Annotated in this window: 57 protein-coding genes and 2 tRNA genes (2 of these 59 cut by a window edge); 21 read left to right on the forward strand and 38 right to left on the reverse strand. The window is 55.6% G+C overall.

Features of this window, described 5'->3' with window-relative positions; all coding sequences use genetic code 11:
* Nucleotides 1-144: the 5' portion of a cryptochrome/photolyase family protein gene (locus tag Q3Y58_RS01060; RefSeq protein WP_319620639.1), read on the reverse strand. 1,281 nt of this gene lie to the left of the window's left edge; only the first 144 of its 1,425 coding nucleotides appear in the window; it begins with the start codon at nt 142-144; its stop codon lies beyond the left edge, outside the window.
* A gap of 507 nt (nt 145-651) precedes the next feature.
* On the opposite strand from Q3Y58_RS01060, the gene Q3Y58_RS01065 reads away from it, so the two are divergent.
* From Q3Y58_RS01065 to Q3Y58_RS01100, 8 genes are all read left to right on the forward strand, one after another.
* Nucleotides 652-1,962 carry an extracellular solute-binding protein gene (locus Q3Y58_RS01065; protein ID WP_319620640.1) on the forward strand — a complete coding sequence of 437 codons (1,311 nt, stop codon included), beginning with the start codon at nt 652-654 and terminating at the stop codon, nt 1,960-1,962.
* A 128-nt stretch (nt 1,963-2,090) separates the two neighbouring features.
* Nucleotides 2,091-2,972 (forward strand): ABC transporter permease subunit, encoded by an 882-nt coding sequence (locus Q3Y58_RS01070; RefSeq protein WP_274217937.1) that lies wholly within the window; start codon nt 2,091-2,093, stop codon nt 2,970-2,972.
* A gap of 11 nt (nt 2,973-2,983) precedes the next feature.
* The gene (ugpE, locus tag Q3Y58_RS01075; RefSeq protein WP_319620641.1) at nt 2,984-3,826 is read left to right on the forward strand and encodes a sn-glycerol-3-phosphate ABC transporter permease UgpE; all 843 of its coding nucleotides are present in this window, start codon (nt 2,984-2,986) and stop codon (nt 3,824-3,826) included.
* Nucleotide 3,827: 1 nt separating this feature from the next.
* Nucleotides 3,828-4,931, forward strand: a complete 1,104-nt coding sequence (locus Q3Y58_RS01080) for a sn-glycerol-3-phosphate import ATP-binding protein UgpC (RefSeq protein WP_319620642.1) — start codon at nt 3,828-3,830, stop codon at nt 4,929-4,931.
* A 191-nt stretch (nt 4,932-5,122) separates the two neighbouring features.
* The gene (gene hutW, locus Q3Y58_RS01085) at nt 5,123-6,469 is read left to right on the forward strand and encodes a heme anaerobic degradation radical SAM methyltransferase ChuW/HutW (RefSeq protein WP_319620643.1); all 1,347 of its coding nucleotides are present in this window, start codon (nt 5,123-5,125) and stop codon (nt 6,467-6,469) included.
* Between the two features lie 30 nt (nt 6,470-6,499).
* The gene (hutX, locus tag Q3Y58_RS01090; protein WP_319620644.1) at nt 6,500-6,997 is read left to right on the forward strand and encodes a heme utilization cystosolic carrier protein HutX; all 498 of its coding nucleotides are present in this window, start codon (nt 6,500-6,502) and stop codon (nt 6,995-6,997) included.
* Nucleotides 6,998-7,213: 216 nt separating this feature from the next.
* Nucleotides 7,214-7,642, forward strand: coding sequence for an Hsp20 family protein (locus tag Q3Y58_RS01095; RefSeq protein ID WP_274217942.1), 429 nt, complete (start codon nt 7,214-7,216; stop codon nt 7,640-7,642).
* 56 nt (nt 7,643-7,698) lie between these two features.
* On the forward strand, nt 7,699-7,962 hold the full coding sequence (locus Q3Y58_RS01100) for a BQ00720 family protein (protein WP_274217943.1): 264 nt from the start codon (nt 7,699-7,701) through the stop codon (nt 7,960-7,962).
* 86 nt (nt 7,963-8,048) lie between these two features.
* Here Q3Y58_RS01100 and ptsN read toward each other — a convergent pair whose 3' ends face one another.
* The 8 genes from ptsN to Q3Y58_RS01140 all read right to left on the reverse strand — a co-directional run bounded on the left by ptsN (nt 8,049) and on the right by Q3Y58_RS01140 (nt 14,260).
* Nucleotides 8,049-8,516: a PTS IIA-like nitrogen regulatory protein PtsN gene (ptsN, locus tag Q3Y58_RS01105; protein WP_274217944.1), complete on the reverse strand. Its 468-nt coding sequence runs from the start codon at nt 8,514-8,516 to the stop codon at nt 8,049-8,051.
* Nucleotides 8,517-8,583: 67 nt separating this feature from the next.
* Nucleotides 8,584-9,171, reverse strand: coding sequence for a ribosome hibernation-promoting factor, HPF/YfiA family (gene hpf, locus Q3Y58_RS01110; RefSeq protein ID WP_274217945.1), 588 nt, complete (start codon nt 9,169-9,171; stop codon nt 8,584-8,586).
* A 218-nt stretch (nt 9,172-9,389) separates the two neighbouring features.
* Complete coding sequence (gene rpoN, locus Q3Y58_RS01115) at nt 9,390-10,928, reverse strand: RNA polymerase factor sigma-54 (protein WP_319620645.1); 1,539 nt, start codon at nt 10,926-10,928, stop codon at nt 9,390-9,392.
* Nucleotides 10,929-11,001: 73 nt separating this feature from the next.
* Nucleotides 11,002-11,799, reverse strand: a complete 798-nt coding sequence (gene lptB, locus Q3Y58_RS01120; protein ID WP_274217947.1) for an LPS export ABC transporter ATP-binding protein — start codon at nt 11,797-11,799, stop codon at nt 11,002-11,004.
* A gap of 24 nt (nt 11,800-11,823) precedes the next feature.
* On the reverse strand, nt 11,824-12,375 hold the full coding sequence (locus tag Q3Y58_RS01125) for an LptA/OstA family protein (RefSeq protein WP_274217948.1): 552 nt from the start codon (nt 12,373-12,375) through the stop codon (nt 11,824-11,826).
* Nucleotides 12,372-13,040, reverse strand: coding sequence for an LPS export ABC transporter periplasmic protein LptC (gene lptC, locus Q3Y58_RS01130; RefSeq protein ID WP_274217949.1), 669 nt, complete (start codon nt 13,038-13,040; stop codon nt 12,372-12,374). Before lptC ends, Q3Y58_RS01125 begins: the two co-directional genes overlap by 4 nt.
* Before the next feature lie 191 nt (nt 13,041-13,231).
* A complete protein-coding gene (locus tag Q3Y58_RS01135; RefSeq protein ID WP_319620646.1) occupies nt 13,232-13,852 on the reverse strand; it encodes a ribonuclease D in 621 nt (206 codons plus the stop codon).
* A 321-nt stretch (nt 13,853-14,173) separates the two neighbouring features.
* A tRNA-Leu gene (locus Q3Y58_RS01140) sits at nt 14,174-14,260 on the reverse strand.
* Nucleotides 14,261-14,466: 206 nt separating this feature from the next.
* Here Q3Y58_RS01140 and Q3Y58_RS01145 point away from each other — a divergent pair.
* Complete coding sequence (locus tag Q3Y58_RS01145) at nt 14,467-15,447, forward strand: complex I NDUFA9 subunit family protein (RefSeq protein ID WP_319620647.1); 981 nt, start codon at nt 14,467-14,469, stop codon at nt 15,445-15,447.
* A 71-nt stretch (nt 15,448-15,518) separates the two neighbouring features.
* Here the strand turns inward: Q3Y58_RS01145 and Q3Y58_RS01150 are convergent, their stop codons facing one another.
* Nucleotides 15,519-16,331 (reverse strand): undecaprenyl-diphosphate phosphatase, encoded by an 813-nt coding sequence (locus Q3Y58_RS01150; RefSeq protein WP_274217952.1) that lies wholly within the window; start codon nt 16,329-16,331, stop codon nt 15,519-15,521.
* 151 nt (nt 16,332-16,482) lie between these two features.
* Between Q3Y58_RS01150 and Q3Y58_RS01155 the strand changes: the two genes are divergently transcribed.
* A complete protein-coding gene (locus Q3Y58_RS01155) occupies nt 16,483-17,175 on the forward strand; it encodes a glutathione S-transferase family protein (RefSeq protein ID WP_274217953.1) in 693 nt (230 codons plus the stop codon).
* 19 nt (nt 17,176-17,194) lie between these two features.
* Nucleotides 17,195-18,331: a tRNA epoxyqueuosine(34) reductase QueG gene (queG, locus tag Q3Y58_RS01160; RefSeq protein ID WP_319620648.1), complete on the forward strand. Its 1,137-nt coding sequence runs from the start codon at nt 17,195-17,197 to the stop codon at nt 18,329-18,331.
* Here queG and Q3Y58_RS01165 read toward each other — a convergent pair.
* From Q3Y58_RS01165 to rplU, 15 genes are all read right to left on the reverse strand, one after another.
* The gene (locus Q3Y58_RS01165; protein WP_319620649.1) at nt 18,321-18,821 is read right to left on the reverse strand and encodes an RNA pyrophosphohydrolase; all 501 of its coding nucleotides are present in this window, start codon (nt 18,819-18,821) and stop codon (nt 18,321-18,323) included. The two genes, queG and Q3Y58_RS01165, sit on opposite strands and share 11 nt — an antisense overlap.
* A 40-nt stretch (nt 18,822-18,861) precedes the next feature.
* Complete coding sequence (locus tag Q3Y58_RS01170) at nt 18,862-20,010, reverse strand: divergent polysaccharide deacetylase family protein (protein WP_319620650.1); 1,149 nt, start codon at nt 20,008-20,010, stop codon at nt 18,862-18,864.
* A gap of 81 nt (nt 20,011-20,091) precedes the next feature.
* The gene (locus Q3Y58_RS01175; protein ID WP_274217957.1) at nt 20,092-21,420 is read right to left on the reverse strand and encodes a S41 family peptidase; all 1,329 of its coding nucleotides are present in this window, start codon (nt 21,418-21,420) and stop codon (nt 20,092-20,094) included.
* Nucleotides 21,417-22,769 carry a murein hydrolase activator EnvC family protein gene (locus Q3Y58_RS01180; RefSeq protein ID WP_319620651.1) on the reverse strand — a complete coding sequence of 451 codons (1,353 nt, stop codon included), beginning with the start codon at nt 22,767-22,769 and terminating at the stop codon, nt 21,417-21,419. The genes Q3Y58_RS01175 and Q3Y58_RS01180 overlap by 4 nt, the downstream gene beginning before the upstream one ends.
* 192 nt (nt 22,770-22,961) lie before the next feature.
* Complete coding sequence (gene rlmH / locus Q3Y58_RS01185) at nt 22,962-23,444, reverse strand: 23S rRNA (pseudouridine(1915)-N(3))-methyltransferase RlmH (RefSeq protein WP_274217959.1); 483 nt, start codon at nt 23,442-23,444, stop codon at nt 22,962-22,964.
* Between the two features lie 101 nt (nt 23,445-23,545).
* A complete protein-coding gene (gene rsfS / locus Q3Y58_RS01190) occupies nt 23,546-23,953 on the reverse strand; it encodes a ribosome silencing factor (protein WP_274217960.1) in 408 nt (135 codons plus the stop codon).
* A 159-nt stretch (nt 23,954-24,112) separates the two neighbouring features.
* Nucleotides 24,113-24,769 carry a nicotinate-nucleotide adenylyltransferase gene (locus Q3Y58_RS01195; protein WP_274217961.1) on the reverse strand — a complete coding sequence of 219 codons (657 nt, stop codon included), beginning with the start codon at nt 24,767-24,769 and terminating at the stop codon, nt 24,113-24,115.
* Entirely contained in the window at nt 24,766-26,043 is a 1,278-nt protein-coding gene (locus Q3Y58_RS01200) for a glutamate-5-semialdehyde dehydrogenase (RefSeq protein WP_319620652.1), read from the reverse strand. The genes Q3Y58_RS01195 and Q3Y58_RS01200 overlap by 4 nt, the downstream gene beginning before the upstream one ends.
* Before the next feature lie 46 nt (nt 26,044-26,089).
* The gene (proB, locus tag Q3Y58_RS01205) at nt 26,090-27,214 is read right to left on the reverse strand and encodes a glutamate 5-kinase (protein ID WP_274217964.1); all 1,125 of its coding nucleotides are present in this window, start codon (nt 27,212-27,214) and stop codon (nt 26,090-26,092) included.
* Complete coding sequence (obgE, locus tag Q3Y58_RS01210; protein WP_274217965.1) at nt 27,215-28,258, reverse strand: GTPase ObgE; 1,044 nt, start codon at nt 28,256-28,258, stop codon at nt 27,215-27,217.
* A 159-nt stretch (nt 28,259-28,417) separates the two neighbouring features.
* On the reverse strand, nt 28,418-28,963 hold the full coding sequence (locus Q3Y58_RS01215) for a GNAT family N-acetyltransferase (protein ID WP_319620654.1): 546 nt from the start codon (nt 28,961-28,963) through the stop codon (nt 28,418-28,420).
* Nucleotides 28,964-28,971: 8 nt separating this feature from the next.
* Nucleotides 28,972-29,514: a GNAT family N-acetyltransferase gene (locus tag Q3Y58_RS01220; RefSeq protein ID WP_319620655.1), complete on the reverse strand. Its 543-nt coding sequence runs from the start codon at nt 29,512-29,514 to the stop codon at nt 28,972-28,974.
* A 306-nt stretch (nt 29,515-29,820) separates the two neighbouring features.
* Nucleotides 29,821-30,432: a GNAT family N-acetyltransferase gene (locus Q3Y58_RS01225; protein WP_319620656.1), complete on the reverse strand. Its 612-nt coding sequence runs from the start codon at nt 30,430-30,432 to the stop codon at nt 29,821-29,823.
* A 155-nt stretch (nt 30,433-30,587) separates the two neighbouring features.
* A complete protein-coding gene (gene rpmA / locus Q3Y58_RS01230) occupies nt 30,588-30,857 on the reverse strand; it encodes a 50S ribosomal protein L27 (protein WP_274217969.1) in 270 nt (89 codons plus the stop codon).
* 46 nt (nt 30,858-30,903) lie between these two features.
* The gene (gene rplU, locus Q3Y58_RS01235) at nt 30,904-31,479 is read right to left on the reverse strand and encodes a 50S ribosomal protein L21 (protein ID WP_274217970.1); all 576 of its coding nucleotides are present in this window, start codon (nt 31,477-31,479) and stop codon (nt 30,904-30,906) included.
* A gap of 664 nt (nt 31,480-32,143) precedes the next feature.
* Between rplU and Q3Y58_RS01240 the strand changes: the two genes are divergently transcribed.
* Nucleotides 32,144-32,233 (forward strand) — tRNA-Ser (locus Q3Y58_RS01240).
* Between the two features lie 374 nt (nt 32,234-32,607).
* Here Q3Y58_RS01240 and Q3Y58_RS01245 read toward each other — a convergent pair.
* The 4 genes from Q3Y58_RS01245 to Q3Y58_RS01260 form a co-directional block, all read right to left on the reverse strand.
* Nucleotides 32,608-33,756, reverse strand: a complete 1,149-nt coding sequence (locus tag Q3Y58_RS01245; protein WP_319620657.1) for an acetate/propionate family kinase — start codon at nt 33,754-33,756, stop codon at nt 32,608-32,610.
* Nucleotides 33,757-33,954: 198 nt separating this feature from the next.
* On the reverse strand, nt 33,955-34,848 hold the full coding sequence (locus Q3Y58_RS01250) for an HAD-IIA family hydrolase (RefSeq protein ID WP_319620658.1): 894 nt from the start codon (nt 34,846-34,848) through the stop codon (nt 33,955-33,957).
* Between the two features lie 4 nt (nt 34,849-34,852).
* Nucleotides 34,853-35,761 carry a glycerophosphodiester phosphodiesterase family protein gene (locus Q3Y58_RS01255; protein WP_319620659.1) on the reverse strand — a complete coding sequence of 303 codons (909 nt, stop codon included), beginning with the start codon at nt 35,759-35,761 and terminating at the stop codon, nt 34,853-34,855.
* Nucleotides 35,762-36,015: 254 nt separating this feature from the next.
* The gene (locus tag Q3Y58_RS01260) at nt 36,016-36,609 is read right to left on the reverse strand and encodes a TetR/AcrR family transcriptional regulator (protein WP_319620661.1); all 594 of its coding nucleotides are present in this window, start codon (nt 36,607-36,609) and stop codon (nt 36,016-36,018) included.
* A 68-nt stretch (nt 36,610-36,677) separates the two neighbouring features.
* On the opposite strand from Q3Y58_RS01260, the gene Q3Y58_RS01265 reads away from it, so the two are divergent.
* Entirely contained in the window at nt 36,678-37,103 is a 426-nt protein-coding gene (locus tag Q3Y58_RS01265; RefSeq protein WP_319620662.1) for a VOC family protein, read from the forward strand.
* 148 nt (nt 37,104-37,251) lie between these two features.
* On the forward strand, nt 37,252-38,142 hold the full coding sequence (locus Q3Y58_RS01270) for an AraC family transcriptional regulator (protein WP_319620663.1): 891 nt from the start codon (nt 37,252-37,254) through the stop codon (nt 38,140-38,142).
* Here Q3Y58_RS01270 and Q3Y58_RS01275 read toward each other — a convergent pair.
* From Q3Y58_RS01275 to Q3Y58_RS01305, 7 genes are all read right to left on the reverse strand, one after another.
* A complete protein-coding gene (locus tag Q3Y58_RS01275) occupies nt 38,132-38,467 on the reverse strand; it encodes a PTS fructose transporter subunit IIB (RefSeq protein ID WP_274217978.1) in 336 nt (111 codons plus the stop codon). The genes Q3Y58_RS01270 and Q3Y58_RS01275 overlap by 11 nt on opposite strands.
* 89 nt (nt 38,468-38,556) lie before the next feature.
* Entirely contained in the window at nt 38,557-39,234 is a 678-nt protein-coding gene (locus Q3Y58_RS01280) for a fructose-6-phosphate aldolase (protein ID WP_319620664.1), read from the reverse strand.
* Nucleotides 39,235-39,253: 19 nt separating this feature from the next.
* On the reverse strand, nt 39,254-40,108 hold the full coding sequence (locus tag Q3Y58_RS01285; RefSeq protein WP_319620665.1) for an SDR family oxidoreductase: 855 nt from the start codon (nt 40,106-40,108) through the stop codon (nt 39,254-39,256).
* A 2-nt stretch (nt 40,109-40,110) separates the two neighbouring features.
* On the reverse strand, nt 40,111-41,010 hold the full coding sequence (locus Q3Y58_RS01290; protein WP_319620666.1) for a [formate-C-acetyltransferase]-activating enzyme: 900 nt from the start codon (nt 41,008-41,010) through the stop codon (nt 40,111-40,113).
* Nucleotides 40,976-43,276, reverse strand: coding sequence for a formate C-acetyltransferase (locus Q3Y58_RS01295; protein ID WP_319620667.1), 2,301 nt, complete (start codon nt 43,274-43,276; stop codon nt 40,976-40,978). Before Q3Y58_RS01295 ends, Q3Y58_RS01290 begins: the two co-directional genes overlap by 35 nt.
* Before the next feature lie 93 nt (nt 43,277-43,369).
* Nucleotides 43,370-43,690 (reverse strand): PTS fructose-like transporter subunit IIB, encoded by a 321-nt coding sequence (locus tag Q3Y58_RS01300; protein WP_319620668.1) that lies wholly within the window; start codon nt 43,688-43,690, stop codon nt 43,370-43,372.
* 52 nt (nt 43,691-43,742) lie between these two features.
* Nucleotides 43,743-44,816 (reverse strand): PTS fructose transporter subunit EIIC, encoded by a 1,074-nt coding sequence (locus Q3Y58_RS01305; RefSeq protein WP_319620669.1) that lies wholly within the window; start codon nt 44,814-44,816, stop codon nt 43,743-43,745.
* A gap of 451 nt (nt 44,817-45,267) precedes the next feature.
* Here Q3Y58_RS01305 and ptsP point away from each other — a divergent pair, with 451 nt between their 5' ends.
* From ptsP to Q3Y58_RS01320, 3 genes are all read left to right on the forward strand, one after another.
* Complete coding sequence (gene ptsP / locus Q3Y58_RS01310; RefSeq protein ID WP_319620670.1) at nt 45,268-47,775, forward strand: phosphoenolpyruvate--protein phosphotransferase; 2,508 nt, start codon at nt 45,268-45,270, stop codon at nt 47,773-47,775.
* Between the two features lie 114 nt (nt 47,776-47,889).
* The gene (locus Q3Y58_RS01315; protein WP_319620671.1) at nt 47,890-48,921 is read left to right on the forward strand and encodes an oxidoreductase; all 1,032 of its coding nucleotides are present in this window, start codon (nt 47,890-47,892) and stop codon (nt 48,919-48,921) included.
* 16 nt (nt 48,922-48,937) lie between these two features.
* Nucleotides 48,938-49,420 carry a heme-degrading domain-containing protein gene (locus Q3Y58_RS01320; RefSeq protein ID WP_319620672.1) on the forward strand — a complete coding sequence of 161 codons (483 nt, stop codon included), beginning with the start codon at nt 48,938-48,940 and terminating at the stop codon, nt 49,418-49,420.
* Between the two features lie 66 nt (nt 49,421-49,486).
* On the opposite strand, the gene Q3Y58_RS01325 is transcribed toward Q3Y58_RS01320, so the two are convergent.
* Together Q3Y58_RS01325 and Q3Y58_RS01330 are read right to left on the reverse strand one after the other, a co-directional pair.
* Entirely contained in the window at nt 49,487-50,185 is a 699-nt protein-coding gene (locus Q3Y58_RS01325; RefSeq protein WP_319620673.1) for a GNAT family N-acetyltransferase, read from the reverse strand.
* Between the two features lie 101 nt (nt 50,186-50,286).
* Nucleotides 50,287-51,177 (reverse strand): LysR family transcriptional regulator, encoded by an 891-nt coding sequence (locus Q3Y58_RS01330; protein WP_319620675.1) that lies wholly within the window; start codon nt 51,175-51,177, stop codon nt 50,287-50,289.
* Between the two features lie 151 nt (nt 51,178-51,328).
* On the opposite strand from Q3Y58_RS01330, the gene Q3Y58_RS01335 reads away from it, so the two are divergent.
* From Q3Y58_RS01335 to Q3Y58_RS01350, 4 genes are all read left to right on the forward strand, one after another.
* Entirely contained in the window at nt 51,329-52,102 is a 774-nt protein-coding gene (locus Q3Y58_RS01335; RefSeq protein WP_319620676.1) for an SDR family oxidoreductase, read from the forward strand.
* A 212-nt stretch (nt 52,103-52,314) separates the two neighbouring features.
* Nucleotides 52,315-53,370: an ABC transporter ATP-binding protein gene (locus tag Q3Y58_RS01340; RefSeq protein WP_319620677.1), complete on the forward strand. Its 1,056-nt coding sequence runs from the start codon at nt 52,315-52,317 to the stop codon at nt 53,368-53,370.
* A gap of 43 nt (nt 53,371-53,413) precedes the next feature.
* Nucleotides 53,414-54,766, forward strand: coding sequence for an ABC transporter substrate-binding protein (locus Q3Y58_RS01345; protein WP_319620678.1), 1,353 nt, complete (start codon nt 53,414-53,416; stop codon nt 54,764-54,766).
* 46 nt (nt 54,767-54,812) lie between these two features.
* Nucleotides 54,813-55,110 carry the beginning of an ABC transporter permease gene (locus Q3Y58_RS01350; RefSeq protein ID WP_319620680.1) on the forward strand. Its footprint extends 608 nt past the window's final position, so only the first 298 of its 906 coding nucleotides appear in the window; the start codon lies at nt 54,813-54,815; its stop codon lies off the right edge, out of view.

Genomic DNA, 55,110 nt, shown 5'->3' on the forward strand with positions numbered 1-55,110 from the left:
GCCAAACGCATGTTCTTCAGCGTCTTCAGTCTCCAGAATAAAAACAGGAAGCACCGCACCCGTTTCAGCCGCCGCTGACAGCGCAGGGTTGTCGCTGAGGCGCAGATCTTGCCTGAACCACATCAGGGCTGTTTTTGTGCTCAAGTGAACCTTCCTTTTCATTCCTATGAAAATTCCAATGATGTCCGCAGGTTAGCGTGCTTAGTGCAGCGGGAACATAGTGCGCTGGGGGCGCACGGCAACCATTTGCCCGCTAACCAGCGGAAAATGCAAGGCAAACCACTCCTTTTCGGGGGCTGGCATGGCGGGCGGATCATCATGCTCTCTGTTCCGTTGGCGTCATGCAATGTGACAGCTGGTGATGTCTTTGTTTTCACTAAATGCACAAATTGCATTTTGATGAATTCGTTTCATTTTTATACCTCCTGAATAGTTGGTTGAAGGCCGATGGTATATTCATATAAACTATTGTAAATATTGGGCTATTCAAGTTGGAAGATAATTTTCATTGAAAGTTCAAATAACTGTCATTCAGTTGTTTCCCCGATGGGTAAGATCCTCTGCATTCCGTATCCATTGGAAGACAGGGGTGATCTTCAGGGTGCGGATGGAAACAGATCGCGTTTCATTTTACCTGTCTGGAGTTCAGTTATGTCGTACCGCACTACAGCCGCCCGCATTGTTGCCTTTGCAGCGCTTGCAACCACATCCACCGCGTCTTTCGCAGCAACCGAAGTTTCTTGGTGGCATGCCATGGGCGGCCGTCTTGGCGAAGTCGTCAATGAAATCTCTGCAAACTACAACGCCTCTCAGGACGTTTGTCAGCTGACCCCGGTTTACAAGGGCACCTACGAGGAGACCCTGACCGCTGGTATCGCTGCATTCCGTGCAGGCGAGCAGCCAAACATCATTCAGGTGTTCGATGCTGGTGCAGCAACCATCATCGGCGCGAAAGGCGCTGTCACGCCAGCAGAAGACCTGCTGAAGGACGCCGGTGCAGACTTCGACATCAACGACTACATCGCAGGTGTTCGCTACTTCTACGCCGACACCAACGGCAAGATGATCGGCATGCCGTTCAACTCTTCCACGCCAATCCTCTACTACAACGAGGAAGCTCTCAACAAGGCTGGCGTTCAGCCTCCCAAGACTTGGGAAGAGTTCGAAGCCATCGCGCCAAAGCTGAAGGAAGCTGGTTACATTCCGCTCACTCAGTCGCATCTGCCATGGATCTTCACCGAGAACTTCATGTCTCGTCACGACCTGCCATTTGCAACCAATGCAAACGGTTATGAAGGCGCAGAAGGCACCGAGATCCTCGTAAACAACGATGCGATCAAGGCTCACTTCTCAAAGGTCAAGGAATGGCTCGATCAAGACCTGTTCGCTTGGTACGGCACCGGTTGGGCTGACAACCAGAAGCCTTTCCAGGAAGGTGAAGCTGCAATGTGGCTCGGTTCTTCCGGTTCCTTCGGTGGTCTCATGAAGGCGACAGAATTCGACTTCTCCGCAACTTACCTGCCATATTGGGCTTCTGTGCATGAGGCCGGCACCAACACCTTCATCGGTGGCGCGGCTCTGTTCGCCATGTCCGGCAAGCCAAAGGCTGAAAACGATTGTGTTGCGAACTTCTACAGCTACCTGACATCCCCGGAAGTACAGTACTTCTGGCACAAGGAAACCGGCTACGTGCCGATCACCAACGCGGCATACGAGCTTGCTCAGCAGGATGGCCACTACGAGCGTTTCCCAGCAGCGGAAATCGGCATCCAGCAGCTGACCCTGCCGGGCGGTGAGAACACCAAGGGTTACCGCATGGGCTTCTACGTCCAGATCCGCGATGTAATGAACCGCGAATACGGCAAGATCTTCTCCGGCGAAGCTTCTGTTGAGGAAGCATTCGACACCATCGAAGAAGAGTCCAACAAGCTGCTTGGCCGTTTCGCAAAGACCTCTGGCTAAGTTTAGTTCCAGCGTCTTAAGCCAAGGCCGAAGGCACCCATGTGTGCCTTCGGTTTTCTGGTAAACAGAGCCAGCGCGCCGCCGCCGCTCGGCTCTGCTGCCAATTCCCAGTTACACCGGGCAGGCCCATGAAAAGAGTACAGTTCGCCAATCCGCTGATGCCATACATGCTGCTGTTGCCGCAGTTGGTCATCGTGGCGGTTTTCTTCCTTTGGCCCGCTGCCGAAGCGGTCCGCGCCTCGTTTTATCTTGAAGACCCGTTTGGTTTCGGGGCCACCTTTGTGGGGTTCGACAACTTCACTGATGCGCTCTCTAGCAGCGATTATGGAAGAACGGCGCGTTTCACTCTTGGGTTTACTGCTGTTACGGCATTTTTCTCACTTGCCATCGCTCTCTTGCTCGCGGTGAAAGCCGACAGCGTCATCCGTGGGGCCTCCAGCTATCGCACGCTTCTCATGTGGGTCTACGCCATTGCGCCGCCGGTTGCCGGTCTCATCGGCGTCATGTTGTTTGACCAGCACATCGGCCCGCTTTCGGAAATGGCCCGCTTTTTGGGCTGGGACATGCAGATCGGCGTGAACTACTACGATACAGCCTTTGCAATGGTGGTCATTTCGGTGTGGAAGCAGGTGCCGATCAACTTCATCTTCTTTCTCTCTGGTTTGCAGAGCGTCCCCAAGTCCGTTCAGGAAGCTGCGGCCATTGATTGTCGCTCCGGCACACGCCGCTTCTGGACCGTTACGTTCCCACTGCTGGCACCGACGGGCTTCTTCCTGCTGATCATCAACATTACCTACGCCCTGTTTGACACCTTCGGCATCATTGATCTCGTGCTGAAAGGGGAGCCGGGCAACAATCCGGTCACACTGGTCTACAAGGTGTTCCTTGATGGCTTTCGCGGCAATGACCTTGGGGGCTCCTCCGCCCAGTCGGTCATTCTCATGATCCTTGTATTCGTGCTCACGGTTGTGCAGTTCCGCATGATCGAACGCCGCGTTCATTACAATTGAGGAGCGCCTCCATGAAACGTGAACATATCTTTGATCACCTGATCCTTATCATCGGCGCGCTGTTCATGATTGTTCCTGTCGTCGTAGCCTTCATGACCTCTACCCATGATGCGGTGTCGATCTACAAGAATGGCCTTCAGCTCACATGGGGCGGTCACTTCGAAGAGACCTATCGCGCCGTGCTTACGGAAGCAGGTGGCTTTACCAAGAGCGTCACCGGTCTCACGATGCTCCAGAACTCTCTGATCCTTGGCCTAGGCTTTGCCATCGGCAAAATCGTGATCTCCATGCTGGCGGCCTATGCCATCGTGTATTTCCGCTTTCCCCTCGGCACCTTCTTCTTCTGGATCATTTTTTCCACGCTGCTGCTGCCGCTGGAAGTGCGCATTCTGCCAAGCTACGAGATTGTGCAGGGCCTTGGCATGATGAACTCCTACTCCGGTCTCATCGTGCCTCTGATTGCTTCAGCCACTGGCACGTTCTACTTCCGGCAGTTCTTCAAGTCTGTGCCAGATGAGTTGGTGGAGGCGGCGCGAATTGATGGCGCTGGGCCGTTCAAGTTCTTCATCGATATTCTTGTGCCGCTGTCCAAGACCATGATTGCGGCGATCTTCATCATCATGTTCGTTTACGGTTGGAACCAGTATCTCTGGCCAACTCTAATTACGACCGACGAAACGTTCTTCACCCTTGTACGTGGCATGAAGCAAATCCTTCAGGTTTGGATCGGGGCGCAGATCCCGGACACCAACCAGGCCATGGCTTTGGCCGTGCTGGCCATGCTCCCGCCGGTGATCATCGTGGTCGTGTTCCAGTCCTGGTTCGTCAAGGGGCTGGTGGAAAGCGAGAAATAAAATGGCAGGCATCTCACTCAACAACGTTCGCAAAACCTACGCTGGCGGGGTCTCTGCCGTGAAGGGCGTCTCGCTCGATATCGAGGACGGCGAGTTCATCGTGCTCGTCGGCCCGTCTGGCTGCGGAAAATCCACCTTGTTGCGCATGGTTGCAGGTCTGGAAACCATCACAGATGGTGAGGTCACTATTGGCGATCGCGTCGTCAACAAAATCGAGCCAGCAGACCGCGACATTGCCATGGTGTTCCAGAACTATGCGCTCTACCCGCATATGTCGGTTTACAACAACCTTGCGTATGGCCTGAAAAACCGGGGCATCGGCAAGGCCGAAATAGATCGCCGGGTGCGCGAGGCTGCGCGGATCCTGGAGATTGCCGATTATCTGGACCGAAAGCCACGGGCCCTTTCTGGTGGTCAGCGTCAACGTGTGGCCATGGGCCGGGCCATCGTGCGTGAGCCTGCTGCCTTCCTGTTTGATGAGCCCTTGTCAAATCTGGATGCCAAACTGCGCGTTCAGATGCGCATCGAAATCAAGAAGCTGCAAAAGTCACTCGGCACAACAAGCCTCTATGTCACCCACGATCAGTTGGAAGCCATGACGCTTGCGGACCGTCTTGTGGTGCTCAACGGCGGCCAGGTGGAGCAGATCGGCACGCCGATCAATGTCTACGAGAACCCGGCATCCACCTTCGTGGCGAGCTTCATTGGGTCTCCCGCCATGAACCTCATGGAGATCGAGCGCTCCGGAGAAGGCTGGGCCTTGAGCCGCGGGGAGGGCCTGTCGCTGACCTGCAGCCTCAACGAGACAAGCGCCATACTCGGTCTTCGCCCGGAAGACCTGCACATCGTCGAGGGCGACGGTGCTATCAACGACCCTCTCATGCTCTCTGTCGTCGTCACAGCCGTCGAGCCAGTCGGCGCTGAGAGTTATGTTCATGCCACTCTGGGAGAAACGGGCCAGGAAATCATCGTCCGGGCACCCGGCAAACAACACTTTGAGGTTGGATCGGTCCTCAAAGTGGCTGCGAAGAAAGAAAAGCTGCATTTCTTTTCTTCTGAAACCGGTAAGGCCATTGCGCTGGAAGGCAATCTTCAGCCAGCGTAATCTGCGAGCCAAGCCCTTCCTGAGGTGGCTAAGCCCGGCCTTTGCGCCGGGCTTTTTCGTATCTGGTCAACAAAATCTGTGTCATTTGAACGCATCGCTGCGCTTTCGGGTTTTAAATGAAATAACTTGATATAAAAACTCATATTTAGCCAGCCGCCGCTAGTGAAACCCGAACTGATCAGTAGGTATTCATGAGCGTAAGCGAGCTTGAGCAGCTATTTGCCAACACATCCGGCAACCCGATCCAGCATGCATTCACCCGTCGCGGCGGGCATATGCCGGGCACAGCCGGAACAGACATCCCAGTAGAGGACCATCAGGATGTTTGGTCCCGGCTCCAAGCCAAGCGGCGGTCTGGGCCAACGGTCATGTATCTGCACGTCCCGTTCTGCGCCAACCACTGCCTGTTTTGCGGCTTCTATCGCAACAAGTGGCAGGAGACGCATTCCGCCCCCTATACCAATGCCTTGATCAAGGAGTTGGAGCGCGACGCCTCGTCCCTTGCGTCCACGTCGGGTCCCATCAATGCTGTCTATTTTGGAGGCGGAACGCCAACAGCATTGCACGCAAAGGATTTGCAGCGCCTCATCCGCCGCATAAGGGACCTTTTTCCGCTCGCAGCGGACTGTGAGATCGCTGTTGAAGGCCGGATCTACCACTTTGATGATGACAAGATCGAGGCCTGTCTGGATGCTGGGGCCAATCGCTTTTCAACGGGCGTCCAGTCCTTCAACACGCAAGTCCGCAGGCGGCAGGGACGAAAAGCAACCGGCGAGGAGGCCATTCGCTTCTTCGAAGGCCTGCGGGACCGAAACCGCGCTGCCATAATTTGTGACCTCATCCTCGGCTTGCCTGACCAGTCAGCAGACGTGTGGCTGCATGACCTTCAAACTGTCGCGGACTTGGGGCTGGATGGCGTGGATCTTTATACTCTTGCCGTGTTCCCGGGCTCGCCGCTGTCCTTGGCCATCAAAAAGGGCAGGATCAGCCCATCTGCGCCCCTCCCGGAGCAGGGTCTCATGTACCAAGGCGGGCTGGAGTATTTGGCCGCGCGTGGCTGGCGGCAATTGTCTTCAAGCCATTGGGCGCGCGGCACCAGAGAGCGGAACCTCTACAACAGTTTGTTGAAATCCGGTGCTCAGTGCCTGGCGTTCGGCGCAGGTGCCGGGGGTGGCTTGAACAATTTCAGCTACACCAACCATGCGGACTTGGCGGCCTACTATGAGCAAGTGAACCTGGGTGTGAAGCCCTTGGCATCCCTGTCACAAAACGATGCGCTTGCAACGCCGCTCAACCATTTGGCTGCGGGCGTGGAGGCCATGCGCATCGATCTGGCTGCGCTGGAAAGCAACGAGCACATTACCCAAGGCTTCCTTCAATTCATGGCACCGCTTCTGGACAACTGGCGCGCGGCGCAGCTGGTTGAGGGAGAAGCGGTACTCACGCTCACCACCGCAGGCCGCTTTTGGCACCAGACCCTCTTGACCAATCTGAAGGCAGCCGTGCGGCTCTGGTGCGCCAGCCATCAGACAACCTGAGCCACATTTCCCAACACAAGGATAGACAACATGACAACAGTTTTGGACCAACTGAAAAAGCAGCTGGCTGAAAATCCCGCAGGGATCTTGGAGAACATAGCAAAAGAGCATCAAGTGTCTGTGGCAGATACCATCAGGTGCCTGCCGGAGGACATGTGGCGCGAGCTGGACGGGTCTCATTTCGAGCGGATCATCAAGGAAATCCCGGAGTGGGGGGCCGTGACCACAATAGCCAACACGGGCGACATGATCTTCGAGGTCTCGGGGGTGTTTCCACGAGGCACCTTTGCACGGGGCTACTACAATCTGAAGAAAACCGAGGGCGGGTTCTCCGGCCATATCAAGGAAGATGCCTGCCATGCGATCCTGTTTTTGAAGCGTCCCTTCTTCTCCAAACTGTCAGCCTCCATCAATTTCATCAATGCCGACGGGGATTGCTATCTGAAAATCTTCCTCGGCCGTGATGAGGACGGGAAATTGCGCGCAGACCAGTTGGAGAAGTTCCACGCGCTATCGGATTGGGTATGAGCAGGGGGGCGGGCACTGAGCTTTCCACACGCTGGCCAAAACAAACGGGGAGATCTGAAGAGATTTGAGCCGCCAAACAAGCGAATGGTGGTCACAACTTGAATCCTCCCGCCGTTATCGCCATATTCCAAAAGAACAGAGACAGTGCTGCTGTCCTGCACATCCGGATGCCAAGAGTGGGTCCGGACCAAGGTCGCTTTAGAAAGGACTTTGACGATGACGCGTATGTCGGCGTTTTCGAGCCCGTTTCTTTTGGGCTTCGACGATATTGAGCGAGTGCTCGATCGGGTTAGCAAAGGTGGCAATGACGGCTACCCGCCCTACAATATTGAACGTCTTTCAGTTTCTGACGAAAAAAGTGATGTCATCCGCATCACGATTGCGGTTGCCGGCTTCACGCGCGACCAGTTGGAAGTCTCCGTAGAAGAAAGCCAATTGGTGATCCGCGGTCGGCAGCAGGAAGACAAGACCAAACAATATCTGCATCGCGGCATTGCCGCTCGTCAGTTTCAGCGCACATTTGTGCTTGCGGAAGGCATCGAAATTCTTGGAGCGGAGCTTCGGGATGGCTTGCTTTCCATCGATCTGGCTCGCCCAGAACCGGAGCGCATTGTCCGCAGGATCGAAATTTCAGCTGGCGATTGAGGTCGCAAGCCCGACGCTTTTTTTACCCATCGAGACGACAGACAAAGGAGAAGGCGATGATTACCGATCCCTTCGCGAATGACGCTGCCATGGCCAAAGATGTTCTGGCAGAACTGGGCACCGGCAAAGTGGCTTACGTGAAAAAAGTAACCGAAGCAGATCTGCACCGCATGTTCCCGGGTGCCGAGATTGAAGGCATGGACGGTCCGGTCTGGGCGCTGTTGTCGGCAAATGGCTCGCCAATTCTTCTGGCCGACAGCCGTGACGCAGCCATTGCGAATGCAATGGAGCAGGACCTGAAGACTGTCAGCCTTCACTAAAGCGGTTATGGCGCCCGCGGTTGGGCCCGTCCTATCAGTTTTGGGAAAAGAAAAGCCCCGATAACGTTGGTTATCGGGGCTTTGTTTTATGCGGAGCTCGTAGAGCCGATCGGTTGCGTCAGTATTGAATACAGCGCCGCCGCGTCCTTCGTGGCCCTCAGCTTGGCGGCCGTTTCCTGATCGCGCAAAATGCGCGCCACACGTGCCAATGCCTTCAGGTGATCTGCACCGGCACCTTCCGGGGCCAGCAGAGCAAAGATCAGATCAACAGGCTGGTCATCCAAGCTGTCAAATTCAATTGGTTTGTCCAGACGTGCAAAAAAGCCATAGAGCCTGTCAAGTTGTGGCAACTTGCCATGCGGAATGGCCACGCCGTTGCCAACGCCGGTTGAGCCTAGGCGCTCGCGTTGCAAAAGCGTGTCAAAGATATCCCGTTCTGGGAGCCCGCAAACTGGAGCGGCTTTAGCGGCTATCTCCTGCAGGGCGTGCTTCTTGCTGTTGGCCTTGAGGCTTGCAACAACTGCCTCTGGACTGAGTAGTTCTATCAGCTCCATCTCACGATCCGTGAACCTGAAAAGCTGCAAAGCCGGAATTTCCGGCTTTGCAAATAGCGTCTATGTTTTATCCCGCTTCCGCTGTGGACACCAATCCTGGATCAATCCAGCCGATGTTGCCGTCAGCGCGGCGGAATACAACATTAACACCGCCATTGCCGGCGTTGCGGAACATAACCACTGGTGCTTCAGTCAGGTCGAGTTCCATCACTGCCATACCAACCGTCATGGTCTTTACCTTTGCGGAGGTCTCGGCGACTACAATTGGATTGTAATCCTCTGGAACCTCTTCTTCGCTTTCTGGGTCAGCCAGAACATACGAAGTTGCGTCAAAGATGCCCTTGTCGGCATGGGCGCCGTTTTTATGCGCTTTCAGCTTTCTGTTGTAGCGCCGCAGACGTTTTTCAATCCGTTCTGCCGCTATGTCAAAACTCTGTCGAGCATCCTGGCTTTCGCCCGAGACTTGCAGCACCACCCCTGTACTCAGGCTCAATGTGCACTCGGACCGGAAACCGGAACCCTCTCGCGAAATTGTCACATGACCTGAATATGCGCCCGGGTAATACTTCTCCAGCGCCTCTGCAATCCGGTTTTCGACGTGGGTGCGCGTTGCGTCACCAATGTCCACGTTTCTTCCCGAAATACGCAATGTCATGGGAACCTCATTTGTTAGGAACGACTCAAAGCGGCGAAAAGCAAATCCAATAACGGAAAACCTTCCGACACTTACACAATGGACCAGCTAAAAACAAAGTGCCACCTTTTTCGAGCCATTCGGCTAACGGTGGCCTTCTAATCTGGGGGATAGGAAAAGTCAACCAAGCCCGCTAGTGGGCATTTTGTGCAAGCAAAGATTGCTTTGCCGCCAAAAAACTAACTTTTCGCCTTCTTTTCCCGCCTGCGTTGCACAGAACTTGGGATTTTCATCGCCTCGCGATATTTTGCCACTGTGCGCCGCGCAATATCCACACCGTCCTCTTTCAGCAGCTTCACCAGCGTATCGTCGGAGAGGATGGCCTTTGGATCTTCGTTATCAATCAATTGCTTGATCTTGTAACGCACCGCTTCTCCAGAGAGCGCGTCGCCCCCTTCCGTGGCGTTGATGGAGGAGGAGAAAAAGTACTTCAGCTCGAAAATGCCGCGTGGTGTGGCGATGTACTTGTTTGAGGTCACACGGCTCACCGTGGACTCGTGCATGGAGATGGCGTCCGCGATCGTTTTAAGGTTCATGGGGCGCAAGTGCTGCACGCCATAGGTCAGGAACCCGTCCTGCTGGCGCACGATCTCAGAGGCCACCTTCAGGATCGTCTTGGCGCGTTGGTCCAGGCTCTTCACCAGCCAGTTCGCCGTCTGAATGCAGTCCGTGAAATACGCCAGATCACCGTCACTTTTGGCGGATGTACTGATTTCCGAATAATAGCTCTGGTTCACCAGCACCCGAGGCAAGGTTTCGGAGTTCAGCTCAACAACCCAGCCGCCGTCATTCCCAGGGCGCACAATGGCATCTGGCACCACAGGCTGCACGGCTTCACTGCCAAACGAAGACCCCGGCTTCGGGTTCAGAGCTTTGATCTCGTAGATCATCTCCGTCAGGTCTTCGTCGTCAACCTCGCAAAGGCGCTTCAGGCTAGCCATGTCATACTTGGCGAGAAGGTCGATGTTCTCGACAAGCTTTTCCATCGCCGGGTCAAAGCGATCTTTCTCGCGCAGCTGAATTGCAAGGCATTCGTTCAGGGAGCGCGCAAAAACGCCGCTCGGCTCCAGCGCTTGCAGCGCCTTGATGATGCGGTCCAGATGCTCCGGTGCGATACCCAAACGTTCGGCCGTTTCCGCCTCATCGATGTAAAGGTAACCACTATCGTCCAGGCTATCGATCAGGTCCTTGGCGATCAGCTGATCGGCCGCAGAAGTGACCACAAGTGACATCTGTTCAACCAGAAAATCCTTGAGAGACACGTCAGCAGCCACAAACGCTTCCAGATTGTAGTCGCCAGAAGAAATTGCGCCATTGGAAGGCGGTTGCCACTGTTCGCCCTTTTGCACCGAAGGGTCCACGGTCTGCGGGGTGCCATTGTCATCGGGGAAGACGTTCTGCAAGTCCGCATCCATGCGGCTTGCGATTTCGCCGGGGCTGGTCTCCAGCTGGCTTTCCATCCAGTCGCCAGCGCCTTCGTCATCAGAGGGCGTTGAGGCGGCCTCGCCTGCGTCAAGGGAAGGGGCTTCGTTGCCCTCGCCGGAAGAAGGATACTCCTCCTCAGCCCGCTCTAAAAAGGGGTTGCTCTCCAGCTCATTTTCAACATAGGAAACAAGGTCCAGACTGGAGAGTTGCAGCAATTTGATAGCCTGCATCAGCTGGGGTGTCATCACCAGCTGCTGGCTTTGCCTTATCTCTAGCTTGGGTGTCAGGGCCATGCTAAGTCGCGTCCTCTTGTTTCGCCGGCTATTTGGCACGAAACATGCTTAGCAATCTAGTCCATCTTTACGGCTAAAGCGTAAATTGTTCACCAAGATATAAACGGCGTACGTCAGGATCCGCTACAATTGTGTGAGGTTTGCCTTCGGTCAACACTTCACCAGCGGCGATGATGTAGGCCCGGTCAATCAGGCCCAGTGTTTCGCGCACGTTATGGTCGGTGATCAGAACGCCGATGCCGCGCTGGGTCAAATGGCGCACAAGCTGCTGAATGTCGCCAACCGCAATTGGGTCAATGCCTGCAAACGGCTCATCAAGCAGCATGAAAGAGGGGCGACTGGCCAGAGCGCGGGCAATTTCCACGCGGCGTCGTTCACCGCCGGAAAGCGCAATACTTGGGGATTTGCGCAAATGGGTCACGCCAAACTCTGCCAGCAGCGAGTCCAGTTCTTCCTCGCGCTTCTTGCGCTTTGGCTCCACCACTTCCAGCACCGCGCGAATGTTTTCTTCAACGCTCAGTCCGCGGAAAATGGAGGCTTCCTGAGGCAGATAGCCAATGCCAAGGCGGGCGCGCTGGTACATGGGCAGCTTGGTGATGTCAAAGCCGTCCAGAGAGATCGTGCCGTGATCCGGGCGGATCAAGCCGGTGATCATGTAAAAGCAGGTGGTCTTGCCGGCACCGTTTGGCCCCAGCAGGCCAACGGCTTCGCCACGGCGCACGTTCAGGCTCACGTGCTTCACCACCTGACGGCGGCGATAGCTCTTGCCAATGCCCTCTACCTCCAGCTTGGTGTTTTCTACCTCGCTGTTTAAAGGGACTGCGCTGAATGTCTGAGCCGGTTCGGCCCCTTGGTGGGAATGGGGTCTCAAGTCGTTCTGCCCTTGGCCGTCCTGCTAGTTGTTGTTTTGAAGGCTGTTAGGCTGCAACAACATCTTCACGCGACCTGTGTTCTGTGAAACTAGGTCCACTTTACCGGTCTCAAGGTTAACGGTCAGCTTACTGCCAACAACAACGTTGGGCCCTTGGCTCAGAACCACGCGCTCACCGGTCATCACCATCACGTTTTTCTCCATGTCGAAGTTGGCATCGTCGCCGGTTGCCGTCTGGTCCTTCGAGGAGATGAACACGCCGCCTGCTGCTTCAAGGCGTGAAATGGATTGCTGCAAGCCGCTTTCGCCCGAGGAGGCAAGCGAGCCGCCATAAAAAACTTTCAGGCGCTCGGTTTTCAGCGTGGCATCGCCTTGAGACACAACAACACTGCCGCTGAAGACGGCACTTTTCTGGTTGTCCTGCACCTCAAGGTTTTCCGCTTCAATCTGAATGGGCTCGTCGCTGTTCGCGCCAAAGCCTGCGAAAGCATCGTCAAAGGTTTGTGCGCCCACGCCAGTTGCTGCCAGCACTGGCAAGGCCATCAAGATCCAAAGGGTCCGCAACCATGCTGTCATTGACTGTTCTCCAGTGATGACGGGTTAATCCGCAAGGAAACACCGTCGCTAAACCGCATGACGCCACCGTTTTGATCGTAGTCCATGGAGCCTGCGTGAATGTAACCGCCTTCGGCCTGCACCGTTACCGAGCTGTTTGTGACAATCATTCCGGTCGTCATGTCGATATCCAGATAGTCAAACTCGCCCGTGTATCCACCACTATAGGTAACGGTGATACCTTCTCTCAGCTTTAATGTCTCAACATCGGCATTGTAAGTGCCTTTTGTTGCTACAACCTCAGCATTTTCGTCTTTTCCAAGAACAATTTTGGCGCGGAGAGTTTCCAGGTCGATAATCTTCGGATTGGAGATGCGCTGGATCGCCTTGTCAGCCGATACGGAGTAGGAGCGCTCGCCATCACTACCCGTCAGATGCGGGTTGGACATCACAAGCCCGTCTACTGTGAGGCTGATGTCACCAAGGCCCATGCCTGCAAGAATGTTGCGCAGAATGACGGCACCAATGATGCCAGCAGCAATCAAGGTGCCGAGCGCTGGCAGCGTGAAGCGCAGAAACTTTACCAGTCGGGTGTGCCGCTTGGCAGCCCGTCTGGCAGCTTCCTGTTTCTTCTTCGCTTCATCGGACCAAACAAAGCCCCGAGGCGCCTGTGGAGCTGGTTGCACTGCACCGTCCTTGGTTGTTCTTGTTGTCTTTTAGTTCAATACGCCGACCATTTGAACGGCGTTCACATGGGCCGTCGCCCTGTCACTGACCAGGGGCTTTCACCCTGCACAAACTAATGAGGAAGCAGCCCAAGTTCAATAAACAAGGTGGCGCCGCGCATTTTCACCTCCCAAAGCCGGTCATTGGCTTCTTAAGAGTGGGCAAAAATATCCGTTTCAGGCCATCCCGCCAGATCGAGTTTTGCCCGTGTCGGCAGAAACTTGAAGCACTCCAGCGCAATTTCGCGGCGTCCTTCGCGGTCCAGCATGAACTCAAGGCGCTCTTTAAGCTGGTGCAGGTGCAAAACGTCAGAGGCTGCGTAGGCCAGTTGCGCATCTGTCAGCTTTTCAGCAGCCCAGTCAGAGCTTTGCTGCTGCTTGGAGATGTCCACGCCGATAAGCTCTTTGGACAGGTCTTTCAGTCCATGACGATCTGTGTAGGTCCGTGTGAGCTTGGATGCGATCTTGGTGCACCAAACCGGAGACACCTCAATGCCCAGATAAGCATAGAGTACAGCCACATCGAAGCGCGCAAAGTGGAAGATTTTCGGTTTGCTTGCATCGGTGAACAGCTGCTTCAGCAATGGGGCATCGGTCTGACCACGGTCAATCTGTACCACATCTGCCGACCCATCACCGGGAGAGAGCTGTACAACGCAGAGGCGATCACGGTGCGGGTTCAAGCCCAGCGTTTCCGTGTCAACAGCAACGGCCTCCGCGCTCTCATAGTGCTGAAGTGAAGGAAGGTCATTCCGGTGGAATCTGATTGTCATGGCCGCATCTCAATTCGTCTGGCTTGATAGAGCGCGCAGGCGCTCATGGCATAAAGGCCTAGATGCCACCACCTGCCTGACCATGCAAAGCTTTTTTTGCACGCGCCGTGGCGCCCTCTCGCAGCTTGGCAAGAGCCAGGCTGTTAACCCTTGTGGCCAGCAAAGTGATCCAGAACCAAATAAAAGCGCTAAATTAAGGTAAGCACCGAAGGCGATCTGGTCGAAATCTGATTGGAAAAAGCGTTTAAGGCAAGCGCCTGATGCAACCGGATAGTTGCTCTAACTCTCTAAACTATTTTTGATTTTTTTTGAGAGAAAAGATGGTGCCCAGGAGAGGACTCGAACCTCCACGCCCTTGCGAGCACTAGCACCTGAAGCTAGCGCGTCTACCAATTCCGCCACCTGGGCACTTCCACGTTGCGCTCTCGTTTCCGCCAGCGCCGTGTCTGTGGAGGCGGTGTTTAAGGGTCATTAGGCGGGTTGTCAATCAGGCTTTTGTGAAGAAATTATTTTCATCCACAGACAGCCTTCACAGATGCCAGACGAGGGACTATTGAGGTCCATGGGAATACTGATCGTCTCAGATACGCATGTCCGTGCGAGGTAGGAAAAAGATGGCTACGGCACTCAACGGAAAACTTGTTACGGTATTCGGAGGCTCCGGCTTTCTTGGGCGGCACATCATTCGCGCACTTGCGTTGCGCGGATACCGCGTGCGCGCCGCAGTTCGTCGGCCCGAAAACGCTGAACACCTGCAACCCCTTGGCGTTGTTGGTCAAATCATGCCGGTTCAGGCAAATATTCGCAATCGTGAATCAGTCGAAAACGCCATGCGTGGTTCAGATGCCGTGATCAATCTGGTCGGCATTTTGCACGAAAGCGGAAAGCAGACATTCGAGGCCATTCAAGCCTCAGGCGCAAAGAACATTGCCGATGCCTGTGCTGCGTTGGATATGAATCGCGTGATCCATGTGTCTGCAATTGGCGCAGATGCAAACAGCAAATCCGCCTATGCCCGGTCGAAAGCGGCTGGGGAAAATGCGTTCCGCGCCGCGGTGCCGGATACGATTATTTTCCGTCCCTCTGTGGTTTTTGGTCCGGAAGACGACTTTTTCAATCGCTTTGGGGCCATGTCCCGCATCGCACCAGCTCTGCCTCTCGTGGGCGGCGGCAAAACGAAATTCCAGCCCGTGTTTGTGGGTGATGTTGCTGAGGCGATTGCAAAGGCTGTTGAGGGTGAGGTTGCGCGAGGAACCACTTATGAACTTGGTGGACCGGAAGTGGCCAGCTTCCGTGAATGTTTGGAGCTGATGCTCAAGATCATTCGCCGTCGCCGCATGTTGGGGAGCTTGTCTTTCGGTCTGGCGCGCTTCAAGGCACGCTTCCTGCAGATTTTGCCAAACCCGCCGCTCACGGTGGATCAGGTCGAGTTGTTGCGCACGGACAATGTGGTCAGCGCACAAGCAATCGCCGAGGGTCGCACTTTGGAAGGGTTGGGCATCAATGCGCACAGCATGGAAGCCATCCTCCCAAGCTACATGGAACAGTACATGCCACACGGCCAGTACGACGCGCGTCGGCCAGTGCAGAACTGATCCTTAAAAAAACAACGCATAAAAAGGGCGGGTCCGTTTGGCCCGCCTTTTTTGCGTTCTACCGATTGTGCTCAAAAAGCGTTTTGCAGGATGAGGCCGAACAGGCCCAGTCCTCCAACGCCGATACGCCACCAGCCGAACGGCGCAAACCCGTGTTTGCTCACGAAGTCAAGGAAGGTGCGCACCACAAAGTAACCGGCGATGAATGAGGCTACAAAGCCAATGCCGATGATGGTTGCATTGTCCACGGTGATCAGATCGCGGTTCTTGAAGAGATCGTAGGCAAACGCGCCGGTCATGGTTGGCATGGCAAGGAAGAAGGAGAACTCCGCAGCCGAGCGCTTGTCGGTTCCCATCAAGAGCGAACCAACAATGGTCGCGCCGCTGCGCGAAACGCCGGGTATCATCGCCACGCACTGACACAGGCCAATCTTCAGACAAAGCCCTAACGGATACTCGGTAATCTCACGGTACTTCACCTCAAGAGGCATCTTGTCCACCAACAGCATGATGATGCCGCCAAAGATGAGCGTGACGCAGACAAGCACCGGTGTTTCGAACAGCACTTGTTTGATGAACCCATGGGCGAGGACGCCAATAAACACGGCGGGCAGAAAGGCAATGACAATCCCGGTGACAAAGTGCCTGGAGCGCGGATCTGTTGGGATCGTGGACGCAAGTTGCCACAATCTTTTGAAATAAACCGACAGGATAGCAAGGATGGCGCCGAGCTGGATTAGCACTTCGAACATCCGCCCTTCGCTTTCAAACCCGATAAAGTGCCCCACTAGAAGCAGGTGACCCGTAGAGGAGACGGGCAAAAATTCTGTGAGTCCCTCGATGATCCCAAGGATCAGCGCACCGATGATGGTCTCAGTTGTCATTGATAGATTCTTCTCCAGATAAACACTTCTCGGCAGGCACGGAGTTGTCCCCCGCTAATTTTCGGGATCGATGGCTAAGATAAACACATAAGGAAGAAAATTCGGTTAAAGCAGATTTAACTGGTTAACGGTTTGCCCCGAAAAGAAACCCATGCTGAAGCTATACCACCATCCATTTTGCCCCCACTCCCGCGCCGTTCGTCTTGCGCTGGGCGAGTACGGGGTCCAGTTTGAGTGCACCACGGAATACCCTTGGGTTCGACGTCAAGAGTTTTTGATGTTGAATCCGGCGGGAACGATCCCGGTGCTACATGAAAATGATGGCGGTCCTGTGTGTGGCACGACGGTTATCCTCGAATATCTGGATGAGACGCGCGGCTATTCAAAACCGGACCGCCGCCTGCTTCCAGACCATCCGGTCAAGCGCGCGGAAGTGCGCCGTCTGGTCGATTGGTTTTTGAACAAGTTTCACGTCGAGGTGCTGGGCTATCTGGTCCATGAGCGCATCTACAAGCAGGAAATGGCCCCGAAATACGGCGGTGGCCAGCCGGATTCTGCCATTCTTCGTGTTGCCCGCACCAACATGGGGCACCATCTGCAATACATCGGCTACCTTGCTGCCACGCGAAAATGGCTGGCTGGCGATGAGCTGAGTTTTGCTGATTTGGCGGCAGCCGCTATGCTGTCCACGGCAGATTATCTTGGCGAGGTGCCATGGGCACGGGACGAGAACACAAAAAGCTGGTACGCACGGGTGAAATCCCGGCCAAGCTTCCGTCCGCTCTTGAGCGACAAGATGCTCGGCATGCCGCCATCGGCGACCTACGCCGATTTGGACTTCTGACCCATCAACGGACACGACCATGCTGACAGACCGGCAATTGAATCGGGTAAAAGCCGATCTCATCAGCCGTGCCAAAGCGCTGGGCTTTTCCGAAGTGCGCATCACCCGGCCGGATTCCATTCCGCTGGCACCGGAGCGGCTGCGCAGCTTCATTGAGGCTGGGTATCACGCATCCATGGACTGGATGCCTGAAACAGAAGAACGACGGTCAGATCCGCGCGCGTTGTGGCCTGAGGTGAACAGCGTCATCATGCTCGCCATGAACTACGGCCCGGAGGAGAACCCCCTTTATCTCCTTGAGAAGCCGGAGAAGGCGGCCATCTCCGTTTACGCGCGCAACCGCGACTATCACGACATCATCAAGGGCAAGCTTAAGGAGCTGGCTAGTTTGGTGGTGTCCCGTGGGGGCGGCGATGTGAAGGTGTTCGTGGACACGGCCCCTGTCATGGAAAAACCGCTGGCGCATGCCGCCGGCCTTGGTTGGCAGGGCAAGCACACCAATCTGGTGTCGCGCGAGCTTGGCTCCTGGTTCTTCCTCGGCTCAATCTTCTCCACCTTGGAGCTTCCTGCCGACGAGGCGGAGGTCGATCATTGCGGCCGCTGTCGGCGCTGCTTGGATGCCTGTCCGACCAATGCCTTCCCAAGCCCTTACAAGATCGACGCCAACCGCTGCATTTCCTATCTCACCATCGAACATCATGGCCCCATTCCCCATGAGTTTCGAAAGCCAATGGCCAACCGCATATACGGCTGTGATGACTGTCTTGGCGTGTGTCCTTGGAACAAGTTTGCACAGGAAGCCTCAGAGGCAAAGCTGCAAGCCCGAGAGGATCTGAAGGAACCGGAGATCAGAGAGCTCCTCCAGTTGGACGATCCCACCTTCCGCAAATTCTTCAGTGGCTCACCAATCAAGCGCATCGGCCGGGATCGCTTTATCCGCAACACGCTGATTGCTGCGGGCAACTCTGGCCAAGCCGAGTTGCTGGAACTCGTTGTGGGCCTGCTGGAAGATCCGGCACCGGTTGTGCGCGGCGCAGCGGTTTGGGCGCTGGGCCAGCTGGCGCAAAGCGCTCAGGTTGCCGCTCTCAAGGAGCGGCATGTCCCTCAAGAGCCGGATGAAACAGTGCTGGAAGAGTGGGCGCAGCTCACACCGTAAGGTGCTTGAATGCACCAACCACCTGCGCATAGACCTCGCGCTTGAATGGCACGATCAGGCCCGGCAGGTTCTCGGCCCGCTCCCAGCGCCACTCACAAAACTCCTGTCCATGGCCGTCCGGTGGGGTCAGAATGTTGATTTCGCTATCCATCCCTTCAAAGCGCATGGCGAACCACTTCTGGGTCTGGCCGCGATACTTTCCGCGCCGGGTACTTTGAAGCACTTCCTCTGGAAAGTCGTAGGCATACCATTCTGGTGCCTCAGCCAGCAGGGAGACGTTGGAAACCGAGGTTTCTTCGTAAAGTTCCCGTTTTGCGGCCTCAAGCGGGTCTTCGCCCTTGTCCAGACCGCCCTGCGGCATCTGCCAGGCTGTTTCGTCGGGCACTGGGTTCTTGTCGCCAAAGCGTTTCCCAACCCACACAAGGCCCGCGTGGTTGATCAGCATGATGCCCACGCAGGGGCGGTAGGGAAGAAGGTCGTGTTGTGTCATTGAATGTCTCTGAGAAGGCTTGCGCGCGGCAAGCCTGCACTTACTGGGCGTGTTCAGCAGCAATCGCAGCGCTGATGGGGATCAGTGTCAAGCCGCGGTCTTCAAGGGAGCGGGTCCACCGCTCCAGTTCCCGCAATGTAACTGGGTAGGTCGTCGCTGAGGCAATCGCCAGCCCGTTGGAGCGGGCAAGGGACTCGACCTGCAACAGGCGGCTTTCGATGGACGACTTATCCAAGTCCTCATCAATGACCACATCCACCTGCACAAACGGGGTGTCCGTTTGCATCGCCACATCTTTGGAGGCGCTACGTGCAGAGCCTGCGGCGTCCACGAACATCAGCCCGCGATCATTGACTTCGCTCATGAACAAGGACAGGGCTGCGTTGTCGGAAAGGAAACGTTGGCCCATGAAATTGACAAGGCCAATGTAGTTTGTGGTTCGGGCCATCAGCCAGCTCAGTTTGTCCGCGTTTTGCGCGCTTGCAGCTTTGGTCAGCAAGCTGTGTGGTCCTGCATCGTTGTCCGGATAGTCGAACGGCTCCATGGGAATTTGCAGCAGCACTTCGTTGTCATTGCGCCGCGCCTTGCTCATCCAGTTGTCCAGATCCGTGCCATAAGGCGAAATCGCCAGAGCCACTTCGCTGGGCAGGTTGTCCAAAGCCATGGCGGACATGGTCTCGTTCAAGCCAATGCCATTAAGCACCAGCGCAATGCGTGCCTGTGCAGTGGCAACGTTCGGCGCAGGCTCTGCATAAGCATCCAGAGGCCGCAATCCGTTCTCGGAAACTTTCGGGATGGCACCATAGGGACCGTTTTCAAGAAGGCTCTGCAAGGGAACATGGGCTTGCATTGGTGCCCCGGCCAACTTTTGCGCCAGTTCGTGGCGCGGGCCTGTGACCCCCTCAAGGGGGGGAGCCACATCGGGCTCGTCTTCTGGCCCCAGCACATTGTCCAGCGCTTGGGGCAGCTCCACAACCGTGAAGTCGTGCTGCGTTACCCCTTTCAAATCCGTTGAAAGCTTGACGGAGGCTGTGGGCTCTCCACCAAACGGATCATCCACCACGCCAATCCAGATAAATGCAGTGGTCGCCAGAAGGATCATCAGCGAAATGCCGAATAAGCCAAATGGCAGATGGTAAAACCGTCGTTGTTTCAGCCCGAGGGGGGCCGTTAGATCATCTCCGGGCATACCAGTCCCAATGCAATTTAAAACGTCAGCTCAGGTGAGAAAGAAACCGCAGCGGTTTATCCGCTGCGGTTATCGCATGTGTTACTTCGAGGCTTGATCGCCACCCTTTGGCGGGAAGGCATCATTGGCGGCGTTGCCGCGCAACAGGTCAAGGGCCAGGTTCAGCTGGGTGTCCTTGGTCTTGTCCTGCGGCACATAGGCCTGACTGCCGGAATCCTCGTCACCTTCTTCAGCAGAAAGGTGACCGCGAAGCCCTGCCTCGCCCTTGGTTTCAACACGGCCCTTCAGTTCTTCTGGCAGCTCTTGGAGCATCACGATGTCTGGGCGGATGCCCTTTGCCTGAATAGAGGTGCCGGAAGGTGTGTAATACCGTGCCGTTGTCAGACGGATCGCACCATTTGCCCCAAGCGGAATGATGGTCTGCACGGAGCCTTTACCGAAGGAGCGAGTACCCAGAACTGTTGCGCGGCGATGATCCTGCAGCGCGCCGGCGACAATCTCTGATGCGGAGGCCGAGCCACCGTTCACGAGCACGATCACGGGCATGCCGTCCAACAGATCGCCGGGACGCGCGTTGTAGCGCTGAATCTCATCCGCATGGCGACCACGGGTAGAAACGATCTCGCCGCGGTTCAGGAACGCGTCGGAAACCGAAATTGCTTGGTCCAGAAGACCGCCCGGATTGTTGCGCAGGTCAATGACAAAGCCCTTCAGCTTGTCTTCGCCAATGCTTTCGGTCAGTTCTTCAACGGCGCGCTCCAAACCGTCGTAGGTCTGTTCGTTGAACTGCGTGATGCGCACATACCCAACGTCATCCTCTTCGTTCCAGCGCACGGAGCGAATGCGGATCACGTCGCGCTTGATGACGAGTTCCAGCGGCTCATCGAAGTTATCGCGACGAATAGTAATGGTGATGTCGGTGTCGACAGGCCCCCGCATTTTCTCAACGGCTTCGTTAAGGGTCAGGCCGAAGACCTGCTCGCCATCAAGGTGGGTAATCAGATCGCCTGCAAGCACACCCGCCTTGAAAGCAGGCGTGTCGTCGATTGGCGCAACGACCTTGACCAGCCCATCTTCCATGGTCACTTCAATACCCAGCCCGCCAAACTCACCGCGGGTTTGCACCTGCATGTCGCGGAAGTTTTTTGGAGAAAGATAACTGGAGTGCGGATCCAGATCTGTCAGCATGCCGTTGATGGCAGCTTCAATCAGGTCGGAATCGACTGGCTCTTCTACGTAATCCGAGCGTACCCGCTCAAACACATCACCAAACAGGTTCAGCTGATTGTACGTGTCTGGGGAAGCAGCATGCGCAGGCTCGGTGAACCTGAATGGCGCCTCCTTGTAGGTCACTACCGCAGCGGCCCCCATGACCACACCTACCAGTAATAGCGAAGCTTTCCGTATCATCCGCGAACCTTTTCGTTGTCGGCGTTAGACCACCATGGTTTGGGGTCAATGGCAGTACCGCCTTTTCTAAATTCTACATATAGCACTGGCTGCTCAGATCCAAAATTTAGATTTGCAACACTGGCTACTCGGGTGTCGCCCATTCTTGCCACTGGTTCACCAGCAAGAACGAACTGTCCCAATTCCACGTTAATTTGATCCATACCCGCCAGCAAAATGTGGTGACCATTTCCGGCGTTGAGGATAATCAGCTGACCATAAGACCTGAAATCCCCTGCGTACGCTACCCATCCATCCGCCGGGGCGGTGATCTGGGCGTTCGCACGGGTTACATAGGACTGGCCGTTTGTCTTGTTTCCGAACCCGTCAGCTACACCATAATCCTGCAGCAATGTGCCAGAAACCGGGCGAGGCAAAAATCCTTTTGCATCAGCAAACGGAATTTGAGGGCTTAAACGACCGGGGTCGGAAAAAGGATCGGCATAACCGCGCCGCCCTTCCGCGTGCTGGCGGTCGGACCGCCGTGCCGCTTCGGCCGCGTTGCGAGCGCTGCTCACTTCGTTTTCAAGGTTCGCCAGCAGTTGCTTCAGCGAGGTTGCCTTGGCGGCCAGTTCCTCGGCACGTTTGCGCTCAGCATCCAGCATTTGCGCGCTTTGGGTGCGTTGTTGCTGCTTTTCCGCCAAGAGCAGTTCCACCTTGTGCTGCTCTTCTGCCAGCTTGGTCGCGCCCGCGCGGATCCGGTCATATTCTTCCTGAATGCTGGAACGCAGCCGTGTCAGCTCGGCCAGGTCGCTTGCCAGCGCCTCGGCTTCAATGCGCACATCCGGCATCACCGCGTTGAGAAGAATGGCGCTGCGCACAGCGGCCAACGCGTCTCGGGGGCGCACGGCCATCGCCGGAGGAGGGCGGTGCCCAATCCGCTGCAGAGCGGCCAGCACTTCCGCAAGGGTGCCGCGGCGCTCGTTGAGCGAGGCACGCACGGCGTCTTCATTCACTTGGTGCCGCGCTAACCGGCGTTCAGTTGCATTCAATTGAGATTCTAGGGTTTTCATCCGTTCGCCTGTACGGATCAACTCCTCGTTCAGGCTCTTGCGGTCCCGGTCAAGCGCCCGCATGGTGCGGTTGATCTGCTCAAGGCGTTCTTCGGAGATGGAGATGTCACGGGTCACATCGCGCAGTTCCCGCTCCCGATCGTGGCGTTTTTGCTGCGCCTTTTCCTCTGCGGTCAAGGGGGCGGCGTCTGCTGTATCTTGCGCACGGGAACTCACACCGGTGCCAAACAGAAGACCTGCTGCAACAACCAGTGCCAAACCTGCTGAAAATAGGTGCGACGGGCTCGCCCTGCGCATGCGATTAACGGTTCCTTTGCAACGCCATATCCTTAAACGGAATGTCGATGAACTTTGAATGACCAGCGTTAATTAAGTGTCAATTACAGCACACTGTTAACTATAAAGCTGGCACGCATCCAAGCAGAACCGGCGGGGCTCGGCAAGCCCGGCTCTTCTTAAAGTTTCGTAAGATCTGCGTGTGCGTCAGGCTCAGACCCGGTGATACGGGTGCCCGCTCATGATGGTGATGGCCCGGTAAATCTGTTCGGCACATAATATGCGCACGATTTGGTGCGGCCATGTCATGGTGCCCAGGGCCAGCTTCAGGTCGGCTCGGCTCAGCAGCTCTGGTCCATGACCATCTGCGCCGCCGATCACAAGTACCACATCAGAAACGCCGCTGTCGGTCCAGCCGCGCACCTTGTCGGAAAACGCTTCACTCGTCAGCGCTTTGCCGTGTTCGTCCAGAGCAATAATCACCGCGCCGCTCGGGATTGCCTTGAGCAATGCACCGGCCTCCTCCGCTTTGCGGTCTGCTGTGCGGCCTGCTTTGCTTTCCGGCAGCTCAATCACATTGACTGCCGTTATGCCAAGAGACTTTCCAGCCTTGCGCGCCCGGTCAAGATACCGGTCACAAAGCTCTTTTTCTGCGCCAGCTTTCATTTTGCCGACGCAGGCCACACTAAATTTCATAGGTACGCTCTGAACTTGAAGCCAAACAGTCTTGCGCTGCCTCTTCTGGCGAATGAGGCAGCCACCATGGACCGTTTTATAGACCTAAAAAACGCGGTCTATTAGCCGATGTACTGGGTCGGCTCTGTTGTCTCAGTGGACCACATCTTCTCGACATTGTAGAAGCCACGGACTTCCGGACGGAAAATGTGAATGATTGCATCACCGATATCGACCAGAACCCAGTCGCAGTGAGGCAACCCTTCAACACGGGCATTGCCGTAACCAGCTTCCTTCAGATCACGGAGCAGGTGATCGGTGACCGCGCCCACATGACGATGTGAACGACCGGAGGCCACGACCATAAAGTCCGCGACAGAGGTTTTACCCGCTAGGTCTAGGGAAACGATCTCCTCAGCCTTTGAATCGTCGAGGCTTTTGAGGATGCATTGAAGCAGTGCGTCTTCAATAGAAGAGTCCTGCGGCAGAAGAGGAGCGTTGGTATCCGTCCCTTCATGTGTTGCTGTCATGGTCAGCTGTGTAGCCTTTCGCCATGGTTGGTATGTTACGCGGCCATGCCGCGGGGAAAGTCCAGAAAACCATCGGCCACCAAGCCTTCCCAAGAGGAAGGATAGCGTCACCGACATGGCATTTTCAAGACACTATTATCTGAAGCTTTTGGATGGGCTTCATTTGTTATTTCGGCCCGCCCTTATATTCGTTGAGGACGAGGCGTCAAGTGGTCCCGTCAGAAATGTCCATGCAGGTGCTTTTATGTCGCTAAGCAGCGGTGCCTTGTGTTCCGGCAGGCGCGCCTGCGCATAGGTCACGCTCATCGGCGCAGACAAGGGGGATAAAGTTGCGCCCGGACGGTTCACAATGGCAATCGGGACACGGTTCACGATGCCGCGCCAGTCCTGCCAGCGATGGAACCCGGCCAGATTGTCTGCGCCCATCACCCAGACGAACTTCACGAGCGGCTGTTTGGCTTGCAGCGCCGCAAGGGTCTTGGCGGTGTAGGGCGTGCCCAACATCACCTCGTGGGCGGTTACCCGCATCTTTGGGTGTTGAGCAAGGTCTTTCACAGCCTCAACGCGGGCTTCCAACGGCGCCAGCTCATTGTGTTGTTTCAAGGGGTTGCCGGGTGTAACCAGCCACCAGATCTGGTCTAGGCCGAGGCGCTTCAGCGCAGTTTCAGCCACCAGAAGGTGCCCGCTGTGCGGCGGGTTGAAGGAGCCGCCAAAAAGCCCGATCTTGTTGCCCGGGGCCGCGTAGGGCAGCCGCAGCCAATCGGCGAAGCTTGTTTCTTCACGCGTGATGAAGCTGGTCTCGGGGTTCGTGTTCATGGACGCGTTTGACCGTTCCCGCGCACCGCGTATTTGAAGCTGGTGAGCTGTTCAACGCCAACCGGACCGCGCGCGTGCATACGTCCGGTGGCAATGCCAATTTCTGCGCCCATGCCGAACTCGCCGCCATCCGCAAACTGGGTGGAGGCGTTGTGCAGCACGATTGCTGAATCCACCTCATTCTGGAACCGCCGTGCGGCCGCAGCATCCTCGGTGATGATGCAGTCGGTATGGCTGGAGCTGTAGGTCGCGATGTGCTCGATGGCGTCATCCAGACCGCTTACCAGCTTTACAGAGAGAATGGGGGCCAGATATTCGGTAGACCAGTCTTCTTCGCTCACAGGTTGTACGCCGGAGCACAGCATGGCCACTTCTTCGTCACCACGGATCTCACAGCCCTTCGCTTGAAGGGCATCGACGATCGGACGCAGGTGCGTGGTGGCGACGGCCTCGTCCACCAGTAGTGTTTCCAAGGCACCGCAGATACCAGTGCGTCGCATCTTCGAATTAACGACGATATCGACGGTTTTATTCAAATCAGCGCGTTCATCAACGTAAATGTGCACCAGTCCCTCAAGGTGCGCAAACACCGGCACTCGCGCGTCCTGTTGTACCCGTGCCACGAGACTTTTACCCCCGCGCGGAACGATCACATCCACGTTGCCATCAAGGCCCTTCAGCATCTCGCCAACGGCATCACGATCGGTCACCGGCACCAGCTGGATTGCGTGTTTTGGCAAGCCAGCGGTTTCAAGTCCGGTTTGCAGGGCCTTGTGGAGTGCAAGGTTGGACTGGATGGTGTCTGAACCACCGCGCAGGATCACCGCGTTCCCTGCTTTCAGACAGAGTGCGCCGGCATCGGCAGTCACATTCGGGCGGCTCTCGTAGATTACGCCAATCACGCCAAGCGGCGTGCGCACGCGAGAGATTTCAAGGCCGTTCGGGCGCTCCCAAGTGGCGATCACACTGCCAACGGGATCGTCCAGTTTCGCCACATCTTCCAGCGCCTTGGCAATGCCCTCAATGCGCTCTTCACTCAAGGTGCCCCGATCGATGTAGGCTTCACTTTGGCCGTTTTCGGTCATTTTTTGAATGTCGAGCGCGTTCGCAGCCAAGATATCGGCGGTCGCAGCGCGTACCGCGCCAGCCATGGCAATGAGAGCAGCATCCTTTTTCGCTCCCGGAACCATGGAGAGCGTACGGGCTGCGGCGCGCGCATTGCGGCCCATTTCATCCATCAGTTCAGGGATTTTGATATCAGCCTCAGTGACCATGGGTACCTCAAAAACTTGCAGGGGCCCGTGCCCTGCCATCTCAATACTAAGTTCGTTCAGACGCTTCCAGCACGAGGTCGTCATGATGGATCATTTCAGAGCGGCCTGCATAGCCAAGGATGTTTTCGATCTCTTGGCTGTTGCGGCCAATGATAAGGCTCGCCTCGGCATAATCATAGGCCACAAGGCCCCGGCCCACGGCGCGGCCCTCGGCGTCCACCAAGCGCACGGCATCGCCGCGTTGAAAGCGGCCGTCCACGCGCTTTACTCCCGCTGGCAGCAAACTTTTTCCCCGTTTCACGGCGGTCAGTGCGCCTTCATCCAGCTGCACAACACCCATCAGCTCTAAATGACCTCCGATCCATGCTTTGCGCGAGGATTGGGGAGTTGAAGCTGCTGGAAACCAAGTCGCGCGCTCTCCGTTGCAGATCGCGCTCAGTGGGTTCATCTTTTTGCCGGATGAAATGACCATGGTTGTCCCCGCGCCAACAGCAATCTTGGCAGCGTCAATCTTGGTCTTCATTCCCCCTGAAGAAAACGCAGAACCAGCCGCACCAGCCATCGCTTCAATGGCCGGGGTAATTGAAACCACTTCAGGCAGGAACACAGCATCAGGGTCTTTTTGCGGGGCAGCAGTGTAGAGACCATCCACGTCTGAAAGCAGCACAAGACAGTCGGCACTTGCCATCGTTGCCACACGGGCGCCAAGACGGTCATTGTCGCCATAGCGGATTTCGCTGGTGGCCACGGTGTCGTTCTCGTTGATGATTGGCACCGCACCCATTTTGATCAGGGTTCCGATGGTTTCGCGCGCGTTGAGATAGCGGCGGCGCTCCTCCGTATCCCGAAGGGTTAGGAGGATCTGGCCTGCGGTCAGGCCTCGGTCCTTCAAGATTTCGGAATATGCTTGGGCAAGCGCAATCTGGCCAACAGATGCAGCAGCCTGAGCCTGTTCCAGCTTTAGAGCCCCAGCTGGAAGTCCAAGCACACGACGACCCAGCGCAATGGAGCCCGAAGACACGACCAGAAGCTCTTTGCCCAAATCGGCCAGAGTCTTCATGTCGTCAGCCAACGATTCAAGCCATTTGCGCTTCAGGCCGTTTTCATCAACCAGAAGCGCCGAGCCGATCTTGATGGTTATGCGATTGAACTCGCTCAGCTTTCGAGACATTTACGGACGCCATTCCTCTTCCTTGTTGGAAGGAACGGCATTGGCTTCGTCCTGTTTGTCCTTGTCGATGGCGCGAATGATCATGCGTTGAACCGTGTCCACGTTCTCGCCACTGGCGGAGGACAGGATCAACGGCTTTTGACCGCAGGCCGCTTCCAGTGCTGCAACTTTCTCATCACGAAGTTCTTCCGACAACGCATCCGCCTTCGACAGGCAGACGATCTCTGGCTTTTCAGCAAGGCCGTTTCCGTAGGCTTCCAGCTCTCCACGAATGATCCGGTAGGACTCCGCTGGGTCTTCGCTAGAGCCATCTACGAGATGCAGCAGAACACGGGTGCGCTCAACGTGGCCAAGGAAGCGATCACCAAGGCCGGTGCCTTCGTGGGCCCCTTCAATGAGACCTGGAATGTCAGCCAGCACAAAGCCGCGGCCGTCGATTTCGCAAACGCCGAGGTTTGGGTGCAACGTGGTGAAGGGGTAGTCCGCAATCTTCGGCTTGGCGGCAGAAACAGCGGCCAGGAAGGTGGACTTGCCAGCGTTGGGCAAGCCAACAAGGCCTGTATCTGCAATCAGTTTAAGGCGCAGCCAAACCCATTTTTCCTGACCATCCTGACCCGGATTAGCATGGCGCGGTGCCTGGTTGGTGGAGGTCTTGAAGTGGGCATTGCCAAAGCCGCCGTTGCCGCCACGCAAGAGCAGCAGCTTTTCACCAACTTCGGTCAGATCCGCGATGACAGTCTCGTTGTCTTCCTCAAGAATCTGGGTGCCTTTGGGCACGCGCAAAACGACGTCGGCACCCCGAGCGCCGGTTCGGTTGCGGCCCATGCCGTGCATGCCGACCTTGGCCTTGTAGTGCTGGGCGTAGCGGTAGTCGATCAACGTGTTGAGACCATCAACGCACTCAACCCAAACATCGCCGCCGCGACCACCGTCGCCGCCGTCTGGGCCGCCCTCTGCCACGTATTTTTCCCGGCGGAAACTGACGCTGCCTGCGCCGCCATCGCCGGATTTAACAAAGATTTTTGCCTGATCGAGGAACTTCATTTTCTATCTCTTTAAGACCGTGTGCAGACGTCTTTGTAGTACCTCTTAAAAGCCGGTGGCACTAGCACAATGCTTGAGAAAAAAGGGCCAAAGAACGATACTATTCATATTGGGGTTGAAACCCGAATGCCGAAGACCGTGTTTAAACGGTTTGATGGCCTAAATGTCAAGCTTTTCCGCCAAATATCTCTTACGCGTCAATGCGAAAGTGACGCTTGGAATTTGCTCGTCGGGCCTCGCCTTGCTCGTTCTTGTTGCCTCACCTGTGCGCAGGAAACCGAGTTTGCCAAGCACATTCTGCGACGCCTGGTTTTCGCGGAAGGCATATGAATTCAGTTCATGCAGCTCGGGGTAATGCGCAAAGCAAAACTTGAGGACTGCACGTCCGGCTGCGCTGGCATATCCCCGTCCCCAAAAGGGTTGCCCCAACCAGTAACCAAAGCTGTTATCCCCCCTCAAGCCACTCAGGCCAATGGCTCCAATCAGTCCTGTTCCATCGTCGATGGCCCAATTGATCGTGTCGTCCATATCCGAGCTTGCGGTGAAGGCGACCCAGTCTTCTGCATCCGCAAGTGAATAGGGATGTGGAACAGGGTTCAGCATGCTGGAAACTTTGAAATTATCTAAGTATCTGACAAGATTAGGGATATCTTCCTTGGTGAACGCGCGCAAAGTCACGCGCTCACCTTTCAAAACTGGGAACATGGGACTGCCTATGCGGGTTCCAATTGCTTCTTCTTGGCCATAAAGGCGGCCTTGGTGAGGTAATAGCGGTACTCTGGCATTTCTTCGCCACCTCGCGCTGCGCAGGATTGAAAACCGCGCCCGCCATAGACGAAGCCTTGCTTGGTCAGCGTGCCAATGGACCCCTTATTGAAGGTGTAAGCACCTGCATTGAAGGAATAAACTCCAAGATCTTCAAAGGCATGCGTGAGTACTGCATGAACGGCCTCACTCATGAACCCCTTGCCCCAGAAAGGCTGAGCGAGCCAGTAACCGATGGTAGGGCGATCTCCCAGATTACGAATTATAACGCAGCCAATGGCCTCACCGTCTCTCTCAAGGCACCAGGCAAAGCTGTCCTCTGGCTTCTTCAGGGAAAGCCAAAGCTTTGCATCCTCAAGCGTGTAGGGATGAGGAACTCTGGCCAAGTTTCCGGAAACCTCGAAGTTTTTTAGATACTTGGCAAAAGCCGGAGCATCATCCATGCTGGGTGCACGAAGACGGAGCCTCTGTGTGACAAGCTCTTTGGTCATGTGTCTCATCCTGTTCAGATCAAATGATAAAAGTAAAATCGCGATAGTCGGTAGCGATGGTCTTTCGCCAAAAGTGGATTGGTTTGAGTAAGGGGAATGCCTTGGCAGGAGGCCGCATGTCGTTCTCGACTGGCCCAGAGGTGGCAAGGTAGACAAAAAGTGGAGAGGCAGAAGGAGAGCAGCAAGTCGGTGTCACGAAACCGGGAGCCGGTCTGCCCCTGCGCCAAAGGGTGGTTGTCAATTTCCTCAGCGCAGCGGCAGGACCCGGATCTCTATTGGTGGCACGGACAGAGCGCCGCCTTCAAATCAGGCGGCTTGGCCCCAGGCCTTGAGCGCCTTCCATGTGCTGCGTGTCAGCGAAAAACGGTCCACGTTCACAAGACCGCTGTTGCCGGACATGCGCATCTTGGATTGCTCCCGGAATTGGAAGCCGCTCTTTTCCAGCACCCGGCGAGAGCCCGGATTGTTCACACGGCACGCGGCGGTCAGCTCATTCACACCGCCATTGGAGAACGCAAAATCCACCACCGCGTGGGCGGCCTCTGTCGCGTAGCCTTGACCCCAGAACGGTTCACCGATCCAATAACCCAGATGCAAGGTGCCGCCGTCTTCCGCCAGCGGGCCATAACCGATGGCACCGATCAGCCGGCCTGTATTCTTCATGCGTATGGCAAAGAGGGCCTGTCCCATGCGTGTCGCTTCGCTGCGCTTCACCAATGCCTTGGCATCGTCTAGGGTGAATGGGTGCGGCATGCTGGACAGCATTTCGGCAATCCGGCGGTTGTTCGCCAGGAACATGATGTCAGCCAGATCGTCTTTGCGCGCGGCGTTGATGGCCAGACGCGCTGTGTCCTGCGGCCCGTATGCGGCCGCGCTGTAACTGCTTTCCTCTAAGCTTTCCTCGTATTCGACAACCATTTCTTTTCTCCGGCACGAACCCTGACTACAGGGCAAAATAAAAAAGGGAAGATGGTGTCCCATCTTCCCTTTTTCTGATCTTTTTCAGATCGGAGGCCGGATTTCCATCCCGCCGGGTCGATGAGACGCCGACGGTTTGGAAACTCACGTCGGCTTTACTCTGCGGCTAGCGCCACTGGCATCACATTAATAAATGTTCGGCCATTACGCTTTGTTTCGAATGCTACTTTGCCTTCGACAGTCGCAAAAATAGTGTGGTCTTTGCCCATGTCTACACCTGCGCCTGGGTGCCACGTTGTGCCACGCTGACGAGCAATGATGTTGCCAGGGATTACGGTTTCACCACCGAACTTCTTGATGCCAAGACGACGACCAGCTGAGTCGCGACCGTTGCGGGATGAACCGCCAGCTTTTTTATGAGCCATAACGAAGTACTCCTCGTTTAATCTCTTAGGACAGGTTCACGGGCAATTACTTGCCTGCGAGTTCCTTAGCCTGTTCAACCCAGTTATCGCGTTCGAAACGACCCTTAAGGCCTGCTTCTTCTTCAACGCGGGCGATGTCTTCAGCTGTGAATGCTGCGATCTGAGCGTAAGTGGTTACGCCAGCAGCGTTCAGCTTCTTTTCAATTGCAGGGCCAAGGCCGCTCAGCTTCTTCAGGTCATCAGCGCCTTCAACTGCAGGAGCAGCTTCAGCAGCCTTAGGAGCAGCAGCCTTCTTTGCAGGCTTTGCACCACCGGTCAGGATATCAGTGATCTTCACGGTCGTGAAGGACTGACGGTGACCGTTGCGACGACGAGAGTTCTGACGACGACGCTTCTTGAAGATGATGATCTTGCGATCACGGCCCTGTTCTACAACTTCACCTACAACAGAAGCACCTTCAACAGTTGGCGCACCGATAGTGGTATCGGTTTCGTTGCCAACAATGAGAACTTCGTCAAAAGTGACGGTCTCGCCTGCTTCTGCAGAAACTTTTTCGATCTTCAAAAGATCGTCAGTAGCGACACGGTACTGTTTACCACCGGTCTTAATGACTGCGAACATGTCTAGCACGTCCTTCTTTTTAAAATTTAGCGCGCCCTGTGGCGCCGCACGAATGCGGACTTTGGCGACTGATTCCACTTTTTCAGCTCAGGGAACCATCCAGTTCGTGAGGAGATCGACCGCAAACTCCAGCAAATCTGCTGAAAGGCGGTGGCGACGTCTGGCCTCGGACAGCGCGGAATAGTGGGCAAGCCCACCTATTTAGAGCAGGCGCAATATACGGATGCGAGGCTGAAAGTCAACGCGAAATAACAGGGTTTTCTTGAGTTTTTGAAGGGATTTGGCGAAAAAACCAGAAAAAGTGACCCAACGCACAAAAAGAGGGAGTAAACGCCTCGCCCGGCCACACGACAAATGAGCCGTCAAAAAGATGCGCCCTTGTTAAGAGCACGGCAAGATGCCGAAACCCTGATGGGCGGGAATATGAGCTGGGGAAGGGGCCGCCATTACCCCGAGCAGCTGCCCTTGATAACCCAATGGCAGCGCTTGGCGAATAAGGCGTGAGTTTAGAGCGGTTTAAAGCTTTGCCGCCATGGAATGCCTGCCAGATGGAAAGCCCGCTCACCAGCCTGTGGTTTACCTGCGACAAGACGGTCCCGAGGTCTTGTCGAAGCAAATGCGCTTCTATATGGTCCCGCCATTCTGAAGGCCCGTACCTTCGCGCGGAGAGTTGCCGGAGTGGTCGAACGGGGCGGTCTCGAAAACCGTTGAGCGCGCAAGCGTTCCGAGGGTTCGAATCCCTCACTCTCCGCCATTATCCAGCCGATTGTTGTACGGAATGGCCTTTCTGCCTCCAATCATCGCAGGCTATCTGGTGTGGCGCGGGGAGCAACCAATCAAAGCTCTATAGAATGTTATAGCGTGCCTTTGTCAAAAATTGATTGTACTGACCGAGTGTTGGAAGCAACGCTTCGACGTGCAGGATGAAGATGCCTTGGTGCGTTGGGCCATAGAAATGCTCTCAATAACTGCCCGTATGAGCGGTTCACCCTGCAGGGCAGACAGGCCACATTGTCCTGAAGGTTTGTGGACGTCATCCACCATAACTCGTCGGTTTTAGGCGGCATTTGGCCTCTCGCCCGAGGAATGGCGCGAGTTGCGGGCGTCAGCAGCAGTGCGCCTTTTCACTCAAAGCAGGTTGACGATTGCGCGCGCAATTACGAGTTGCTCGTTGGTGTTGACCACAAGAACCTTGGTGCGGCCCGTGCTGATGATTTCGCGGTTTGCCTCGTTGGCTGCCGGGTCGATGGCAATGCCAAAGAACGCCATTCCCTCGCAAACACGCTCGCGAATTTGCCATGCGTTCTCGCCAATGCCGCCGGTGAAAACGAGCGCGTCGAGCCCGCCATTGGCTGCCGTCAGAGAGCCGATTTCCCGGCGGATGCGCGAAACGTAATAGGACAGCGCGTTGGCTGCATCCGGGCTGTCAGAGGCGAGCAGCTCTCGCATGTCGTTTGAAATGCCGGACATGCCCTTAAGCCCCGCTTCCTTGATCAAGAGCATGTGGACTTCATCGGCCGTCATGCCTTGCGCCATCAGATGAAAAACGACGCCGGGATCGAGCTGGCCACAGCGCGTTCCCATGGGCAGGCCGTCCATGGAGGAGAACCCGAGTGTGGAGGCAATGGGGGCGCGGCCCTTCACGCAGCACATGGAGCAGCCGTTGCCGAGGTGGGCGATTATGATGCGTGCGTCTTTCAGGTCTGGGTGGTGCTCTTCCACATAGCCGCTCACATAGTCGTAGCTCAGACCATGAAAGCCATAGCGCCGGATGCCTTCCTCATAAAAACGTTTGGGCAGGGCGTAGGTGTCGTTTTCAAATGGGTGCCCGCGGTGAAAGCCCGTATCAAAGCAGCCCACTTGAATGGCATCGGGAAACGCTGTCATGGCCGCACGCACGCCGGTGAGGTTCGGCGGCTGGTGCAGAGGAGCAAGGTGAGACAGCTCGTCCAGCTCTTCCAGCAGGGTTTCATCAAGCCGAATGGGCTCCGCATACTTCGTGCCGCCATGCACGATCCGGTGCCCGACGCCGGCAATATGTGTTTCGCCCAGAACCGGCCTCAGGGCATTCAGCACGGCACGCAGGCCCGCCACATGGTCTGCCTCACCAATCTCGGTGGAGGTCTTTTCATCCCGGGTCTTTAAAATGAGTTTTGCTGCAGGGCCGAGCGCATCAACCTGCCCGCTGGCGATTTCATCAAGCCCGCCGCTGCCTGGCACATACACGGCAAACTTGATGGAGCTGGAACCTGAGTTCAACGTCAATACTGCGGGCATGCTCAACTCCAGCTATCGCCGCCTTCCACGAGGAATGGTGCGGCGCGGTAGATTTGTGTGCGACTGCGCAAAATACTATGCTGCAGATGCTAACACGAGCTGAGAAGAATGCCGAAGATAGCCGTTAGGTGTAGTTCCCCCGAAAAAGCAGCCTGTGCCAAGCGATCGGCAATCAGGCTGTCTGTTTCTGGCGGACCATCAGATGGAGTGGGTCATCCAATCCGGCCAGATGCCGCTTTTTTCCATGAGGGCGTGGATGTCCAGCCCGGCATAAAGGCCATGACCGGTTACCAAAACGGCCTTCCAGCCCTTGGCCTTGGCGCCAAGAACGTCGGTGTGCAGCGTGTCGCCCATCATCGCAATGCGGCTGCGCTCCACTGTCGGAAAACGGCTTTCCACGGCTTCAAACACATTGGCAAACGGCTTGCCGTAGTAACGTGTTGGAATGTCGAAAGCATCTTGAAGGGCATGGCCAAAGAAGCCGGGCTCCAGACTGAGGCCCGTTTCTCGGGGTGCCACCAGATCGGGGTTGGCCACCACCAGCGGGCGAGGGGATTTGCGCAGGCTTTCATGCAGCCTCTGTTGGTCTTTTGTTCCCCAGTTGTCTGCACTCAAAAACAAGAAGCCATCCACCCGGTCATAGTCCGAGCGCTCGGATTTAAGGTGGATGTTTGGCAGGGAAAGCTCGCTGCTGGCAAACCCGTCCGGTGCGATCACGCCCCAAAGGCCGATACCTTCTGCTTGTTCAAGATGGCTCTCGCAAACCAGCCTGCTCGAGATGATCTCGTCCTTTGAAAAGTCAAAGCCGAGGCGCTCGAATTTCTGAACGGCTCCTTGCAGTGGATGGCTTGCGGCATTGGTGAGAACGATGACGTGCTTGCCAACCCGGCGCAATTGATCAATGCGTTCGCGCGCCCCGGAAATCGCCGTGCTGCCCACGTTCAGCACGCCAAAAGCGTCAAACACAAACAGATCGATGTGATCCATCAACTCTTGGAGGCCATTGATGGGCGTTGCGCTTCCAGATCCAGTTGCGTTCGGCAGGCGGCTGCGGATTTCTTCATAACGTTCGAACGCGGTTTCCGGCTTCATTCTTCTAACTTTCTAGGTTTTTCAGGCGTTCGCGAAGGGTCAAAGCTGTGGCTGGATCGTCGGTAATCATGCCGTCAACGCCGCTTTGCAGGTCTCGGGAGATATCCTCCGGCGTTGTCGCTGTCCAGATGATAACTCCAAGCCCAAGCGCTTGAGCCGCCAGCCGCGCCTCGGTCGTCAGGTTGGCGTGATACGGGCTCCAAACAGCCGCGCCAACAGCTTTAAGCTGCTGCAGCAGGTGGGTGGTTCGCCCGTCAAAGCCAATGGGGGGCAGCCATGGTGACCCCTCATAAAGCGTTCCGGCGTCGCCGTTCTTCGGCAGGGCCGTCAGGTAGGAACCGCGGATTTCTGGGTGCGCCTTATGGGCTGCATCCAACAGCCCCCAATGGAAGGAATGCATGAAGCTTTGCTTCTGAAGGCCCTTGGCCTTGATTGCCTTGCCAACCAAATCGGCAAACTCGGCCGGCTTGGTGAGGGCGTCGTCTTCTGGCCGGTGTTTGAGTTCCACCAGAAGCTCAACAGGTTTGCCGCTGTCACGCACCAGTGCCAAAAACTCATCCAGTGTTGGAACGGGAACGCCAGAGAGCTGTTTTTGGTTCGGGAACTTGGCGGCATACTTCGTGCCGGGGCGGATTGCCCCCATGTCGAACTGGCGCAGCTCCGCTAGCGTGAGGTCGCGCACCAATGGGCCTTCCTCGCTCAGCCACTTGCCGTTGGCATCGCGCGTCGTATCCGGCAACAAGGTGTGATTGTGCGTAACAACCGGCACATTGTCTTTGGTCAAGAGCACGTCTAGCTCGATGCCATCAACGCCAAGCTCCAAGGAGTAGGCGAACCCTTCCAGTGTGTTTTCTGGCAGAAGGCACGGAGCGCCACGGTGGGCATATATTTTTGTCTGGTCGACGTTGGTCATGTGCGGCTCGAAGGTCAGGCTGCAAGGCTGCGCAGCAGGGGCCAAACGGGGTATTTGTGCAGTGCTACGCCTATCTGCAATAGGTGACACTCATATGAACATTGGCGGCTATCAAATGAACATTGCTGATTGAGGCAGTGCTGACTTGGTGTTGGCGAATTGGCCTTGGGCAAGCGCATTGCCCGTTTCCATGGTTGATAAGGTGGGACTTGGTTGCACCGAGGAAAAGCCCTCACCAGCAGGGAAGAGGCAACTCACCGCATTAAACCGCGCAGCAGCACCTCAAGGGAGCTTATAAAACGGTTGGCATCGCCCCCTTGTGTGATTTCCAGCGCCGCCCGATCAAATCCGGCGGACAGCACCACGGAAAGCTCATCAAGCGGAAGATCTGTCTTGTTCGCCATTGCAGCTGCAGCCGACAGGCCTTCCTTAAGGCTTTCACCGCCCGCTTTGCGATCAATCTCGCTCATGCCATCGGCGCCAAGCACAGCAGGACCGTCCACCAGCATCAAACGGGCCCGGCCGGGTACCTGCATCGCGGTAAAATAACCACGCGCCCCGGAAATCAGCCCGTCTATCGGGTCCGTTGCCTCAAGGGCGGTGGCGTTGATCTCGTTGGCAATCGCCTCGGCCTCATGGGTAACAACGGCACGGAAGAGATCCGCCTTGTCCGTATAGTGATGATAAAGCGCGCCGCGGGTGACCTCTGCCGCCTTTACGATCTCCGGGGTGCCTGTCTCTGCATATCCCTTTTTGACAAACAGAGAGCGGGCCGCATCCAGCAGCTTGCGGGTGGTGTCTTGCGAGCGCGCCTTGTTACTGCGACGCTGCGTAACTTTTTCTTGCATACATACAGCCTGTATGTTAATTCGAAAATACATACACACTGTATGTTGTTTGTCGAAGGAGGGCAATCATGCGATGCACCCAATACTATCCGGTCATCATGACCGACCATGTTTCAGAGACAGCGCAGTTCTATTGCGCTCATTTTGGCTTTGAAAGAAAGTTTGAGGCTGATTGGTATGTCCACCTGCAATCAAAAGAGGATGACAAGGTGAATTTGGCAATCCTCGACGGCAGCCACGAAACCATTCCAGAAGAGGGGCGGGGTAAAGCCTCTGGCCTGCTGTTAAACTTTGAAGTGGAGGATGTTGATGCCGTGCATGATCGGTTGCAGGCCGCAGGCCTCCCGATTCTCCGCAGCCTGCGCGATGAGGCATTCGGTCAGCGCCATTTCATCACCCAAGACCCCAATGGTGTTCTGTTAGATGTGATCAAGCCGATCCCACCGAGTGACGCGTTTCTTTCACAATACGCCGAAGATGCGGTGCCGCGCTGACTTCATGTCATCAGAGTCAGGTCGATGTTGGACGGGCATCGACCTGATTAACTTCTGGTGCAATCAGAAGATACGCATTCAGCCCGCTTTCATCTGAGGCTGCGTCTCTGCTAGAACATCTCTAAGATATTAGAGTGAGTGGGGACCAATGGTGCGAACAGAGCTATCCTCTGGTGATGCCAACCTGACTGAGCGCTTTGAGGGCTATGCGCAAGAGCCGCACAGCATCAGACGCGTTTTTTATGCGGGCAATCTTCCTGCCCCGCCCCCGCTTGCCTATCAGGTTCACTTTCCGCGGCTTGAAATGGTGTTGGACGGGCAGTTGCTCATGGAGGTGGGCAACACGACCGGCGACGACACCCAACATTTGATGACGCGCGGAAGCGCGCTGTACATTCCCGCGGAGAGTTGGAACAAGCCAATCCTCACGCAGCCCGTGGAAACGTTGAGTATCTTGATCGGAAAACAAAGTTTCGGTCTCAGCATCTTGAAGTGGAATGGTGAGAGTTTTGATGCGGCACTGAAGCACAACATCATGCGCCGAGGGCCAAGAACCGGCACGTTTGTTGTGCAAGCGCTTGAAGAACTGAGCTGGCATGTTGAGGATCAGCAGACCGCACGGTTGCTGGTGGCTTCGTTGCTGAGCCACATCAGCGAGCTCACACACAAGGCGCCTGAAATACCGTCAAAGAGCAAGGCTCTGTTTGAAGCGGTTCGCGGCTATCTCGAGCAGCACTACCATGAGCAGCTCACACGGGAGTCTGTTGCTAAACACTTCTACATTTCATCGAACTACCTGTCTCAGCTTTTTGCCAAGGAGGGCAAGGTCAAGTTCAATGAGTATCTGAACCATATTCGCCTGGAGCGGGCCAAATACTTGCTCAAAGAATACGACATGAAGGTGAAGGAGGTGGCCCACCGCTGTGGGTTCGCAGACAGCAACTATTTCTGCCGGATCTTTCGGGCTCAAACCGCACGCTCACCTTCAGAATACAGAACGCAGTACCGCAGCCGGATGAATGCAGAAGCTACAGGCTGATTTTGGTGCCGGGAGGCGCGATCCGCAGCTTCTCCAGCGCATCAAGCACATGGCTTGGGTCTTTCAAAAAAGCACTGATTGTTGAGCGCAGCACACGCGCGTTTTCGAAGCGCTCGTAGCCTTCGATGTTGATATCGGCGACAATCACAACGGCCTCAGCGTCTGCAATCACGCCCGCTGTCAGCGTGTTTTCTGAGCCAAGCGCACCCTGGGTCTCAACGGTGATCGAGTGACCGGCTTTTTTAGCTTTTTTTTCAAGGAGTTCAGCAGCCATGTAAGTATGAGCTACGCCACTCAAACAAGCTGTAACACCGACAATTCTCATAGTTGCGCCCACACACCACAGAAACCCTAGAGATATCATCTCGTAGGGCCTCTGTAATATGCGCTAAATCAAACCGGCGCAACTCTGATTTAGATGACGTCAAGTACTGTTGTGCCTTCCCCGTAGACGCCCTCCCAATCACTTACAAATCCAGCAACGCCGGAATCTGTAAGGGGGTGTACCAGAAGCTGATCAAAAACGTCCGGAGCGATTGTGACGGACTGCGCGCCAGCCTTGGCAATTTCGTGCACTTGCTGAACATTTTTAAACGATGCAGCCAGCACCTTGGCGTCCAGCTGATAAACATCGATCAGATGTGCGATCTCTGCGGCCACTTGCGTCCCATCCGCACAAATGTTGTCGAGGCGGTTTACGTAAGGTGCCAGGAACTCAGCACCTGCGACAGCCGCCATCAACGCCTGCTGAGGGGTCAAAATTGCGGTTGCGGTGATGCGAATGCCCCGTTCCTTCAACGCCTTCATGGCTTTGATACCCTGCGGGGTTACCGGGACCTTGATGATAATGTCCGTGTCGAGTTCACGCATGGCCTGCGCTTCCTCAATCATGACTTCAGCGGTCTTGCCCATCACTTGTGCGTGCAGCATGCGGTCGGGGCCGATGGCCGCCCGAATGTCGCGGATGATATCAGCAAAAGGACGGTTGGCCTTCGCGATGATTGAAGGGTTTGTGGTCACACCAGCAAGCGGGTAGAGGTCAACGGCCTTCTTGATCGCTTCGATGTCTGCAGTGTCGAGCATGTAAATCATGGGAGCCTCATTTAGTCTCTTAGTAGCCGAATTCTCTCAGGCATTTTGTCAAGGCAGCCTTGCTTTCAGTGAAGCGGATGCCATGGGCTGCAAGTTTGGATGTGTCCAGGCGCACATCGCGGGTCTTTGGTGCGGGCGCTGCTTCAAGCAGCTCTGCAAGCCGTTTTTCCTGCCCTAGCTCGTGCAGGATATGCTCCGCAATCTCATGGCGGCTGGCGGGGTTGTGAGCCCCGGTATGGTAGGTGCCATAAGGGATCTCGAAGATTTTCGGGAACTGGTCGATCAGTTCATGCGCATAGGTCAGGCCGCGGAATTCGTTGGGACGCTCCGCCATCTTTGTGCCGTTGATCAGGGCCTGCATTGCATTCCATAGAACATTCGGGTTGATGCTGGTCTGGCGCTCAGGGAGACCAAACAGCCAAGTGAAACGCAGGATCCACATTTCATCGAGGATTTCCCTGAGCTTGCCTTCGGCCTCCAGCTTGTTTTGGCCGTAAACAGTGTCCGGCACTGGCTCGTGCTCTTCTGTATAAGGGCCAGCTTCTTCGTTGCCGTTGAACACCTGCTCAGTGCTGATGAAAACCAGCTTCGCGCCAACCGCCTTACACGCCTTGGCAACGTTCATGGCACCTTCAACGTTCACTTTCCATGCGATCTCAGGATGTTTGTTGCAAAAGTCGGTCACGGCAATTGCAGCGGCATGGATTACGTAGTCAGGCTTCACGGAGCTGAACATGGCGTCCACCATGTCTGCGTTTGTGATGTCCAGCTGCTCAACATCGGTCGCGGTGATATCGAACTGCTCCTGATACTTCTTGATGAAACGGGTTCCAAAAAAGCCGTTTGCGCCTGTAATCAAGATTTTCTTTTTCATGGTCACCCACCAACGTTTACTTTGTAGCCACGCGCTTCAACCAGCGCCTTTATGGCCTCTACTTCATTGTCTGTCGGAACCGGCACATCCTTGAGCTCGTATTCCATCTCAAAGGTCTCGTACTTGTTGGCTCCGAACTGGTGGAACGGCAGCAGGTGGACCTCTTTCAAATCAAATTCACTCAGGTAATCGAGAATGGCCTGAATGTTTTCAGCATGCATCGTGTATCCCGGAATAAGCGGAATGCGTGGCACGACATGGGTTCCCTGCGCAATCAGGCCGCGGAAGTTATCGAGAGAGCGCTGGAGATTGATGCCAGTCGTCTTCTTTGCCGTTTCCGGGTCCATGATCTTGAAGTCATAAAGAACCTCATCGCAGTACTTGCTCATCTCCATCAACAGGGCTGTATTCCCATGGCCCGTCGTTTCAATTGCCGTGTTGTAGCCAAGGCGCTTCAAGCGCTTGAGAAGCTCTATGGCAAAGCGGGCCTGTGTCAGAACTTCGCCGCCAGACAGGGTGACGCCGCCGCCAGACGAGCGGTAGAACACGTCATCCTTTTCAATTTCCTTCAGCAGCTCGTCCATCGTCATGTCGGTGCCCACCAGCTCCAAAGCGCCGCTGGGGCATTCAGCAACATCCCAAGAACACACTTCGCAATGAATGCACTTGGTCTCCCGACGTATGACTTGCGGCTTGGACGATCTGGATTCCGGGTTGGAGCACCAGGGGCAGCTCAGCGGGCACCCCTTGAGGAAAACAACCGTGCGAATGCCTTCGCCATCATTCAGCGAATAACGCTGGATGTTAAACACCCGTCCCGTGGAAGGGGCAGCACCATCGCCGCCGCCCTCCAGACAGTCATTTGGCTTAGAGCTCATGGGCCGTTCTGCGAATGATGTCATCTTGGATTTCCTTGGAGAGCTCGACGAAGAAGGCGCTGTAGCCTGCCACGCGCACCACAAGGCCTGCAAAGTCCTCCGGGCGCTGCTGCGCTTCCCTGAGAGTGTCCGCATTGAGTACGTTGAACTGGATATGCTGCAGCTTCAGCTTCATGAACGCTCGCAGGAAGTCGGCAAGCTTGTTCAGGCCCTGCTCGCCTTCCAGTGTGGAGGGCGTGAACTTCACGTTCAGCAAGCTGCCGTTCGACAGAAGGTAGTTGTCGAGCTTGCTGACGGACTTCAGAACCGCTGTTGGGCCTTTTTGGTCCTTGCCCACCATTGGCGACAAGCCGCCGTCGGCCAGCTGATCACCGCTGTGGCGCCCGTCTGGCGTTGCGCCAACCACGGCGCCCAGCGGTACGTGGGCTGACACGGTGTACGAGCCGGGGGTGAAAATACCACCGCGCGGGTTCGTATATTGCTCCACTTCCTTGCAGTAGAAGCGCAGGATGTCCGAGCCGTATGTATCGACACCGTCAATGTCGTTTCCGTACTTGTCGTAGCGGTTCATCAGGCGGGCGCGGATCTGCTCGCCCTTTTCTCCCTCGAAATTGCTTTCCAGAACTTCGATGAACTCCTTGAAGGTGGCACGCTTTTCGTCGAACACGAATGCCTTCAGCGATGCAAGTGAGTCTGAAAGGTTGGCAATGCCGATGCCCTGAACACCCGAGAAGTTGTAGCGTGCACCGCCGTAGGTGATGTCCTTGCCGTTGTCGATGCAGTCGCTGATGAAGGAGGACAGCAATGGCACGGGGGCCCAGTCCCGGTGTCCGATGTCACAGATGTTGGAACCTTCCGCCATCAGCTTCACATAGTGGCGAATGTCCTGGCGAATTTCGCTCAGCAGCTGATCGAAAGTAACCTCGGTGTTGTCCTTGTTGCGATCCAGCACAAGTTCCATCACCTTCAGCAGATTGAACATGGCAATGTCGTGCAGGCCGTAGGTCTTGCCGGGGATTGAAAGCTCCACGCAGCCGACGACAGAGTAGTCCCGCGCATCTTCCAGCGAGACACCTCGGTTCAAAAAGGCAGGAACGACCACTTCGTCATTGAAGATTTGCGGAATGCCCGTACCCATGCGCACGGTCTCTGCGGTCTTGCGCAGGAACTCGCGATCGATCAACTCGTTCACCCGAACGCCAAGGTTTGGCTGGGGCAGGCGAATGCTCTGATAGGCGTCGAGGCAAAGCGTGGACAGCTCGTTCACCGCGCTTCGACCATTGGCGGTCAAACCGCCGAGTAGAATGGTATAACCCGTCGGGAACCCGGCGAAGAATTTCGCACTGCCTGTTGAGCGCAGCAGCACAACATCGTTGGTCTTTACCCAGAGGCTTTCAAGATACTCCTTCAATGCCTCGGGGCTCTCACCTTTTGCAACAGATGCGCGGTAGAAGGGCAGCATGTATTGGTCAAAGCGGCCCAGAGACAGAGAGCTTGCGTTGGATTCGTATTGCAAGATCACATTCATGTACCAGAACAGCTGAATGGCCTCGAAAAAGTCCTCAGGCTTTTCTGTTGCGATCTTCGCGGAGAGCGCTGCGATCTGTAACAGCTCCTTCGCACGCACGTCGTCGCCGCAGGTGTTTGCCATTTCGCGCGCCAGCGTTTCATAACGACGAATGTGACGGATAGAGGCTTCGAGTAGGGTCACGACTGCCGAAAAGAAGGCATTGTCAGGGTTCTTGACGCTGTGTTCTTTCAACTCGTCCAGCAACGCCCCCAAGCCATTGCCCAGAAGACGTTCAAAGTCGATGATGATGTGCCCTTGCCCTTTGTCGGTTTGGTTCACGCTGAAGATCTTTTGCGCAGTCGCGGCCTTGATCTCCTCAGGAAACTGGCTGTTGATGAAGTCCTTCATGGAGCGCTTGGTCCAATAGGGCAGCAGCTCTTCACGGTAGATCTTCTTGTCTTCCTCGCTGATGTGGAACTGGTCTTGGGGGCGGGTATCAAAGATATCCAGTTCCTTGTCGAGCCAGTAAGGATCCATCTCGGGGGACATGATACCCGCGCGCGGCTTCACGGTGCGATTGCCCGCGATCAGCTCGTCACTGCGGATGGAGATTTCTACATTGTCGAGAATATGTGCGGTCGCGAGAGCCCGGCGCACGAGCGTGTGTTGGCCTTCAGTCTGTTTGTGGCTTTCTGTGTAGAGCAGGGCGCGTTCAAGAGAAATCTCGCGCTTGTCTTTGAAGAGGTCTGCCTTTAGGCGTTCAATTCTTGGAGTGCTCATCAAAAGCTCCGTGGTGGCTTCGCGTTCGGGAAATTTTTTGAGTATTTTTCGGGGGAAGCAGGGAGCCGTAGCTCCCTGCGGGCCGTCTTGGGATCAGGCAGCCTGGTTGATGTGGGCTTCGATCTTGTCCATCACCGCAGCAGCGCGTTTTACTGCATCGCTTACACCGATGCGGACAGTCAGCTTACCTTCAAAGCGCTCTTGACCTTTGATGTCGATGTCCTTGGTGAGGATGACAACATCTGCTGCTGATACGTCTTCAGCGGTCAGTTCGTTTTCGGTGCCAATAGAGCCCTGGGTTTCAACTTTACACCCCCAGCCCTTTGCCTTTGCAGCTTGTTCGATTGCTTCAGCGGCCATGTAGGTGTGGGCTACGCCAGATGGGCATGCAGTTACTGCTACAACGTTGGTCATGATTTTCGCCTTTTGTTTTTAAATGTCGTGTTTGGGTCTGTGCGCTGCTAAATCAGCCGAAGGAGATGTCGAGTTCGCTATCGTCCTCGGCTTCCTTTTTCGACGGTGCTTCCTTGCGCATTGCCTTGAGGGTGTTCACCATCAGGGCGGTGACGACAGCGCCAACAGCCAGGGCAACAATGAAGCCGAAGCGACCATCAACAACAGGGAGCACGATCAGGCCGCCCCAGGCTGCGAAACACTCGACGCCCAGCAGAGCTGCGGTTACAGCACCGCATGCAGTACCAATCATAATGGATGGCAGAACGCGGAGTGGGTCCGCTGCGGCGAAAGGAATAGCGCCTTCGGTGATGCCCACGGTGCCCATCAGGAAGGAGGCGCGGCCAGCTTCCTGCTCAGTAGGTTCATAGAGCTTCTTGTTGATGAACGTGGCAAGGCCCATGCCAATAGAAGGTACAGCCACAGACACGGCGCTGATACCAGCAACGTTGTAGATGCCTTCACCCACGCACATGATCACGAAGGCATAGGCCACCTTGTTGACCGGTCCGCCCATGTCGAAAGCGAGCATCAGGCCCATCACGATTGCAAGAACCACGATGCTGGAATCCTGCATGCCGCGGAGGAATTCGGTCAAGGATGCCGTGGCCATGCCGATGGGCTCACCGATACCCCACACCATGACGCCAGCCGTGATGAAAGTGCCCACGATTGGGATGACGAAGATCGGCATGATGGAGCGCGCAAACGCTGGCACTTTGATCTTCTTGAGATAGTGCACAATGATACCAGCGAGCAGACCGGCGAAGATCGCGCCGAAGAAGCCGGTGTTGTACATGTTCGCGCCAATGAAGGCAGCGATTGCGGCCGGAGCAAGGGCCGAGCGGTCGGCAATTGAATAGCCGATGTAAGCCGCCAAGATTGGCACCATCAGCTGAAAGCCGGCAACACCAATAAAGAACAGGTCATGAAGCCATGTCCCTTCAGCAGGAACAGCACCTTCACCGTACAGCATGACAGATGCTGCAAGCAGAATGCCGCCTGCTACCACGAATGGAATCATGTATGACACACCTGTCATCAGGTGTTGCCTTGTATTTTTCAGGATCAAGATAAGATCATTCATCTGATAATCCTCCCCAGAGAATAAGAACGAATAACGATCGGATGCTTCCAATGGGCCCGACCTCGATGAGGCCTTTGGAAATCGTCGTCAGTATGAGAAATTTTGTGCTATCCAAGTAGAGGACAAAAACACTATTTACTGGATAAATGTTAGATATATGCTGCGGAGAAATATACGAAAAAGACCCTATGTGAAAATGTATATATTACATTTATCGTTTTAAGTATCTGATAAATAATCATAAATAATATGGATATTGTTGATGTGCGATTTTGCCCTCGGAAACATATCTGATATATGTAGTATTTCTGATGAAGGTGAATGAGGTGTGGTATTCTAACGTTTGTCCAGTAAAACGAAGTTTTGTCCAATGGAGCTGCGCGCTGTTCCTCGCTACAGTTCGTTTAACAGCTTGACCCAGAGCTACCCTATTGATTCTGAGGGACACAAAATGAAAACCTTCACCTTTACTTGCGAGTTGCCAAATGGCGTCCATGCCCGCCCGGCAAACCACGTAGAGACGCTGTGCAACAACTTCACCTCTGAAATAAAGTGGACCAACGAGCGCACCGGTATCACTGGCAACGCCAAGAGTGTCCTCTCCTTGATTGGCACCGACACCCTTTACAAAGACAGCTGCACCATCTCCATCGAGGGCGCTGACGAGGGCGAGGCCTATGAAAAGGTCAAGCAATTCATTGATACCGAGTTCGAGCATTGCGACGCGCCTCTGGAGACCGGCGGCGAAGACGCGGGCGAGTTCCTGCCGTTGCCGCGCAACTTTTCCAACTTGCAGGCAGAACATGTTCGGGGGCGCGCTGTAAGTGGCGGTTTCGGACAAGGTGTGCTGGTTCGCGTAGGTGCGGTCAACTTCGACAGCCTGACCGATTTGCCCGCAGCCAAGTCAGCCAAGGAGGAGGAAGCCCAGCTTCAAGTTGGTTTTGAAGCGCTCGCGCGCACCTTCAAAGTTCAGTTGGCAAGTGCGGCGGCAACCGAGGCCGATGTGGTCAAGGCCCACCTGGCTATTGTACGGGATGTGGAGTTCAAGGCCACCCTCGATGGCAATCTGACGGATGGCGCAAGCGCAGCTGAGGCAGTCATTGCAACGGCAAAGCACTACAGCGCGCAGCTTCAAAACTCCGCCAGCGCTTACATGCGCGAGCGTGAGCTGGATATTCGCGATGTATGCTTCCAGTTGCTTCAGGCGATCTATGGCGAAGAAAAGTTCTCCAATCAGCTGACGCTCAAAGGGCCAACGGTTTGTGTGGCGGACGATCTGACCCCAAGCCAATTTCTTGAGCTGGACAAAAGCCTGCTGAAGGGGCTGATCCTGACCCGCGGCGGCAGCACGTCACACACCGTCATTTTGGCGCGCTCTTTTGCGATCCCAACTCTGGTTGGTGTCGATGAAGCCGAGCTCGGCGACAAACTCGGCGCGCAGGTTCTTGTCGATGGTGATCTCGGCCTGGTCGTCACCGACATCACTGAGCCGGTAGCGCGCTATTACGAGCAGGAGCAGCGTGTTCAGGACGCCGTAAAAGACCGTCAGGCCGCGTTTAGAGATCAGAAGGGTATGACGGCAGATGGCAAGCCGGTGGAATTGGCGGCAAACATCGCACATTCCATCGAAGCCTTCCCGGCCTTCAAGAACGGCGCGGAAGCCATCGGTCTGTTCCGAACCGAGATGCTGTATATGGACCGCACGTCCGCCCCGGATGAAGATGAGCTCTACAACATCTACTGTCAGGCTATCGAAGCGGCGGAAGGCAAGTCCATCATCATCCGAACCATCGACATTGGTGGCGATAAGCCCGTCGACTATCTGAAGATCCCTGCGGAAAACAACCCGTTCCTCGGTTACCGTGCCGTTCGTATCTACGAAGAGTTCAGCGACTTGTTTAAGGAACAGCTGCGCTCGATCCTCCGCGCTTCTGCTCATGGTTCCTTGAAGATCATGATCCCGATGATCTCTTCCTTGGAAGAAATCCTTTGGGTCAAGGACGTTCTGGCAGAAATTCGTCAGGATCTTCGCAAAGAACACATTCCGTTCGACGAGAAAATTCCGTTGGGCATCATGGTCGAAGTCCCATCCGTGGCCTTCATCATCGATCAGTGCTGCGAAGAAGTGGATTTTTTCAGCATCGGTAGCAACGACCTCACTCAGTACCTGATGGCCGTTGACCGGGATAATGCAAAGGTGACCAAGCACTACAACAGCTTGAACCCTGCGTTCTTGCGTACCCTTGATCACATCGTCAGTTCCGTCCACCGCCACGGCAAGTGGGTTGGCCTCTGCGGTGAACTTGGTGCGAAAGGCTCTGTTCTGCCTCTGCTCATCGGCATGGGTCTTGATGAAATCAGCATGAGTGCTCCCAGCATTCCGGCCACCAAAGAGCGTGTCTCCAAGCTCGACAGTCGCGAATGCCGCATCCTGCTCAACAAGGCCATGGAATGCCGGACCTCCCTGGAGGTGGAACATCTTCTCGCCCAGTTCCGCATGGAACAGTCTGATGCGCCTCTCGTCTCCCAAGAGTGCATCACGCTGGATGTCGACCTGCGCTCCAAGGAAGAGGTTATCAAGACGCTATCTGATAACCTCTTCCTCGCTGGACGCTGCCGATACCGCGACAAGCTGGCAGATGATTTGTGGGCGCGCGAGGATGTGTTCTCAACTGGCCTTGGCTTCGGTTTCGCGATCCCGCATACCAAGTCTGAACATATCGAACAGTCAGCGATCAGCGTTTCCCGTCTGGCACAGCCAATCCAGTGGGGTGATGAGGAAGCTCAGTTCATCATCATGTTGACGCTGAACAAGCATGCCGCCGGTGACCAGCACATGAAGATCTTCTCAAAGCTGGCCCGCCGGATCATGCAGGAAGAGTTCCGCAAAAAGCTCATGAACGCGGGATCTGTCGCCGACGTGGAAGCAACCTTGAAGAAAGAATTGGAACTTTCCTGACCGCGACACTCTGATGGTGACCCTGCACCTCCCACAGGGCACCATTCCTCCCTGGCAGCCCGGCTCCTCCGCGCCGGGTTGCCGCTTTTCTTTTTGGGAGCAGCAGGGAAAGCTATGACCGCGATAAAGACAGCACTAGTGGGCTTTGGTATTTCCGGGCAGTCATTTCAGGCACCGATTATCGAGGCCCTGAAAGAGTTTGAACTGACAAGCGTCGTCTCCAGCAACCCGGCGAAGGTAAAGGGCCAGCTGCCGGATGCGGCTGTCTACGCTTCCCTTGAGGAGCTGCTTGAAAAGGGCGATGAGGAGCTGGTGGTCATCGCAACCCCGAATGAACTCCATGGCCCGTTTGCAGAAAAGGCCTTGCGCGCAGGCAAGCATGTGGTGGTGGAAAAGCCGTTCACCATTGAAAGTGCAGAGGGCGAACGCATTGCGGCTCTGGCGCAGGAGTTGGGCCAGAAGCTTAGCATCTATCACAGCCGCCGTTTTGATGGGGACTACCTCACCATCAAGAGGTTGATGAATGAGGGTCAGCTGGGCACCGTCCATACCTTGTTTTCAAGCTACAACCGGTTTCGCCCAGAGGTGAAGGTGCGTTGGCGCGAGCAGGACATACCAGGCGCTGGCATTCTTTATGATCTTGGATCTCATTTGATCGATCAGGCTGTATCCCTCTTTGGCGTGCCGCAAGCGGTTACGGCCAAGCTGCGCAAGCAGCGTCCGGGTGCTCAGGCCGTTGATCACTTTCACATCTGCCTTGCCTACGAGGCCTGTGATGTAATCGTCCACGGCAATAACCTCAGCACCGCCGAGGGCCCGCGCTTTCAGGTGTTTGGCACCAAAGGGGCCTTCATCAAATACGGCATGGACACGCAAGAAGACTTGTTGCGGGAGCTTAAAGGTCCGGGCTCGAACGGGTGGGGCGAAGACCCGCAAGCTCGGTGGGGAGAGTTCACTGATTCTGAAGGCAAAACAGTCTCCGTGCCAACGGAGCGTGGCGGCTATGAACAGTTCTATCTGGAAATGGCTGCGGCAATTCGCAGCGATGCCCCGGTGCCTGTGAAGCCAAGACAAGCCATAGCCACCATCAAGATCATCGAGGCTGCCTACGAAAGCAGCGCCTCAAACAGAACCGTATTTCTATAGTCTATCGAGGCTCGACATGTCAGAACTTCTGCACACCCTGCTTGAACAGGAAAGCCGACTTCAGTTCACCTGGTTTTCTCATGATCGGGCTTGGGATCTGGGCTGTGCCCTTAAAGCCGCTGCGGAAGAACGCGGGGCGAGTGTGGCAATCGATATCACGATGAACGGCTTGACCCTGTTCTCATTTGTCATGTCTGGCGCGCGTGGTGACAATCTGGAATGGGTGCGGCGCAAGAAGAACTCAGTGGACCGTTATCATCACAGCACCTGGTACCTTGGCAACTATTATAAGGCCAAGGGAAAGAGCATGTACGACGGCTCTGGCGTCGATCCAAAAGATTTTGCATCCCATGGTGGCAGTTTCCCTTTGATCATTCGTGATGTAGGGGTAGTTGGATCAATCACGGTTTCCGGTCTGCCACAGGAACAAGATCACCAACTCATTGTAGACGTGCTCTTTGAGTTCCTTGATGAGGATGAAAAGGCTCTGACCGACTAAGAGGGCCTTTCATAGCCAGCGCTCCCTCGTTCGTTCGCCTGTACGAGGGGGCGCAAAGCTTTCCATTTACCGAGCAAGTCGCAAAGGATTGATCTGGCGGCCATCGGCGTCAAAGTTCTCCTCGCGAAGCCATATCTCCAATCCGGCTTTGATGTGCGGCCATTCTCCATCCAGTATGGAGAACCATGCCGTGTCGCGATTGCATCCCTTCACCACCCTGTCTTGCCGGAAAATGCCCTCGAATGTGAAGCCAAGGCGTTCTGCAGCGGCGCGAGACTTCTCGTTGAGAGCGTGGCACTTCCATTCATATCGCCGGTACTTGAGATCTTCAAAAACGTGCCGCATCATCAGGTACATGGCTTCCGTCGCCAGCGCCGTTCGCTGGAGTTGGCTGGAAAAGTGCAGGTTCCCAACCTCAATGGAGCCGTGGGCTGGATCTATGCGCAGATAGCTTGCAACGCCCACGGCTGCCCCGCTACGGCGATCAAGGATCGCATAAAACAGCGCGTTTTGATCCCGGGTTGCTGCTGCGAGCCAGCGATCAAACGCCTCCCGTCCGTCAAAGGGGCCGATGGCAAGGTACGTCCAGTTGGCCTCGCTGCCTTTTGCGCAAAGCGCGGCAAAAAGATCGTCACCGTGCAGAGCGGGGTCCAAGCGGTTCAGGATGACACAGGGCCCTTCAAGTGTACTGGCCTCTGGCTTTTGGGTGCCTTTCCAGTCAGGCAAGTGCGGGCCAATGGGTTGGCCATGTTCGTTCAGCTGCATTCTGCTATCCTGCTGAGTAAGGTTGATGCTGGCAGCCTAGCGAAAATGTGGATCTCTAAAATATCCAATTCAACATAAATTATAGTACCAGTTAGCCTGTCTCAGAGGTGAGCCTTCAGGAAATCCAGAACAGCCCGCGTCTTGGCGGGCAGGTAGGAGCGGCTAGGATAGAGTGCGTAGGCCGCTGTATCGAACTCCGTCGCCGTTACTTCATGGTCTTCAAAAAGACGCACCAGACTTCCGGATTTCAAATCGCCGTCGACCAACCAGTCAGCGAGCAGAGCTGGCCCCAACCCATGTCGCGCTGCTTCACGTACGGCCAGAGGGCTTGAAATGAGCAGTTTTCCATCGACGGAAATTTCCCTCAAATTGCCATCCTTACCTCTAAAGCGCCAAACATGCGGTACGCGTGGCAACGCATATCTCAAGCAATTGGCCTCATTGAGATCCTCTGGGGTCGCAAGGGGAGGGCTGGTTTTCAGGAAATCTGGAGAAACACAAATATAATAATGGGTTGTGCGCAATCTGGTGCTGATCAGCTCCCCCTCTGGAGCAGGCGTAAGACGGATTGCAAGGTCAATCCCGTTCTCTACCAAGTCCAGATTGCTGTCGGATAATTGCAGTTCAACGATCAGATTGGGCAGTTGCGCCTGCAGCTTGTGTAGCAACGGCACAATACATTCGCTCCCAAACGCAATGCTCGCTGTAAGACGCAATGTTCCCGTCGGATTTTGTCGGAATGCCGCCGCCTCCTCGTGGGCCAGCTCCATCTCATCCAGCAAGGGCCCGATGCGTTCCAGGTAGCGCGCCCCTTCTTCCGTGGGGGTCAGGCGACGGGTGGAGCGTTGAAACAAGCGCAAACCAAGCTGTTCCTCAATACCCGCCACACTGCGAGAGATGGAGGATGGGTCTACATTCCTCAGTCGAGCAACGCGCGCAAAACTGCCATGTGTTGCGACAAGCGCAGCGATCTTCAAAGCATCAAGGTCCATTCGTGCAAACTACGCAGGAATGTAATGCAAGACTAGAGGTTTTTAGCGGTCTGCGCATGAAATAAAACCTCGAAAGCGGCGCACGGTTTGTCTAAGTACTACAACTAGGCCGTGTTGGCATTGTCTCGCAGGATGAACAACGGAGTGTGAAATGAGTGCAGTTGAAGGCAAGCGCGTTATCATTACTGGCGCCAGCCGGGGAATTGGTGAAGCAGCGGCCCGCCTTTTGGCGGAGCAGGGCGCAAAGGTCGTGCTGGCCGCGCGCGGTGGTGAAGCGATCAAGAAAATTGCGGAAGAAATCGTGGCAGCTGGGGGCGAAGCCTCTGCATTTCCATGCGATGTCAGCTCCTACACCGCCGTTGCTGCGCTCGTTAAGCACACGGTAGACACCTTCGGCGGTGTCGATGTTCTGGTGAACAATGCGGGCGTCATTGAGCCGATTGCACCTCTCATTGAAAGTGATCCGGAAGAGTGGGCAAAGGTTGTCGATATCAACATCAAGGGTGTTTACTACGGCATGCGCGCAGCGGCCCCAGAAATGCTGAAAGTCGGCGGAGGCACAATCATCAATATCAGCTCAGGGGCAGCCTATGCGCCACTAGATGGTTGGAGCCAATACTGCACAACCAAGGCAGGCGCGCTCATGCTGACCCGCTCTGGTCACAAGGAATTGGGCGACAAGGGCATCCGCGTCGTGGGTCTGTCGCCGGGAACTGTTGCAACGGAAATGCAGGTGGCCATCAAGTCCTCCGGCATCAATCCGGTAAGCAAGCTCGACTTCTCGGTCCACATTCCAGCGGAGTGGGTGGCCAAGACAATTGCCTTCCTCATGGGGCCGGGCGGTGATGAGTATCTCGGCAGCGACTTTTCGTTGAAGACCAATGAAGGCCGCATGGCTGTTGGCCTTCCCGGGCTTGATGGATAATACCTAGTGATGCACGGATTAGGTGAAGAGCGTCAACCATTTGGCGCTCTTCACCTTTTAATCACACTGGTTTTACTGTACCCATTGAAGCACTCTAAAATAGTCTGGGCACCCATAGGGGTTTTGCCATGAAACGGGGTGCAAAGAGGATCGGTGCAGGTGTTCGCGTGTCGCCAGTTTGAACGACAGATCTCAGGGCTCGGGAGGTGCGTGTGACGCAGCTACGGCTCACCGACCTTTCCAAGGAATTTTCCGATCAAGTTGCCGTTCGCGCCGTGAACCTCTCCATTAAAGCGGCAGAGTTCATTGTGCTCCTCGGCCCCTCTGGTTGTGGCAAGACCACCACCTTGCGCATGATTGGCGGCCTGGAAACGCCGAGCGCAGGCGCCATCCTGTTCGATGGGGAAGACATGACCAGCGTCCCGGTGCAGCACCGCCACGTGGGGCTGGTGTCGCAGCGCTTCAACTTGTTCCCGCACATGCGTGTTTACGACAATGTTGCCTTTGGCTTGTCGGTGCGCGGTGTCCCCGCCTCAAAGATCAAGGAGCAAGTACACCACATGCTGGAGGCCGTGCAGCTTTCAGAGTATGCGGACCGTTTTCCCTCCCAACTTTCGGGCGGACAAATGCAGCGTGTGGCCATTGCGCGTACGTTGGTCACTTGTCCCAAGGTGCTCCTTTTGGATGAGCCCTTTGCCAGCTTGGACACGTCCTTGCGTACCGAGATGCGCAGCTTTTTAAAGCAGCTGCAGCGCGACTTGGGCATGACCACGGTGCTGGTGACCCATGATCAAGTGGAGGCCATGGATTTGGCAGACCGGATCGCCGTGATGTTTGACGGCGAGCTGGCCCAGCTTGGAACGCCGCAACAGGTTTACCATCACCCGAAATCGGAGCGCGTCGCGCGCTTCATGGGGCATTCGAATATCTTTGAATGCACAGTGCTCGCGGAAGAAAAGATTGAAACGCCATTCGGCCCTCTGGACGCCAGCACAAATGGAGCTGCAGCCGGGCGGAGCAGAGCCATGGTGCGCTATGAAGCCATTGAACTGGCCGAACCTTCAGACCACTCTTCGGCGCAATGCCAGATCAACAGGCTGTCCGGCACCGTAGAGACCGTCGAATTCTTGGGGGCTGTAACACGCTGCGCCGTACAAGTTGGCGCTCACCGTCTTGTCATGGACCAGCCCTCCACCAGGGTTCTGGAAGTGGGGCAACCCGTCAATTTGCAAATTCATCGGGATCACATTGGAGTTTTGTCTAGGTAAGGGTGCTTGGGACACCTTCAGACAACAATCATGGGGAGTATCAATGAAGAACTTGAAGAAAATCGGATGGAGCGCCGTGCTTCTGACCGCGCTGCTGGGCACCACGACCGCGCACGCAATGGATGACGCCGAGTTCCGGTCTCAGTTTCTCTCCGGCTCGATGGACTGGAGCGAGGTGACAAAGCGGGCGCAGGACGAAGGCACCGTAAACTTCTACTACTGGGGTGGCAGCGATATCATCAATCTCTGGATTGATCAGGTAGCCAAGCCTGCTCTGGCCGAAGAAGGCGTCACCCTCAATCCGGTGCGCATCACCGCCACCAAGGATACTGTTGACGTGATCCTTGCTCAGCTTGCTTCTGGCAAAGGCGAGGGAGAGGGCTCCGTGGACATGCTATGGGTCAACGGCGAGAATTTCTTCACGCTCAAGCAACAAGGTGCGCTTTGGGGCAGCTTTGCAGACAAGCTTCCAAACTCCGTGAACTTCGAATGGGACAACGCTGACCCGCGCGCGCAGCTCAACCTCAGCGATTTTGGCACGGCGACTGACCGCATGGAGATGCCATGGTCCGGCGAGCAGTATGTCTGTGCCGTCGACCGCGCTCATGTATCTCAAGAGGAAACCCCTGCCACCTTCGAAGATCTGAAGGCGTATCTGGAACAGAACCCGGGCAAGTTCGCCTATGTGAAGCCGCCGCATTATCTGGGCAACACATTTGTGCAGTCCGTGCTTTATGCGCACAATCCGGAGGGCACGGGTGCCGAGCCGTTCCAGCTCTCGCTTGAGGAGCTTGGTGCAGACAAGCTTGCAACGCTGATCGAGCCGGGCTTCGCATACCTGAAGGAAATCGAACCACTCCTTTTGGGTGGGCCGCAGGGCAACCCACGCTATCCAGAGGGCCCCTCCGAGCTGGACAATCTGTTCCTGAACTCCGAGGTGCACTTCAACTGCAAGTTCGGTCTTTATGGTGTCTATGCGGGTTTGATTACCGGCACTTACCCGGAAACAGCGGAGGAAATGATTTTCCCAGCGGGCAACATGATCAAGAACAAGAGCTATCTTGCCATTCCGCTTAACAGTCCGAACTCGGCTGCGGCCTTGGTCGCAATCAACTACTTCTCTTCCGTTGCCTCTCAAGCTGCCATGATGAAACAGGCAGGCATGCCGGCTGGGCTGGATACCTGGAAGCTTACAGAAGCGGATCAAGCCATCATCAATGAAGCCGCCCCGCCGCACTACGGTGTGACGCAGGCAGAGTTTGACGCCAACATCGCGCCAGACACCAACGCCAGCCTCGTGGACGTCATTGAAGGCACATGGCTTGAGGTGATCGAGCGCGGGTCGGACAAGCCAATCAAGGATGTGGTGGCCGAAGTGGTCGCCAATCTGAAGTAAACAAGAGGAGAGGGCGAGCATTGGCCTCGCCCCTTCATTCCCTGAGATGATCCAGCACGACCGCCCCACTTCACACCGCCAACCTTTAAGCCTTCGGGAAAAGCTCCAGCTTGCCCCGTTGCTTCTGGTCATGCTGGGTCTGTTTGGCGGTGCGCTTGTGCTTGGTCTGCTTCAAAGCTTCGGTTTTGCGCCTTGGTTCGGCATCAACGAGTTTCCCAACCCCGACTACTTCGTGGCACTATGGTCTTCGCCGGATTTCTGGCTTTCCCTTGGGCTCACGCTCTACTACGGCGTCGTTTCAACGCTGTTGGGGCTGATCATCTCTGTGCCGCTGGCGTTGGCGT

The sequence above is a fragment of the Nesiotobacter zosterae genome, assembly GCF_033843645.1.
GTDB lineage: Bacteria > Pseudomonadota > Alphaproteobacteria > Rhizobiales > Stappiaceae > Pseudovibrio > Pseudovibrio zosterae.

Excerpts from the sequence above, each read along its gene's own strand:
- Q3Y58_RS01225 (WP_319620656.1), bottom strand. The coding sequence starts at position 30,432 with ATGGTTGTCGAATACGAGGAAAGCTTAGAGGAAAGCAGTTACAGCGCG.
- rsfS (WP_274217960.1), bottom strand. The coding sequence starts at position 23,953 with ATGACAGCAACACATGAAGGGACGGATACCAACGCTCCTCTTCTGCCG.
- hpf (WP_274217945.1), bottom strand. The coding sequence starts at position 9,171 with ATGACATTGCGTATTTCGGGAAGAAACGTGGACATTGGTGACGCAACG.
- hutX (WP_319620644.1), top strand. The coding sequence starts at position 6,500 with ATGACAACAGTTTTGGACCAACTGAAAAAGCAGCTGGCTGAAAATCCC.
- Q3Y58_RS01155 (WP_274217953.1), top strand. The coding sequence starts at position 16,483 with ATGCTGAAGCTATACCACCATCCATTTTGCCCCCACTCCCGCGCCGTT.
- queG (WP_319620648.1), top strand. The coding sequence starts at position 17,195 with ATGCTGACAGACCGGCAATTGAATCGGGTAAAAGCCGATCTCATCAGC.
- Q3Y58_RS01220 (WP_319620655.1), bottom strand. The coding sequence starts at position 29,514 with ATGACCAAAGAGCTTGTCACACAGAGGCTCCGTCTTCGTGCACCCAGC.
- Q3Y58_RS01330 (WP_319620675.1), bottom strand. The coding sequence starts at position 51,177 with ATGGACCTTGATGCTTTGAAGATCGCTGCGCTTGTCGCAACACATGGC.
- Q3Y58_RS01175 (WP_274217957.1), bottom strand. The coding sequence starts at position 21,420 with ATGATACGGAAAGCTTCGCTATTACTGGTAGGTGTGGTCATGGGGGCC.
- Q3Y58_RS01250 (WP_319620658.1), bottom strand. The coding sequence starts at position 34,848 with ATGAAGCCGGAAACCGCGTTCGAACGTTATGAAGAAATCCGCAGCCGC.
- Q3Y58_RS01325 (WP_319620673.1), bottom strand. The coding sequence starts at position 50,185 with ATGCAGCTGAACGAACATGGCCAACCCATTGGCCCGCACTTGCCTGAC.
- ugpE (WP_319620641.1), top strand. The coding sequence starts at position 2,984 with ATGAAACGTGAACATATCTTTGATCACCTGATCCTTATCATCGGCGCG.
- ptsP (WP_319620670.1), top strand. The coding sequence starts at position 45,268 with ATGAAAACCTTCACCTTTACTTGCGAGTTGCCAAATGGCGTCCATGCC.
- proB (WP_274217964.1), bottom strand. The coding sequence starts at position 27,214 with ATGTCTCGAAAGCTGAGCGAGTTCAATCGCATAACCATCAAGATCGGC.
- Q3Y58_RS01145 (WP_319620647.1), top strand. The coding sequence starts at position 14,467 with ATGGCTACGGCACTCAACGGAAAACTTGTTACGGTATTCGGAGGCTCC.
- Q3Y58_RS01345 (WP_319620678.1), top strand. The coding sequence starts at position 53,414 with ATGAAGAACTTGAAGAAAATCGGATGGAGCGCCGTGCTTCTGACCGCG.
- Q3Y58_RS01125 (WP_274217948.1), bottom strand. The coding sequence starts at position 12,375 with ATGACAGCATGGTTGCGGACCCTTTGGATCTTGATGGCCTTGCCAGTG.
- Q3Y58_RS01170 (WP_319620650.1), bottom strand. The coding sequence starts at position 20,010 with ATGCCCGGAGATGATCTAACGGCCCCCCTCGGGCTGAAACAACGACGG.
- Q3Y58_RS01095 (WP_274217942.1), top strand. The coding sequence starts at position 7,214 with ATGACGCGTATGTCGGCGTTTTCGAGCCCGTTTCTTTTGGGCTTCGAC.
- Q3Y58_RS01290 (WP_319620666.1), bottom strand. The coding sequence starts at position 41,010 with ATGACATCATTCGCAGAACGGCCCATGAGCTCTAAGCCAAATGACTGT.
- Q3Y58_RS01165 (WP_319620649.1), bottom strand. The coding sequence starts at position 18,821 with ATGACACAACACGACCTTCTTCCCTACCGCCCCTGCGTGGGCATCATG.
- Q3Y58_RS01200 (WP_319620652.1), bottom strand. The coding sequence starts at position 26,043 with ATGGTCACTGAGGCTGATATCAAAATCCCTGAACTGATGGATGAAATG.
- Q3Y58_RS01285 (WP_319620665.1), bottom strand. The coding sequence starts at position 40,108 with ATGAAAAAGAAAATCTTGATTACAGGCGCAAACGGCTTTTTTGGAACC.
- obgE (WP_274217965.1), bottom strand. The coding sequence starts at position 28,258 with ATGAAGTTCCTCGATCAGGCAAAAATCTTTGTTAAATCCGGCGATGGC.
- Q3Y58_RS01135 (WP_319620646.1), bottom strand. The coding sequence starts at position 13,852 with ATGACAATCAGATTCCACCGGAATGACCTTCCTTCACTTCAGCACTAT.
- rlmH (WP_274217959.1), bottom strand. The coding sequence starts at position 23,444 with ATGAAATTTAGTGTGGCCTGCGTCGGCAAAATGAAAGCTGGCGCAGAA.
- rplU (WP_274217970.1), bottom strand. The coding sequence starts at position 31,479 with ATGTTCGCAGTCATTAAGACCGGTGGTAAACAGTACCGTGTCGCTACT.
- Q3Y58_RS01255 (WP_319620659.1), bottom strand. The coding sequence starts at position 35,761 with ATGACCAACGTCGACCAGACAAAAATATATGCCCACCGTGGCGCTCCG.
- Q3Y58_RS01150 (WP_274217952.1), bottom strand. The coding sequence starts at position 16,331 with ATGACAACTGAGACCATCATCGGTGCGCTGATCCTTGGGATCATCGAG.
- Q3Y58_RS01245 (WP_319620657.1), bottom strand. The coding sequence starts at position 33,756 with ATGCCCGCAGTATTGACGTTGAACTCAGGTTCCAGCTCCATCAAGTTT.
- Q3Y58_RS01300 (WP_319620668.1), bottom strand. The coding sequence starts at position 43,690 with ATGACCAACGTTGTAGCAGTAACTGCATGCCCATCTGGCGTAGCCCAC.
- Q3Y58_RS01080 (WP_319620642.1), top strand. The coding sequence starts at position 3,828 with ATGGCAGGCATCTCACTCAACAACGTTCGCAAAACCTACGCTGGCGGG.
- rpoN (WP_319620645.1), bottom strand. The coding sequence starts at position 10,928 with ATGGCCCTGACACCCAAGCTAGAGATAAGGCAAAGCCAGCAGCTGGTG.
- Q3Y58_RS01070 (WP_274217937.1), top strand. The coding sequence starts at position 2,091 with ATGAAAAGAGTACAGTTCGCCAATCCGCTGATGCCATACATGCTGCTG.
- rpmA (WP_274217969.1), bottom strand. The coding sequence starts at position 30,857 with ATGGCTCATAAAAAAGCTGGCGGTTCATCCCGCAACGGTCGCGACTCA.
- Q3Y58_RS01335 (WP_319620676.1), top strand. The coding sequence starts at position 51,329 with ATGAGTGCAGTTGAAGGCAAGCGCGTTATCATTACTGGCGCCAGCCGG.
- Q3Y58_RS01180 (WP_319620651.1), bottom strand. The coding sequence starts at position 22,769 with ATGCGCAGGGCGAGCCCGTCGCACCTATTTTCAGCAGGTTTGGCACTG.
- hutW (WP_319620643.1), top strand. The coding sequence starts at position 5,123 with ATGAGCGTAAGCGAGCTTGAGCAGCTATTTGCCAACACATCCGGCAAC.
- Q3Y58_RS01270 (WP_319620663.1), top strand. The coding sequence starts at position 37,252 with ATGGTGCGAACAGAGCTATCCTCTGGTGATGCCAACCTGACTGAGCGC.
- Q3Y58_RS01315 (WP_319620671.1), top strand. The coding sequence starts at position 47,890 with ATGACCGCGATAAAGACAGCACTAGTGGGCTTTGGTATTTCCGGGCAG.
- Q3Y58_RS01065 (WP_319620640.1), top strand. The coding sequence starts at position 652 with ATGTCGTACCGCACTACAGCCGCCCGCATTGTTGCCTTTGCAGCGCTT.
- Q3Y58_RS01265 (WP_319620662.1), top strand. The coding sequence starts at position 36,678 with ATGCGATGCACCCAATACTATCCGGTCATCATGACCGACCATGTTTCA.
- Q3Y58_RS01100 (WP_274217943.1), top strand. The coding sequence starts at position 7,699 with ATGATTACCGATCCCTTCGCGAATGACGCTGCCATGGCCAAAGATGTT.
- Q3Y58_RS01195 (WP_274217961.1), bottom strand. The coding sequence starts at position 24,769 with ATGAACACGAACCCCGAGACCAGCTTCATCACGCGTGAAGAAACAAGC.
- Q3Y58_RS01295 (WP_319620667.1), bottom strand. The coding sequence starts at position 43,276 with ATGAGCACTCCAAGAATTGAACGCCTAAAGGCAGACCTCTTCAAAGAC.
- Q3Y58_RS01305 (WP_319620669.1), bottom strand. The coding sequence starts at position 44,816 with ATGAATGATCTTATCTTGATCCTGAAAAATACAAGGCAACACCTGATG.
- Q3Y58_RS01280 (WP_319620664.1), bottom strand. The coding sequence starts at position 39,234 with ATGATTTACATGCTCGACACTGCAGACATCGAAGCGATCAAGAAGGCC.
- Q3Y58_RS01275 (WP_274217978.1), bottom strand. The coding sequence starts at position 38,467 with ATGAGAATTGTCGGTGTTACAGCTTGTTTGAGTGGCGTAGCTCATACT.
- ptsN (WP_274217944.1), bottom strand. The coding sequence starts at position 8,516 with ATGGAGCTGATAGAACTACTCAGTCCAGAGGCAGTTGTTGCAAGCCTC.
- Q3Y58_RS01215 (WP_319620654.1), bottom strand. The coding sequence starts at position 28,963 with ATGTTCCCAGTTTTGAAAGGTGAGCGCGTGACTTTGCGCGCGTTCACC.
- Q3Y58_RS01260 (WP_319620661.1), bottom strand. The coding sequence starts at position 36,609 with ATGCAAGAAAAAGTTACGCAGCGTCGCAGTAACAAGGCGCGCTCGCAA.
- Q3Y58_RS01320 (WP_319620672.1), top strand. The coding sequence starts at position 48,938 with ATGTCAGAACTTCTGCACACCCTGCTTGAACAGGAAAGCCGACTTCAG.